Genomic DNA, 49933 nt, shown 5'->3' with positions numbered 1-49933 from the left:
CTATACCGGTAAACCTTTGATTCAAATTAGATGTCCGCATCGAATAACATAGAGTATTAATCCGACTTTCGCCGGGCTATCCTCTAGTACAGGGAAGGTTGGATACGCGTTACTCACCCGTGCGCCGGTCGCCATCAATCAAAGCAAGCTTCGATCATGCTGCCCCTCGACTTGCATGTGTTAAGCCTGTAGCTAGCGTTCATCCTGAGCCAGGATCAAACTCTTCATTGTATAAATTGTATCTTTTACTAGTATTTCTAGAAGAACTAGCAGAGCTAGCAAAACTAGATTTACTAGAAGTAATCTGTCTCAGAACAACTATCCTTCAAGAAATTGAAACGGTTTGTTTCTCTTTTACCCAAGAGCATTTCTGCTCTCGCTTCTTGTACTACTTCTGTCTATGTAAATCTTTCAAAGAACTCTTTCTTTTGTTGCTATCGTTTGTTCGAAAGCGGGTGCAAAGGTACGACATTTTTTCTTTCCCTCCAAACATTTTCCAAAAAAAATTCCCAAAAACATGAAAGTTTTCGGGAATGTTTACATAATTACGTTTTTATACTCTTATTATATATAATGTACGCGAAGGAGCTATTCTCTGCGTCCAAAAATGCGCAAAAGATAAATAAAGAGGTTTATAAAGTCCAAATAAAGGGTCAGCGCACCCAAAAGTGCAACCTTCTGAGCAGCCTCTCCTGCATCAGGTGCCATCAAAAGCATATTTTTAATCTTCTGAGAATCATATGCAGTGAGACCAACAAATATCAAAACGCCTAAATAGCTCACAATCATTTCGAGGCCAGAACTCTTCAGGAAGATATTCACAATGGTAGCGATGATAATACCAATCAAAGCCATGAATAGGATCTTTCCCATCGACGTCAAATCAGTCTTAGTGGTATAACCGATGAGTGCCATAACAGAAAATGTACCTGCGGTTACAAAGAAGACACTAGCAATACTCGACATTGTATATACAATGAAAATTGACGAGAACAATGCGCCATTAATAACCGAATACAACACAAAAAGCAATGTTGCCGTCGTGAGCGACAATCGGTTAATAGCAGCGCTTACACCAAACACGATAGCGAATTCTGCAATTACCAGTCCCCAAAGGAGTACACTATTAGTGTACAAGGTGGCGAGAACGCCAGGACTTGTAGCTACACCATACGCAGTAACACCTGTAAGCACAAGAGCCAGTGTCATCCACACATAAACTTTCCGCATCAAAGCAGGAAAGGCTGCTGACATAGAGAGCTCTCGCTCACGTGTCAGTCCATCAAAATTAAATTCGTTATAATTCATACTCATATTTTTATTCAAGATTCTATAATTAAAGTGCAAAAATAGTGCCACAAAGATAAGCATTTACTTTTAATAAAACATAAATAAGTAACACAAAACACCGATTTATTAATATTTTTGGAATTTTTTCACTATATTTGTACCCATGAACAAATGAAAACTATCATATTACACTAACAAACATGAAGATCGGCTTATTTATTCCCTGCTATGTTGATGTGGTTTATCCAGAAGTAGGAGTAGCCACATACAAACTATTAAAACACTTGGGACTAGATGTGGACTATCCACAGAATCAGACCTGTTGCGGACAACCGATGGCCAATGCAGGTTTTGAAAACCAGGCTATCCCCTTAGCTGAGAAATTCGAAGATATATTCAAAGGGTTTGATTATGTGGTATCGCCCTCAGTTAGTTGCACTGCTTTTATAAGATTAAACTATCCTCGTTTACTAAAGGGGAAAACGGAATGCCAAACAGCCCAAAAAGCAATTGACGTTGTGGAGTTTCTGCACGATATCGTCAAGGTTAACCACCCTCTTGGAACTTTTCCTCATAAAGTGAGTTTGCACAACTCTTGTCATGGTGTGAGGGAGTTAGGTTTAAGTTCACCTAGCGAGAAGAATATTCCTAAGTATAACAAAATCAAAGATTTACTAAATCTTGTAGAGGGGATACAGATTTTTGAACCTGAAAGAGCAGACGAATGTTGTGGTTTTGGTGGTATGTTCTCGATTGAAGAAACATCCATTAGCGAACAGATGGGCATTGATAAAGTACAGCGTCATCAGAAAACGGGTGCGCGATTCGTGACTGGACCCGACTGTTCATGTCTGATGCATATGGCTGGCGTGGCCAAGAAGCATGGCCTAGATGTAGAATTCATGCATGTGGTGGAGATATTGGCCGCAGGACTTTAATAATTCTTGGCGATGCCAAGCTGCAAAGCCGAACGGAAATATGACAATTGATAATTGAAAATGGAAAATTATGAGTACGACCCATAGTAACGCAGCAAAAGAGTTCTTGAAGAACCAGACATACGCCAAGTGGCATGATGCCACTTTCTGGGCGGTACGTACCAAACGTGACAATATGGCATATGGACTCAAAGAATGGGAGCAGTTGCGCGATAAGGCCAGCGCTATCAAACGCCATACTATCACCCATTTAGACGAGTATCTTGATCAGTTTGCGACAAAAGCCGAAGGAAACGGTTGCATTGTTCATTGGGCCAGGGATGCCCAAGAATTCAATGAGATCGTGTATGATATTCTAAAAAAGCATAACGTTAAGAAACTCGTTAAGTCGAAGTCGATGCTGACAGAGGAATGCGAAATGAACCCATACCTCGAACAGCACGGTATCGAGGTGGTAGAGACCGACTTGGGCGAGCGCATCATCCAATTGAAAGGACAGGCACCGAGCCACATTGTAATGCCAGCTATCCACCTTAATCACAACGATGTAGGTGAGATTTTCGAGGAAAAACTTGGCAGCGAAAAAGGCAACCATGATCCCACCTATCTTACTTACGTAGCCCGTCTGAGCCTTCGCAACGAGTTTCTCACTGCTGATGCTGGTATGACTGGCGCCAACTTTGGCATAGCTGAAACTGGAGATATTGTGGTATGCACCAACGAAGGAAATGCCGACATGTCAACTTCATGCCCGAAACTTCACATTGCAGCTATCGGATTGGAAAAGATACTTCCGAATTACGACTGCTTAGCAGTGTTCCAACGCCTGCTTTGCAGAGCTGGAACAGGCCAGCCCACCACCACATTCACCTCGCATTTCCGCAAGGCGCGACCTACAGCTCATCCCATGCACATTGTGCTGGTAGACAACGGACGTAGTGAATGGATTGGCAACCCGGATCATTGGGAGGCTCTGAAGTGTATTCGATGCGGATCGTGTATGAACACCTGTCCTGTATATCGCCGAAGTGGCGGATACTCATACAGTTACTTTATCCCAGGCCCCATTGGCATTAATCTCGGAATGCTTCGCGATCCACAAAAGCATTCTGGAAATGTCAGCGCCTGCACGCTATGCAACTCATGCCAAACGCTCTGTCCTGCCAAAATCAATTTAGGCGACCAGATTTATATGTGGCGCCAGCAGTTGGATGAGTTTGGCACTGCCAACCCACAGAAAAAGATGATGTGTAAAGGCATGAGTATCGTATATAATCATGAGCGTATTTACAATCTTGGCACATCAGTGGCTCATTGGGCTAACCTCATTCCATCGCCGCTTATTAACTGTGGCCTGAACCCATGGGCCGATGGTCATAATATGATGAAATTTCCAAAGGAAACATTCCACTCTCTATGGAAGAAAGGAAAAATAAAGTGAGGAAAGAAAAAGTGTCGAGTTATGAGTAACAAAAACGATATTCTGAAGAAATACAGGGCAAACGTCAGAGAAAGATTCTTCGACGAGCGAAGCGGTAAAACTGGTTACGATATGCCCGATTTGAGCGATATAATGGCTACTACCTACCCAGACCCGCTGGTACAGTTTATGAAGATGACTGAGATGGTGGGCGGGCAAGTGTTAGTGGTTGATTCTGGCCGTGATATTAATCTGCTTATCAGGGAATTATTCCCTGATGCAAAAGAGATAGCCTCCAATCTGCCTGAGATTACCATCGCCACCCGTAATCCTGACACTGTTGACAGGGCATCTGATTTGAACGGGACAGATGTTGGCATTATCCGAGGTAAATTTGGTGTAGCAGAAAACGCGTGCATCTGGATTCCACAAACCATGAAGGAGAAAGCCGTTTGCTTCATCTCCGAGAATCTGATCATCCTGCTACCTAAGAGTCAGATTGTAAACAACATGCACGAGGCTTACAAGCGCATTGAGTTTGATAACGAATACGATGGATATGGTACGTTTATCAGCGGACCGTCGAAAACGGCAGATATTGCACAAGTACTGGTGATGGGTGCCCAAGCGGCCCGAAGCGCCACCGTATTACTACTGCCAGAATAAAGGTATAAGCATTAAAAATATTCAAGAGGTCAATCATCGTGTTGACCTCTTTTTGTGTCATAAGTCGTACTCATAAATATCATAACACAGTCCACGCCCACCAAAACCTTCCTTCTGGAATACTAATTTCTCATTCAGTCCACTACCATCAGGATGTTCTGTTGAACGACCAAAGTCGAAATAAGGATAGCCTTGATAATCACTAAAGATACGGTCGTAAAGCAAATCGATAACGCCCAGTTTTTTCCCCTCTGGAGTAGCAGAACTATACTGAGCATGCACCACTTGCTGAGAGACATATAGCACTACACCTCCCAACACCCCACCATCCTTTACGGCTTGATACAGTTTGATATTCTGGGGAAAGCGACTATGTAATAGCGTAATTTCCTCAAGTGTATGTACAGGCATCACGCCATACTTAGTATGAAGATTCGTAGAAAGAATGTCCCAAAATGCAGCATAGTTATCAGAGCATTCTACTAATACGCCAGCCTTTTGAGCACGAGCGACTCCCCGACGCCGAACACGTTCCCACCGCATCTCACCAGATAAAAAGATGTTCGTAGCAAAATCCCTCGCTATAATACGTGCATGACATTCATGAAACAGTGCATAGATATCCTCATCAGATGAAAGACGATGATAAACCCATGGAATACACTTGTAAACAACATGACGGAAGCCATTCTTGCGAAGTTGCTCGTTTAGTTCACGAAACAAGTTCATAGTCTGAACAATCGTCAGACTGGGACTCATCACCAAGCCGCCATAAGTCAATCCCCTATGCGAATAAAAGGTATCGTCCGATGCATGTGCAGGCAAGACTGCCAGCAAACGATTACCTATATAAAATAGCAATGAATAATCGTTAAAGCGATCCGAATGATAGTCCATATAGTTACGATCGAAGAGGAAAGTGCCGTTCTTCGATGTAGCCACGAACTGGTTCCATTCGGTGGCCAAGTCGGGTGTGTATCGTTTTATTTCGAACATCCGATATATTTCAGAAACTCTTGATAATCATAAATATAATCAGACTCGTCGTAATGTTCCGAGGCCAGAACCAGACACACACCACCCGAAGAGAAATCATCGAGCGTTCGCCAGATATTAGTATCAATCAGCAAGCCTTGCCAAGGATGATTCAGTAACACAGTCTTGCGTTCGTAACCATTATCCAACGTTACATGAAACGAACCGCTTAGAGCAATCACAAACTGACGGAGCTTTTTATGCGCATGCCCTCCCCTGCTCTCACCACCAGGTACATCATATACCCAATAGGCGCGCTTGATATCGAAGGGAATCATAGCCTGCGCTTCAGCAAACGTCAGATTGCCACGCGGATCAGTGATCCTGGGCAAATCTATGATTTTAACCTCTAAGCGGTTCATTCTATAGTTACACTTGTTTAGTGTTCAAACTTAGTGTAGGGATCGGTTCCCAGCACGGTCTTAGCGAGTCGCTTTGCCTTGTCACGCAGAGCGTTTACATCGTCGCCGACCTCACCATAGCAAAGCACAACACCCATACGACGGCCCTTGTGGGCTTCAGGTTTTCCAAAGATACGGATGCGGGTGCGATCTTCCTTCAGAGCCTCCTCGAGATTATAGTCGAGCAGGGTGCGATCGATTGGTGTAGAAGCCTCCTTTGGTGAGAGGATAACAGCCGATGCGCCTGCATGCTCAAGATGAATAGCTGGGATGGGCAGGCCCATCACTGCACGGAAGTGGAGCTCGAATTCCGAGAGGTTGGTGGTATGTCCAAGTGTTACCATACCCGTATCGTGTGGACGTGGGCTCAGCTCACTGAAGATTACTTCACCCTGCTTAGTCAGGAAGAACTCTACGCCCCAGATACCAGCACCTGTGAGTGCCTTTGTAACCTTATCAGCCATAATCTGAGCCTGTTTCAAAGCCTCATCGCTAATCTTATATGGCTGCCATGACTCACGATAGTCGCCCGCCTTCTGTACGTGTCCGATTGGAGGACAGAATAGTGTAGGCCAACCGTTCTTCTGGGTAACGGTGAGCAAGGTAAACTCTGAATCAAAGTCGATAAACTCTTCAATGATTACCTCCTTCACATCACCACGACTGCCTTCCATAGCCTCTTTGAAAGCCTGTTCCAACTCATCGTCGTTGTGCACATAGCTCTGACCATGACCTGATGATGACATCAGAGGCTTAACCACACATGGGAAGCCTATCTCGTCGGCAGCTTTTTTAAACTCATCAAAAGTCTTGGCATAGAAATACTTAGCTGTACGCAACCCCAGTTCCTTGGAAGCCAGATCGCGAATAGCGCGACGATTCATCGTGAAGTTAACGGCACGAGCAGATGGAACCACCTGTATGCCCTGCTCCTCGAACTTAAACAATCTCTCTGTTCGGATGGCCTCGATTTCTGGCACAATGATGTCGGGTTTGTGTTTGTTGACCACAGCCTCGAGTGCATCGCCATCGAGCATTGAGAATACCTCGCGCTCATCAGCCACCTGCATGGCTGGCGCATTGTCATAACGATCGCATGCTATCACATACTGTCCTGCACGCATGGCCGCAATCACGAACTCTTTACCAAGTTCGCCTGAGCCTAAAAGCAATATCTTTTTCATTTTTCTATTGTTTGTTTCAACATTTGCCACTCGGGTGTTACCGCCAACTTACGCACACATTGGTCGATATGAGCCATCGCATCTTCCTGACTCATCTTCAAGTCCTTGGCTATCTCCTGCAGCGATTTGCGCTGGCAGCCAAAAAGTCCGTAGTAATGCGTCACGGCCTCCTCTTCCTCAGGTGGCAGCAGGTAGAGCAAATGCTCAAGATAGTGCTCCATTTGGGGAGTAACGCCGGTGGGATTGATACCAATACGCACCAGATACGAGTGGAGTTCTTTTGTTAAGTTATCTGTTGGCATACATATTGTCGTAATACTTCTGATAATCGCCGCTGGTTACATTGTCCAGCCACTCCTGATTGTCGAGATACCAGCGAACGGTTTTCTCGATACCCTCTTCGAACTGCAGAGATGGTTCCCAACCAAGCTCTTTCTGCAACTTGGTAGAGTCGATAGCATAACGCAAATCGTGACCGGCACGATCGGTTACAAATGTAATCAAATCCATATCCTCGCCTTCCTTACGGCCCAGCAAGCGATCAACGGTCTTAATCACCACCTTGATGATGTCGATGTTCTTCCACTCGTTAAAGCCACCGATATTATAAGTATCGGCAATCTTTCCCTCGTGGAAAATCACATCGATAGCACGAGCATGGTCCTCTACATACAACCAGTCGCGCACGTTTTCGCCCTTACCATAAACAGGTAGTGGCTTACGATGGCGGATATTGTTGATGAACAGAGGTATCAGCTTCTCAGGGAACTGATAAGGACCATAGTTGTTTGAGCAGTTGGTTACAACTACTGGCATACCATAGGTATCGTGGAAAGCACGAACGAAGTGATCGCTCGATGCCTTAGATGCTGAGTATGGTGAATGAGGATTATATTTGGTAGTCTCGAGGAAGAACTTATCACCGTAAGCCAGATGATGCTCTGAGCTTGATGCTGTAGTTGTGAAAGGAGGTTCGATACCCTCAGGATGGGTAAGCTCGAGTGCACCATAAACTTCATCTGTAGAGATATGATAAAAACGCTTGCCCTCATACTTCTCTGGCAGACTCTCCCAATACAGCTTAGCAGCTTGGAGCAGCGACAGCGTACCCATTACATTGGTTTTAGCGAATGTGAATGGATCTTTGATAGAGCGGTCAACATGACTCTCGGCAGCCAGATGGATGATACCATCAACTTTCTTGTCCTGCATCAGCTGGTAGAAAGCATCGAAATCACAAATATCCATCTTAATAAACTCATAATTGGGTTTGTTCTCTATATCCTTCAAGTTAGCCAAGTTACCTGCATAGGTTAGCTTGTCGAGGTTGATGATGTGATACTCGGGATACTTGTTTACAAACAGGCGGACCACATGGCTTCCAATAAAGCCAGCGCCACCAGTAATAACGATTGTACGTTTCATATTTTAATCTCCTAATGTAATAACTTCTAAATCTTTGAATTCTTTACCATCGATAGTGAGTCGGATAAGTGTGCGCTCCTTATGCCATCCCTGAATGCCAGCAGCACCTGGGTTGATGTGTAGAAGATTCAGCGTCTTATCGTACTTCACTTTCAGAATGTGCGAGTGACCAGCCACAAAGAGCTGTGGCGGGTTGGCATAGAGTGTAGAGCGGATGCTGGGATCATAGTTGCCAGGATAGCCTCCTATATGCTTGATAAGCACATCTACATCCTCGCATTTAAATCGGTTCAGCTCACGATACATGAGTCTGAGGTCTCCCCCATCGCAGTTACCGCATACAGCACGAAACGGACGGAAGGCAGCCAACTTCTCAGCAACCTCAACACTACCAATGTCGCCTGCATGCCAAATCTCATCGCAGGGTTCAAAGTAGTGCAGGTACTTATCGTCCCAATAGCTGTGCGTATCGCTCAGTATGCCTATCCTTTTCATAATCCAAATCGCTTACGGATAAAATCCGCTATCAGTTTCTCTGTTTCTTCAAGACCCAATAGGCTGGCATCGATACACAGGTCGTAGCTCTCCGCAGCGCCCCACTTCTTACCGGTATAATAATTATAGTATTGCGCGCGACGGGCCTCTACATGCTCAATCAGTTTACGGGCATGTTCGGCATCCAACTGCTTTATTTTCGATATTACGTCAACACGGAAATCCATCGAGGCGGTGATAAACACGTTCACCACATTCTGGAAATCTCTCAGGATGTAGTCGGCACAACGACCTAAGAACACACAACTGCTTTCTTCAGCTGCCTTGCGGATGGCATCGCTCTGAAATTTGAACAAACTCTCTTGCGAGAAGTTAGAGCCATACATGCCCCCTCCAACCAAGTGTGGCGCCTGCACATTAAACAAACTACGAAAAAAGCCTTTCCGCTCGTCGTTCTGCTTGAAGAATTTTTCTGAGAATCCACTCTCTTTGGCAGCCAGATTCAGCAACTCGCGATCGTAATACTTCGCTCCGAAGTCGTCGGCCAGCATTTTTCCAATTTCCTGTCCGCCAGCACCAACCTGTCTACCTACGTTAATAATAATATGTTTCATTGCTCTTTTAGTTATTCGTTTTTAGCGGCTTTAAATTTCTTCATATACCACATCAGCATGGGTATGGTCATGGAAAACGACAGAAAGTCGCTGGCCGGCATCGAATACCACACTCCGTCCAGCTCCCAAAACAAGGGGAACACATACGCCATCGGCAACAGCAATATGAGCTGGCGCGACAGCGAGAGGAATATTGACACCTTAACCTTTCCGATACTTTGAAAGAAGTGGGTGATAGTAGCCTGCGAGCCAACGACAAAGAACACCAGCATGTCCAGTCGGATGCCTCGTGCCGCCAAGTCAATCAATGTAGCATCGGTAGTAAAGATGCGCGCTATCTCTCGCGGGAATAGCATCGACAGTCCCCAACCTACCAGCAAGATGGCTGTAGCACAGGCGATGGCCATAAACAGGCAGCGCAGCATACGATCATATTTCTCAGCGCCATAATTATAGCCCACGATGGGTTGCATACCTTGGCACACGCCCATCACAAACATAAAGAACATCATCACCACTGAGTTAGCTATCGAGTAGGCTCCCACTGCCATATCGCCGCCATAGCGCACAAACTGATTGTTCATCACAATCACAATGATACAGCTAGTGACGTTCATCAGGAATGGTGATATACCGATGGCAATGATATTGCTTACCAGTCGTTTCTTGAGTTTATAGATGCCATGCTTGAAGTGCAGTATCTCATTTTTGTTAGAAAACAGATAGAGCTGCCAGCACATAGCGATAGTTTGCGACGTAACTGTGGCCAAAGCAGCACCACGAATTCCCCAGCGGAACCACCACACAAAGGTAACTACCAATATAATATTCATAGCCACGGTAAACAGCACAGAGTACATGGCGTGCTTGGGTTTACCTGCTGCACGCAGCACAGCGTTCAGCCCGAAGTACATGTGGGTCACCATATTACCCAGCAGGATAATGGTCATAAACTCGCGGGCATATGGCAGTGTCACATCACTGGCACCAAAGAAAATCAGGATGGGGTCGAGAAACAGCAGACAGATGAGCATGAAAGCGAAGCCAATAATCAGATTCAGCGTGATGGTGTTACCCAGCAGGTTTTGTGCCGTTGGATAGTCGCGCTGACCCAGCTTCACACTGATACTAGCCGATGAGCCTACACCCACAGCTGCACCGAAAGCTGCACTCAAATTCATAAATGGGAATGTGATGCCCAAACCCGCAATCGCCTCTGGGCCTACCAGTTGTCCAATCATCGCACGGTCGATGATATTATAGAGACTAGAAGCCGACATAGCTACGATAGCAGGCAAGGCATACTGCCACAGCAATTGCCCTACAGGTTTCGTGCCAAGTGCCAAAGCGGCTTGTTTGTTATCACTCATTCGCGTACATATTATTAAAAACGCTGCAAAGGTACGAATATTTTCCGAGATAAGATGCATTTTTAAAATAATCTTTGTATCTTTGCACTCGCAAAATAAAAACAAATGACCAATATACGTCTGATAAACCTATTCATAGCCGCACTTTTCTGCGCTCTGAACGCCAGTGCAGCCTCTCTTCCCAAGAAAAAATATCCTGGGGGCAAATGCTACATTTGGCGCTATACTCTGGAAGACAAGCGCGAATCGAGCTATACCCTCGACCGTCCTCAGCGTTGGCTCTCACACAAAAGCATCGAGCGCCGCCACAAGCAAGGACTGCCTCTGGATTCTACCGACCTCCCCGTCAGTAGTGGTTATTTGAAAGCCATCGAACATATGATAGCCGATGCCAACCGCTCCACAAAGCGCTCGCAAACCGAATCGATGATTATCGGCACCAGCCGATGGAACAATACGGTATTGGTACGTTCTGCCGATACCACTTTTTTGCGTCGGTTAGGCGAACAGGCCTATGTAAAACGTAGCGAGATGGTATGGGAAGCCCCCGACAGCATTGAGCGGATGATAAAAATCAAAGCCAACTACAACTTTAATTCATGGGACAGCTTAAAAGGCGTGCCCTATGGTCATGGTCGCGAGCAGATAGAAATGCTCAACGGCCATCGCCTGCATAACATTGGTTTCCGTGGCAAGGGCATCACTATCGCGGTGCTAGACGGCGGATTCCAGAACTGCAACTGTATCCCCACCTTCCAGCATGCCAACATTTCTGGCATCAAGGACTTTGTATATCCCAACAGCCCTAGTTTCTATCAAGAAACCGACCATGGCACCAAGGTACTCTCTACCATGGCAGCCAACGAACCCGAAGTACTGATAGGCACAGCACCAGATGCGCACTACTGGTTGTTGCGCTGCGAAGACCAAGAAACCGAGCAACCTGTGGAGGAGGACTATTGGGCCATGGCTGCAGAGTTTGCCGACTCATTAGGCGCCGACATCGTAACATCAAGCTTAGGCTACAACGAATACGACAATCGTCCTGGCTATTACCGCCAGCGCGACCTTGATGGCCACACGGCTCTCATCTCGCGCACAGCCTCGATGCTCGCACAGAAAGGTATGGTACTGGTTAACTCTGCCGGCAACAGCGGCATGGGGCCTTGGAAGAAGATTACCTTCCCTGCCGATGCTGACAATTCGCTGACGGTAGGAGCCCTTAACCAGCAGCGTGTCAACGCCCCGTTCAGTGGTGTAGGCCCAACTCAGGATCAGCGTGTCAAGCCCGACTTGATGGCTTTAGGCAGTCCCGCATGTCTCATATCAGGTCGTGGTGCCGTCATACGCGACATGGGCACCTCGTTCTCAACGCCCATCGTTGCAGGCTTGGTGGCTTGTCTCTGGCAGGCCCTGCCTGGAAAGAATGCTCTTGAAATCATTCAACTGATACGCGAGCAAAGCGACGCTTACGATAAGCCAGACAACGTATATGGCTTTGGTGTACCCAACTTCTGGCGTGCCTATATGATTGGGAGACTGACAAACGATAAGTGACAATCGATAATGGATATTGAAAATTAGGATGGCGAAGCATTATTCTTTATTGGAACTCAACCGATTGGTGCGCGAAGCTATTGAGGATTCGCTTCCTATGGAATATTGGGTAGAAGCCGAACTGTCTGAATGCCGCGAGAGTCGTGGACATTGCTACATGGAACTCATTCAGAAAGATGAGCAGTCGGCCACGCCAATAGCCAAGGCCTCTGCCAAATGCTGGGCCAACAAATGGCTTACCATCCGTCCCTATTTTGAGCGCACTACCGGTCAGAATTTACACGCTGGCATGAAGGTGCTGCTACAGGTTTATCCGCAGTTTCATGAGGCTTATGGTTTTTCATGGATTGTGAGCGACATCGACCCCACCTACACCTTGGGCGATATGGCTCGCAAGCGTCAGGAGATTATCAACACGCTGAAAGCCGAAGGCGTATTCGACCTGCAGAAAGAGCTGAAGTTCCCTATGTTCTGTCAGCGCATCGCCGTCATCTCCAGTGAGACGGCTGCAGGCTATGGCGACTTCTGCAACCAACTTGCTGATAACCCCTACGGTTTCAAATTCGAAACACAGCTATTTCCTGCCATCATGCAGGGCGAAGGTGTAGAAGAGAGCATCATAAATGCACTTGAGCACATTTATAATGGTCAATATTTCGACTGTGTAGTCATCATCCGTGGTGGAGGTGGTACAGCCGACTTGAGCGGCTTCGACACTTTAGCTTTGGCCGAAAATGTGGCTAATTTCCCCATACCTATTATTACTGGCATTGGTCACGACCGTGATGAGAGTGTGCTCGACATGGTATCACATACCCGTGTAAAAACCCCCACTGCTGCAGCCAGCCTACTCATCGACCATCTGAAAAGCGTGCTCGATGCTCTCAATGATGCCCAGAACCGCATCACCTATAGCACCCAGCAAAAACTCTCAACACTCAATACTCAACTCTCTACGCTCTCCGAGACCATTCCTCGCTTATTCTCGTTGGTACGCACACGTCAGGAGGCTAAGCTCGAATCATTCTATACACGCATACCTATGCTTTTAGAACGCCGACTCACTTCCGAAAACCATCGACTGCAACTCATAGGCGAGCAGCTGAAAGGCTTCGACCCCACGCTGCTATTGGCCCGCGGCTATAGCATCACTCTGCACAATGGCAAGACCGTGCGCGACCCACAGCAGCTGCAGCCTGGCGACGAGATAGAGACACGACTGGAAAAAGGAATCATCAAATCGATTATAGCATGAAAGAAGAAATGAAATATGAGGCTGCCATAGCCGAACTGCAAGCCATCGCTAGTAAGATGGAGAACAACGAACTCGACATCGATCAGATGGCCGAACAGTTGGAACGTGCACAGCAACTCATCAAGCTCTGCAAGGATAAACTTACCAGAACAGATGCTGAAATCAAGAAAATACTTACAGAATAAAAGATTTTAGACCAAAAGTTCTTTAATCTGATATTAATTATATACTTTTGCATAAGAAATTGAAATATCAAACATATAAAGAAAGTAATATGAAGAATTTGGATTGGGGTAGTCTGTCATTCGGCTACATGAAGACCGACTACAACGTACGTTGCTATTATCGCGACGGAAAATGGGGCGAGATAGAGGTTTGCTCCGACGAGTATTTGAATCTGCACATGGCTGCTACCTGCCTGCACTATGGTCAGGAGGCATTCGAGGGACTGAAGGCCTACCGTTGCCCCGATGGCAAGGTGCGTGTGTTCCGTGTTGATGAGAATGCCAAGCGTCTGCAGAGCACTTGCCGTGGTATTCTGATGCCAGAGGTTTCAACCGAACTGTTCACCGAGATGGTTAAGAAGGTGGTTCGCCTCAATCAGGAGTGGATTCCAACCTATGAGAGTGGCGCTACACTCTACATCCGTCCACTGCTTATCGGTACTAGCGCCCAGGTGGGTGTTCATCCTTCAAAGGAGTATTGCTTCCTCATCTTCGTTACACCCGTAGGTCCATACTTCAAGGGTGGCTTCCAGTCTAACCCATATGTAATCGTTCGCGACTACGACCGTTCAGCTCCTCTGGGCACAGGTAAATATAAGGTAGGTGGAAACTACGCCGCTTCTCTCTATGCCAACAATCTGGCTCACGAGAAGGGTTATGCTTGCGAGTTCTATCTCGATGCCAAAGAGAAGAAGTACATCGACGAGTGCGGTGCTGCCAACTTCTTTGGTATTAAGAACAACACCTATATCACTCCTGAGTCAACTTCTATCCTGCCCTCTATCACCAACAAGAGCTTGATGCAGGTGGCTGAGGATCTGGGTATGAAGGTAGAGCGCCGTCCTATCCCTGAAGAGGAACTCGAAACCTTTGAGGAGGCAGGTGCTTGCGGAACAGCTGCTGTCATCAGTCCTATCTCATATATCGACGACCTGGATACAGGCAAGCGCTACGACTTTGGCGAAAAGCCTGGTCCACAGTCTAAGCGTCTCTTCGATACCCTCCGTGGTATTCAGTACGGTGAGATCGAAGACAAGCACGGTTGGACCACCGTTGTCATTGAATAAAAATAAAAGCCCGTTCAAATGTGAGCGGGCTTTATTTTTTTCTTATTTGTTCATTCCCACGATCTTCGTCGCAGGTTTTTCTTTATTTCTCCTATTTACAACGGTAACAACCGATTGTGCCAGATTGATGAATGCCAACCCTGTAGCTGTCTCACTTGAGAGTGCAGCGGGTGTACCTTTATCGCCATTGTCGCAGATACTCTGCACCAGTGGTATCTGTGCCAGCAGGGGCACCTGCATCTCCTCAGCCAACTGCTTGCATCCCTCCTTACCAAAGATATAATACTTATTTTCTGGCAGTTCAGCAGGCGTAAACCACGCCATGTTCTCTATCAGACCGAGAATGGGCACGTTCACCTTGTCGTTGCGATACATGTCGATACCCTTGCGTGCATCAGCCAGCGCCACCTGTTGTGGGGTTGAAACGATGACAGCACCTGTGATGGCCAGCGTCTGCAACAGTGTCAGGTGGATATCACTGGTGCCAGGAGGGGTGTCGAGGATGAAATAGTCAAGCTCGCCCCAGTCGGCATCGGCAATGAGCTGCTTCAGCGCACTAGTAGCCATACCGCCACGCCACAGAGTAGCTGTATCGGGCGACACGAAGAAGCCTATCGACAAGAGTTTTACGCCATATTTCTCGATGGGCACGATGAGGTCGCGACCATCCTTCTTTACTGCGTAGGGACGCTCGTCCTCCACATCAAACATCTTTGGCATCGACGGACCGAAGATATCAGTATCCAGCAGTCCCACTTTGTAACCCAGACGAGCCAGTGCGATAGCCAAATTGGCAGAAACGGTACTCTTACCTACACCACCTTTGCCCGAACTTACGGCAATGATATTCTTCACGCCAGGCAGCATCTGTCCTACTTCAGGACGCGGTGCACTTTTAAACTCTGTTTCTATCTCCACCTCAACCTCTTTGCCGCAGTGGTATTTGATAGCAGCCTCGGCTGCCTTGACTGTCGATTTCAAGAAGGGGTCGGTGTCGCGTGGGAACAACAGCACCACCTTCACTTTCCAGTTGTCGCCATCTTTCTGTGGAGCAGCCACAGCAGGTGTATCGGCCACCATCTCGCTCTCCACCAGATTCTTCTTGGTGCCGGCATACGTCACCGTAGCCAAGGCATCCATCACCATCTTGGGATATAATACTTTCTCCATAATTCTCTATTTTGCTTTATCGAGACTGCTACGCTTAGAGCGGTGGTACGAGCGATAGTCGTCGAGTTCTATTTCCACCTCGGGCTCTACCAGCTCACCAGTACGTGGCAGATTCCACTTCATATACTTGATGTTCAATCCACGCGCTATCCACATACCTTCGTAGTAAGTCTGAATGGCCAGGATTTTCTTTGTTGCCTCGTCGATACGCTCATCGTGATAGAGGTCTTCCGTACGGAACACCACGGGCAGTGCGTTCTTCTCCACCATATAAGTGCTATAGGTAAAGAGGAAGTTCGAGTCGGTCTTCAGATGTATCGTTCCGCCATCCACCAAGAATTTGCGATAGCGGTTCATAAAATAGGTAGATGTCAGTCGCTTGCGCGGGTTCTTCATCTGCGGATCACTGAAAGTGAGCCATATCTCCTGCACCTCGTCTTCTGCAAAGAAACGTTCGATTATTTCAATATTCGTACGCAGGAAGGCTACGTTCTTCAGTCCCTCATTCTGGGCCTGCGTAGCTCCAGTCCACATGCGGGCACCCTTGATATCCACACCCACAAAGTTCACGTCGGGATAGAGCTTTGCCAGTTCCACAGTATATTCACCCTTACCACAGCCCAGTTCGAGTACGATAGGGTTGTTGTTGTGGAAGTACTGTTCATGCCAGTGCCCCTTCATATCGAAAGGCACATTCTCAATCACCGAAAACGGATACTGGAACACGTTCTCATACGTCTCCATGTCCGCAAATTTAGCCAACTTTCCTTTTCCCATAATTAAAATTGTGCTGCAAAGGTACGATTAAGTGAGCAAAAAACCAAGAAAAACAAATAAAAATTTGGTAGTCTCGACAATAAGTTGTACTTTTGCGCTCAATAACTAAAATATTATCACAGCATGCCACCAATAGCTATAAATAAGGACATGATAAAAACACTAGCCGAGGGGAATCAAGAGGTTTTCCAGCGGGTTTTTGGTGTGTTCCAGCCCAAAGTGCGTGCTTTTGCCTTAGGTCTCATCAAAAACGAGACCGATGCCGACGATATCACGCAACTGGTATTTATCAAGCTATGGACCAATCACGCCAAGCTATCAGAAGTGGAGAATCTGGATGCTTACATCTTCGGTATCACCAAAAACACGGTGCTCAACTTTATAGCAAAAAACAGACAGCCCGAAATTGACCTGGACTGCCTGCGAGAGACCAGAGCTACTGGCGCCACCCCACAAGAGCAGATAGAGGCCAGCGACCTGAAACTGCTGATAGACATGGTGGTGGAGCAGATGCCACAACAGCGACAGACCGTTTACCGACTGAGTCGCGAAGAGGGACTGAGCAACGACGAGATAGCCCAACAACTGGGCATACAGAAAAAAACAGTGGAGAACCATCTGAACCTGGCCTTAGGCGAGATTCGCGAAATGCTAAAAATTCTTATTTTTGTTCTCTTCGGTTGGGGGCAAGAGCTATTTAAGTAGTCTTAATAATTAACAAGGTATAAAATAAGAATATGAGTAGGTATATCAAGCATATCGTCAGATATTTCTTCGATCACAACACATCGGCAGAGACAACACAAAGGGTGCACGAGCGCCTACTAAACGGCGGCAGCGATGTGGACGATGCCTTGCGCGACCTCTGGGACACGTGTGAGGGCCAGGCTAACGACAAGCCTGCTGCCCAGCGACAATGGCTCAAGCTGGCTGCCATGTGGGCCCTGCCAGTGGTGATGGTGACAAGTGCGATATGGTTTTATGCCCAAGCCAACAAGAAAGCCAAGCTGTATAGCGAAGTGGTGTTCATGCACAAGTTTACTGCCTATGGCGAGCGCAGCAAGATTCTGCTGCCCGACAGTTCGGAGGTATGGCTCAATGGTGGCAGCTCGCTCATCTATCCCTCACGATTTGTTTCTGCTGAGCGCAATGTGTGCCTCACTGGCGAAGCCTTCTTCAAGGTGAAGAAAGACGCCTCGAGGCCATTCACTGTGGATGTGAACAAGATGAAGCTGAAGGTGCTGGGTACCACATTCAACGTATTCTCCTATCCCGACAATCCACAGGTGACAGCCACCCTCGAAACAGGTAAGCTGCAAATCAATGTGGATAATCAAAAGAAGCCCTATGTGCTGGAACCCGACGACCAATTGGTGATAGACACCAAGACTGGTCAGGTAGAGATGCGCCACGTGAAGGCCAGCGACTACTCGGTATGGCGCGTGCCAGCTATGTACTTTGAGGAGACCAAGCTTATCTATGCCCTGCAACAGATAGAGCGGGCTTACAATGTAAAGATACACGTTCAGAACAGTCGTTTCAACAACCAGACCATCCGCGCACACTTCAATGCCGACGAGACAATCGAAAGTATCATGGGTGTGATAAAAATGCTGATTCCACAGCTGAACTATGAGATAGATGGCAACGATATCTTCATCAGATAATTCACTTTTAAAACTTTTTAACCAAATACAATTGGGTGTAAGAACGATTTTGGATGTCTTAAGTGTACGTTCAACTATTAATTATTTAATCGTTCTAATTTTTAAAACCTAAAATGGAAAAAAGAAGAAACCGTATTCTCCGAATGGCTGCCATCATGATGATAGCCGGCAGCATTCAGATTCAGGCGCAGAACGTATCGTTCAACAATGAACGCGTCTCCCTGAAGAAAGCTTTCGAGAAAATCGAGCAGGTGAGCAATTACAAGATTGCCTACAATGCATCGAAGCTGAACATCAACAAGCAAGTGGTGCTCAACCAGAAAAACAAAACTGTGCCACAAGTGATGGAAGAACTGCTAAAGGACACCGACTACACCTTTGAGGTGAAGGGCAACCAGATTGTGATTGTGGCCAAAAAAAAGGAAAAGTCTGACAAGCCCGGTGAGAAGCAGCGCATCTCAGGTATTATTACCGACGAGAATGGCGAAGCTGTGATTGGTGCCAGCGTGACCGAAAAGGGCACCAAGAACGCCACAGTGACTGACGTGAACGGACACTATGAGCTGTACGCCAGCAAAAGTGGCACCCTACAGGTGAGCTACATCGGTTACCTGACACAGAACGTGAAGGTGAGCAGCAAGAATCACATCGACATCCAACTGAAAGAAGATGCCCACAGTCTGGACGAAGTGGTGGTAGTGGGCTATGGCCAGATGAAGAAGAGCGACCTGACAGGTTCGGTATCATCAGTAGCTGTAGATCGCGACAAGGCCGTATTCAACAGTGGCATCGACCACCTGTTGCAGGGTAACGCCCCTGGTGTGTATGTGAATGGTGGCGACTCGCAGTTGGGTGGTGTCATCAACGTACGCATCCGCGGAACCTCAACCCTGAACGGAAACAAAGAACCACTATATGTGATTGACGGAATCATCATGAACGATGCCACAGAAGATGTAGGCAACCCCAATAGCGGCGGTGGCACGGGTAGCGACCCAGTACAGACCACCCAAAGCGGACTAACAGGAATCAACCCACAAGATATACAAAGCATAGAAATTCTGAAAGATGCCTCGGCCACAGCCATCTATGGTTCACGTGCATCTAATGGTGTCGTACTCATTACGACCAAAGAGGGAAAAAGTGGAAAAGCCAAGATCAACCTCTCGGCAGGACTCTCGTTCGACCAGGCTAGCAAGCACATCAGCGTGCTCAATGCTGAGGAGTACATTGCCTATCGCAATGAAAAAGACGAGGAAGGCTACTACAGTGCAGATTTTCACCCCGTGAATCGCGACTGGCAAAAGGAGCTCTTCCACACCTCTACCACCCAATCATACCGTCTGTCAGTAAACGGTGGTAACGACAAGGCCAACTACTACGTGGCTGGTGGCTATCTTGACAACAAAGGTATCATCCGCAACACGGGACTGAGCCAGGCCGACCTGCGTGTCAACTACAAGTACAAACTCAATCAGAACATGTCGCTCAAGGGTACATTCAGTATGACACGCCGTGTGAACGACATGACAGCCGGAACCGATGGACAGGGAAACCAGCGTACCAGTCTCACCCGTCATGCTATCCTGGCAAAACCTTTTGCCGAGCTCGACCCCGAGGATAATAACGACAATGACAACGACCTACAGTTGACTCCTACCAACTGGCTGACCGATTACAAGGACCACTCAGAGGAGAACCGCACCATGGCTTCGATTGCCTTCGACTATAAGATTATCAAAGGTCTGACCTTCCATCTGATGGGTTCGTACGATACCCGCGACAAGACCCGCTCACGCTGGTATAGCACTGGTGTATATACCGGTATGAAGGTGAACGGCCAGTTGGGCTACAGCGAGCTTCGCAGTATAAAGAAGGCTCTTGAAGCGCTGTTCTACTACGACTATACACTGAACAATGTACACCATTTGTCGGGTACAGCAGGTGTCACCTACGAGCGCCGCGATGCCAATCGCTATGGCATGCTGGGCGAAGACTTTTCAATCATGTCGCTGGGCATTGATGGTATCGCTTATGCCAATAAGACCTATACCAACAGCCACTCGCTGACCAACGAAACCACAGCCTCATCGCTCCTGCGCGTGAACTATAATTATATGGACCGTTACCTGGTGACTCTCACAGGACGTGTGGATGGTTCAAGTAAGTTCCAGAAAGGCAATCGCTACAGTTTCTTCCCATCAGTAGCACTAGCCTGGCGCGTCAATCAGGAGAATTTCCTGAAGGACAGCAAGTGGCTGAGCAACCTGAAACTGCGCCTTGGTTGGGGTATGACCGGTAACCAGAGTATCTCGGCCTATGCCACACAGAACACCTATGGCAACGTGGAGTATGCCACAGGCGGTGGTCAGAACACAGTAGGACTTCACCCCAGCAAGATTGCCAATCCCGACCTGAAATGGGAGGCCACCACACAATATAATGCAGGTATCGACTTCGGCATTCTGAAGAACCGACTCACCCTGAGCGTTGATGTCTATCACAAAGAGACCAACGACATTCTGCAGTCGATGAACACCGCAGTTTCTACAGGCTATAGTTCTATCTACGTGAACTGTGGCTCTATCCAGAACAATGGTATCGAGGTGGCTCTCAACGCTGTGCCCGTCAGCACCAAGGACTTTACCTGGACCATCGGCGCCAACATCTCACATAACAAAAACCGCATCACCAACCTCGGACTACCACTTACCAAATATGGTACCGAATACTACGAGGCATACTACGGCACCAACCTGTCGTACTACGCATCAGCCGCCTTTCCTGTCAACATCTTCATCAAGGGCAAACCCATCGGACTATTCTGGGGATACAAAACCAATGGTATCCTGCAGAGCGACGAGGCAGCCAACGGACTGGTGTATAACGGAAATGCGCTCAAAGCTGGAGACATTGCCTATATCGATACCAATGAAGATGGCATTATCAACACCGAAGACCGTGTGATTCTGGGCGACCCGAACCCCGACTTCACCTTCGGTTTCAACACCTCTATCAGCTACAAGGCTTTTACACTGAATGCTCAGTTCCATGGTTCGATAGGCAATGAAGTGGTGAATGCCAATAAACTCGACAACACCAATACCTATTACGATTACAACATCCTGACTGAGGCCTACCACAATGCCTGGCGCCCAGAAAAGCCCAGCACCACCTACCCACGCATCGGCGTACCTCTGAGCGAGCTCACCGATCGCCTGATAGAAGATGGTAGTTTCCTGCGCATGGGAAGTCTGAGTCTTACCTACGATGTACCATTAAAGCGCTCAAATCTGATCAAGGCGCTGCAAGTAACGCTGACAGGACGTAACCTGTTCACCATCACTAACTACTCAGGTTACAACCCCGACATCAACAGTTTCTCTAACGACCCCAAGCGTATCGGCATCGACTACGGAAGCGCCCCTATCACCCGCTCATACAGCTGTACGCTGAATGTTACTTTCTAACTTCATCATTCAACAATATAATAATACGAAAGAAAAATGAAAAAGACTATCATATATGCATGGGGATTGCTAAGCGCCGTAGCTTTAACATCCTGCAATTCCCTATTGGAAGAAGATACCGACTCTTTTCCATCTGCTAACGTTATCTATGCTGACGACAAGGGCGTAGAAGCCGCCCTGACAGGATGCTACCACGGACTCACCAGCTACAACGTGTTCCAGTCGGACTATCACACCATCTTCTGCACTGCCGGTGGCACGATGAACAACACCAGTTCGTCGTACAACGACTCGAAAGCCCAGCGCACAGAACCTGACAACAAGTATGTAGGGCGCCACTTCAAGACGTGCTACACGGTGATAGCAGACTGCAATGATCTGTTAAGTAAGATTGATGCCAGTGGTGCATCAGAGCAACTGAAGACACGCGCCAAGGGCGAAGCTCATTTCCTCAGAGGTATGATCTACTTCAATCTGGTGCGTGCCTTTGGAGGTCTGCCCCTACGCTTAGAGCCCATCAACAGCAAGAATCTCGACATGCCACGTTCTACAGTAGAGGAGACCTACAACCAGGTGATTGCCGACTTGGAAGAGGCAGCTCAGTTGCTTCCTGAGGAGAACCCCACCGAGGGGCGTCCCAGCCTCTATGCTGCTCACGCTTTGTTGGGTAAGGTATATCTGACGCTGGCCAACGGTGAAGAGGGTTCCCCCTACTGGCAGAAGTGTATCGACGAGTGTATGAAGGTGTATGGTCACTATCAGCTGATACCTCTGCAGGTGCTCTACAATGCCCAGAACCGCAACACCGCCGAGTCGATTATCGAAATACAGTTCTCGGATATCAATGGTAGCACATGGACACAGGGTATTGCACCCGACGTGAGCGACTACACCCCCAACTCTCAGAGTAACCCCTATGGTCGCTATCGCCCCTCGAAATATATCTTCGACACCTGGCGCGAGCAGTATCCTGGCGACCCACGTATCGAGCAGGGTATCATCTACAACTACTACACCAAGAATGGTGGTGTGGATACCGTGCAGATTTACCCAGCCTACACCAGCGAAAAGGGTAGCAGTCGCATGTGGCCATATCTCAAGAAGTTCCTCGACACTCGCTATGTAGCCCAGTACGCCCCACAGAATTTTATCTATCTGCGCTATGCTGACGTGCTGCTGATGCTGGCCGAAGCCACCAACGAAGTGAGTGGGCCCGACAAGGCCTATCAGTATGTGAACGAGGTGCTGGCCCGTGCACGCAACAGTGCAGAGCCTGCAGCCGAACAGCCTGCCGACTGGAGCGGTATGACCAAGGAGGAGTTCCGCCATCGCATCATGTACGAGCGCTTCTTCGAGCTGTTGGGTGAGGAGACTGAATATTTCGACATGCGCCGTCGTGGTCCAGAGTTCATGCTCGAGTACTGGAAAGCCCATAATGCACACCCAGCCAACTGTCCTAACCCTTCATCAACAAAGTATAAAGAGGACTACTTCGTGTGCACACCAGAGATGGCTAAGCGCGCCATGCTGCTACCATTCCCCACGCTCGAAATCAACTCAAACAACGCCATCACGGATGCCGACCAGAATCCTGGATACTAAGTTTTGAACTCATATAATTGACAATGAAAAAATCGCTTTTAACTCTATGCTTTGTGCTCCTGTCTGCTATGGCAGGGGCACAATGTGTATCGGCTCTCGATGCACTGAAGACCGACCCTCGTAGGGCGTATGGTACGGATTATCCGTATCTGCTCGAAACACCCCAGCTCACCAAGGCGCCACGTGGCTATAAGCCTTTCTACATCAGCCACTATGGGCGACATGGCTCACGCTATTACTGGAGCAGTTCGCTCTATAAGGAACTCGACACGCTGCTCACCTTGGCTCATGAGCGTCATCTGCTCACGCCTGTTGGCGAAAAATTCCGCCAGAAGTTTATGGCAGCCAAGGCAGAATTGCAGACGGGTGTGAGCGAGCTCACCGACCTAGGCTGGCAGCAGCATCAAGGCATCGCCCGTATCATGTACAACAACTTCCCTGAGGTTTTCGAACATGGTGGCAACGTGCTGGCCATCTCGTCGCTAGTTGGTCGCTGCGTCATCAGCATGGCAGGATTCTGCCAAGAGCTGGTGCAGTGCAACCCCAAGCTCGAGATTCGTGAGCAGTCGTCGCGTTTTACGCTTGATGGTGTTGTGCCTACCGACGGACAAAACCCCGTAAAACACAACTACCCCAAAGACTTGAAGCCTCGCTACGAAAAGAATCGCAGTCAGTTTAAGGGTGCCCCATCGGTACTACGCGACAACATTCTTAAGCGTGTGTTTGTGAGAACCGACAGTCTGCCAGGCAGACCTCATCACATCGGCAGCAATCTCATCAATCTCTACACCTCGCTTCCCAGCATTGGTCATGAGGGCATGATGGATGGCATCATCACCGACGAAGAGATAGCAGCCGAATGGGAGCGCGACAATCTAGGTAGCTATTCGTGGGTATTCGGTCCACAATATCAGATGATTCCCATCCTTCAGGACATCTTGAAGAAAGCCTCAGCAGCCATTGATGGCAGCAGCGATCGTGTGGCCGACCTGCGTTTCGGACATGACACCTGCATCGGTCCGCTCACCGTGCTGATGGGTATCAACGGTGCCGACCTCGACCCTGAAGATCCCAACGAGGTAAAGAACTGCTACCAGAATTGGGAGACCTGCAAGGCTTCAAATATTCAGTTGATTTTCTATCGCAGCAAGAAAGCTACTGACGACATCTTGGTGAAATGCCTTATGAATGGTCGAGAAGCCACCCTACCTGTACCTACGGACAACTATCCCTACTACAAGTGGAGCGACTTCCAGAAGTTCTATCATAACAAGTGTAGCTACGCTCTGCGATAAAGCGTAACGGTGCCACCATCGCTTTGGGCATAGTCGATGAGCAGCTGCTGGATATACTGAGCGTTGGCCAGCACACGCTGCTCATCACCATCATATCCATTAATAAGCACCACGAGGTGGGTGGTTGAGAGTGTCATCTTGGTACGCTCATGGTCGCTGGTAGGCGTACCTACCCCACCCTCGGCATCACGATACACAGGCAGACCGGCGATGTTCAACGGACCACGCCCAATGCCTTCATAAGGTTCACCTTCACGACCTACGCCCAGCACCAGTTCATCGCCCACAAACTTGTCGGCATCAAATCCGCCAATGCTGTAACCATAGACGATAGAAGCTAGATTGACCAGATCAACCAGCGTATCAATCTGATAAAGCTCTTTGCCCTGCAGCATACGTCGGATGAGCTGCTCGGAGGCAGGACGATAACGCGAAGGATCCTTGCCACAAAGCTTATAGACCGTACGGGTGGCAGCGATAGATGGCAGCGACTTCACGCTATCGGTAGTAAGTTCGCTACGCAGGCGCTGCTCCACCTCATGGATGGTGTGCCAGAGGCGCTCACTATAAGTACTATTCACCACAGACGCCTCAACGCATGCCCCCACAAATGCAGGGCACACGGAAGCTATCTCGTCAGAAACCTTTATACGAATCATTATTGCATGTTTAAGATGGCATCCCGACACTGCTCCATCAGCCAGCGAGGCGTACTGGTAGCACCACAGATGCCCACACTCTGAATACCTTCAAGCCAATGAGGCTCTATCTCCTGAGGGTCTTCCACCAGGTGCGAATTGGGATTCACACGCAGGCACTCGTTGTAGAGCACTTTTCCGTTAGAACTCTTACGTCCGCACACAAAGAGGATAAGATCGTGCTTGGCAGCAAACTGCGAAATATTAGGCATGCGATTAGCTACCGAACGACAGATGGTGTCGAAACTCTGGAAAGTGGCATCAGGTGAAATATGCGTCTGGATATAATCGATGATGCGTCGGAACTCGTCGAGCGACTTGGTGGTCTGTGAGTAGAGATAGATATCGCGGGTAAAATCAAGTTTTGTAACTTCGTCGCTACTCTCGATGACGATGGCATTAGAGTGTGTCTGTCCCACCAGTCCGAGCACTTCTGCATGACCTTTCTTACCAAAGATAACGATTTGTGCATCATTATTCTCATCATACTGCTCTTTGATGCGCTTCTGCAGTTTGAGCACCACAGGACATGTGGCATCGATAATCTCGATGTTATTCTGACGCGCCAACTCATAAGTCTCAGGTGGCTCACCATGTGCACGCAGCAGCACCTTGGCATTGTGCAGTTGTCGCATTTCCTCATGATTGATAGTGATGAGTCCCATCTCACGCAGGCGCTCACATTCCATACCATTGTGCACGATATCGCCGAGGCAATAGAGTTTTTCGCCCTTAGCGAGCTCTTCTTCGGCTTTTTTAATAGCAGTGGTAACTCCGAAGCAGAAACCACTACCCTCGTCTATTTCTATTTGTATCATTGATGATTGAAGATTGAACATTGAAGATTATTTTTTTAGACTATTAAAATAGTCATCGAGCAGGTCTTGGGCAGCCACGAAAGAGGTTTTTTGACCGGCCAAGACGGTTTGCTCGGCAGCACTAAGTTGTGCTTTGATTTGCGGATTATTGTAGAAGTTTAAGCGCAGATGCTCGTTGATACTTTCATACATCCAATATTTCGACTGCTCATTGCGTCGATAGTCGAAATAGCCATTGGCCTTCACAAAGTCCACATACTCGTATATCATGTCAAATATCTCCTTGACACCTGTACCATAGAATCCGCTATAGCACAGCACTTTTGGGCTCCATCCACTCTCGGGCATCGGGAAGAAGTGCAGGGCATTACGGAAATTGGTTGCTGCCATCTGACAGCGATCCACATTGTCGCCATCACACTTGTTGATAACGATGCCATCACTGATCTCCATGATGCCACGCTTGATACCCTGCAACTCGTCGCCCGTTCCTGCCACCTGGATGAGCAGGAAGAAATCTACCATCGAATGGCAGGCCGTTTCGCTCTGACCAACGCCCACAGTCTCGACAAAGATCTTATCGAATCCTGCAGCCTCACAGAGGATGATAGTCTCACGCGTCTTGCGCGCCACACCACCCAATGAACCAGCCGATGGACTAGGGCGTATGAACGATGACGGATGCTGCGAAAGCTTCTCCATGCGCGTCTTATCACCCAGGATAGAGCCTTTAGTGCGCTCGCTACTAGGGTCGATGGCTAGTACAGCCAGTTTTCCACCTTTCTCCTTGAGCACATGCATACCAAACTCGTCGATAGAGGTGCTCTTACCAGCCCCCGGCACACCACTAATGCCGATACGGATACTATGCCCACTGTAGGGCAGGCACTTGTTGATAACTTCCTGTGCACGCGCCTGATGGTCGGGGTTCACGCTCTCAATGAGTGTGACAGCCTGCGAGAGGATAGTGACGTCGCCCTTGAGAATACCTTCCACCATCTCGCCCACAGAGAGTTCACGCCTGCGGAAACGATTGCGCTTCAGGTAGGGATTGATGATAGAGGGCTGCTCTACCCCACTGTTCACCTGCAAGCCTGCAAATTCTGAGCTATTTTCGGGATGTTCCATGTTTTTTTAACTGAGAAGTGAGAGGTATGATTACTTTAACTTGATGTTGACTACGACTTTTGCGTGGTCGGGATCATTGGTAATCATCAGGATACGAGGACGCGTACGGAGTTTCTTCAGTTCCTCGGCCGTTCCTGTAATCTTCAGATGAGCTGTCTGTCCTGGTGCAATCTCACTCTTGGAGAGTGTCACCTTCAAGCCAGCAGTAAAGAGCTGCAGAGAGGTAATCTTGAGTGCTGACGAACCAGTATTCTGCAAGTCAACAGTAGTAGATTTCTTGGCTTTGCCAGCAAAGTCGGTGAAATCCACATCAGCAGTTGACATCTGCAACTTAGGCGCCAAATCCTTATTATCCTTCTCAAACTGTTTCATATCGGGCAGCAGTACCGTAGCCACCTCAATAGCATGTTCCTGTTTTACCTTGTCACCTGGGTTATGAGCCATGTAGAGCGTGGTCTTAGTCAGACCATAGTCGCGCAATTTCTCAGAGAGCAACTTCACGGTGATAGTAGCTGAGCGTCCTGGCAAGAGATGGTCGGGACTGGTGATAGCCTGCAGATAAGGAGGCAGATGCATGAGGTTGGGGCGCATGGCCTTACTACCATTATTAAAGATGTGTATCTCCTGCACAGGCACATCGCCCTTGTTTACATCGTCAAACTCAAGTCCGTCTTTATCCATCAGCAGGTCGCCCATTGCGATGGGATATTCGCCTGAGTAGTCGTGCATATCAGACTTCACCACACCTTTCATCGTCAGGTAGAAAGGTTTCTTGGTGCCATTAGTCTTCACCAGGCACATCTTCTGGAAATGACCTAACTGCCGGGCATCAAAAGTCATCTTGATGGTGAATCGTTCGCCTATGCCCACCTCTTTAGGATATTCCACCTGCGTGCAACCACAATCGGCTTTTACACTCTGGATAACCAATCGGCGCAAACCTTTATTACGCATCTCGAAAGTAGCTGTAACAGGTTGTTCATACCCTGTAGCTCCTACATCTACAGTGGTAGTTTTTACAGTGAGTCGCTGTGCATTCACCTGGAGAGGCGAAAGCTGAGAAGCGAGAATTGAGAGTAGTATTACTGTTAATTTCTTCATCAATATTATAATATTTAATGTTTAATCTTTAATTTTTCCGAGTGAGTAACGGCGCGGAACTCGGGTGCATAGGCACACTCTACGGTGGCGGTACCTGTTTCGTAGGTTCCGGCTCGATCAATATAATACTCGGTTTCGATCACATGGGTACCCTTCGACAGCATGCCGAAGAAGTAGCATGTGGCGTTATCGCGAGGGGTGATATAAGCACCCGCATGATAACCACTCAACGGCTTAACAGGCTCCATACAAGCCGCACGCTTATCAACCACCTGCACAAAATCGTAATCGCGATCGGCAGTAATGGTGAGGCGAACTTTCAGGCGATCGCCAACCTTCAAATCCTTATTCAGCATCTCGCGCTTGATTGTCAATCCGCTACCATTCTCAGCGATATTCTTTGTCTGCTGGAAGAACTGGGCATAAACGGCGCCCCACGAGGTGCCATCGGTGGTTTTGCGGATGGTGAGTTGCTTACCCTTTGACAATTCGGTCTTAGCATAGCCGATGGCTGATGTAGCATTAGGCAGCACAACGGTGCGCGCATCGATACGGATAACGGGCATGCTTGAGCTCTGAACCAAGCGGCACTCCTGCCCCTTGAGGAAGGCATATACCGCATTCACACTGTTGATAGGTGTATCCCAAGCCTGTGTGCGCTTTTGCTGCAGCAACCAGCGTTGCATCTCATCGATAGTCTGCACATCATTAGGTGTTAACTGCTGCAGGGCCTCGATGGCGATACTCTGGGTTGGAATCTTATAATCAAACCAAGAGTAACCTGCACGTGGCGTATCGTAGTAGCGTCCCATATCCTCGCGGTAAACGGTGTACTCCTTGAGCGACTGGGCATATTCCTGAGCACGCTTGGCATCAACCTTGGCAAAGATGACTGCTGCAAGGGCCTTATCGTAAATGCTCTGACGCTTGATATCTTTTTTAAGTAGCTCGATGAGATAGCTGTTGGCCTGCTGAACATCGGCTGGCAACTGGCGACCATCAAGGGTTAGCAGATACAACCACTGCAGGGCCTTATAACTTGGGAAGTAAACCTCGCCCTTCTTCTCGGCTTTCTTCAGTTCCTTTACCAGGTCTTTTATCTCGTTGCCCATATAGCCAAAGGCCTTATTCAGCATGGTGCTGGTAGCACTCTGCTTTTCAGTGAGGGCATTCAGGCGTACCAGCATTTCGCTTACAGCTACAGTGGTATAGAACGAGCTTGGCATGCCCGGGAACCAGGTCCACGCACCCTCAGCGTTCTGCAGTTTCTGCAATTTCTCGATGGTGGTAGAGAGACGGTTATTCATCAGGTTCTCGTCGAAGAAGTCAACCAAGCGATGCTTCTGTTCAGTCTCGTTGTCGGCATCCAGCACCCAAGGAGTTTCGTTCAGAACAAGATTCTTCAAATCCTCATTCTTTTCCAGTTGAGAGGTGAGCGAGGCCTCGTTAGTCTCCTGCTTCCAGAGTTCGAACACGTTCTTGATTTGTGGATTCTGATTGATGATATATCGTCCCAGTCCGTTGGCATAGAACGAGGCGGCCAGTGAGATGGCGTTATCGTCGCTGGGCGAGCCTACTGCTGGCAGAGCCTGCACCATGAGCCAAACAGGATTGTTGGTATATTCGAGTGTAAGTTTGGTATTCTTGGCATCAGCAGGAACCAACTTGTTCAAATCGATGGTAGCAGTACCAGGCTGGTGCTGAGTGATAGGCATCGAAACAGTAACTCGCTCGGTAGCTGGGAGTACTGGCAGATAGTGCTGCTCACCATCGCTGAAGCCTTTTCCGCTGATCGTCATTTTGACAATCAACATTGAACATTCTTGGACGTGCCAAGCGGCAAAGCCGAGCGGCCCATGGACCATTGACCATTCAAACTCGACGGGGGTTGTAGAACCTGCGGCGAGCGATACTTGCTGCAACTTTTCGTAGACGATGGCGTTAGTCTCGGCATTGATGAGCTGCAGGGTTACCTTGCCTTGTGCCTGTTTCTCGCTAAAGATACGGGCAGAGATGGTGGCCTTATCGCCCTCGCGGATAAAGCGAGGCACGTTAGGCTGTATCATCACATCCTTCTTAGCCACAGCCTCACCCGCAATGTTACCATAATGCAAATCACGTGTGTGCGCAAAGCCTAACATCTGCCAGGTAGTCAAACTCTCTGGCAAAGTAAACTTGATAGCCACGCGACCATTGGCATCGGTAGTAAGTTGGGGATAGAAGAAAGCGGTTTCGTTCAGATTTTCTCGAACTTGAACATCTTCTGTTTGACTTTCATCTGCATCAACACTACCAGCGCTCGAAGTGTCGATAGTCTCCTTTGATTTCAATATTTCACCATCTTCCACCACATCGAGCACTTCCATCTTGTTAGCAGCCATAGCAGGAGCGGCCTCCATCACCAATTCGTACTCTGGTTCAAGCCCCGCCGAACGGGTCAACTTCATTCTTGAACCGAGAAGACTGAACACGCGATAAACGCCAGGATAAATATTGTGATCAAACAAGCTGAAGCCTATCCCATCATAGCTAAAGTCCTCACAATCAAGCGAGGCAAATCGGCTAAAGATGCGAGGCGCAACAAACCTCCAGTTTACTGAAGGCATTGCTATCCACTGATAAGGACGGAAATTCCACTGATGCTTAGTCAGCTGATCCAGACTCTGATCGTAGAGTGTAGCCATCAGGTTAGCATCTACTGGGTTGCCTTTGGCGTCCTTGATGGTCAGTGTCCACTCTTCCTTCTGTCCTGGTGTCAGACGATCGCGGAAGGTTGCCCACTCTAAGGTGAGCTTCTTATCAGGCATGGGGCGCTGAATCTGGGCGGTATGGGTGTAACACTTGCCGTTCTTTACCCAAGCAAAGGTAAGCAGCAAGCCGTTTTCGTACTCATCCTGATAGGTAAACTTGCGATTTATCAGCTCGTTACTCTTATCCACACTCCCCTGCTCTATCAGCTTAAAGCCCGAGAAGATACTATAGAAGATATGCACATTCTGATCCGAGCTACCCACCTGGATGGTAACAGGCGTGCCATCGTTAGGGAACTGGGTGGCCGACTGGTAGAACCAATCATCTGTATCAGTAGCAGGTTTCTCATCATCGAGCGAGAATACCACGAAGGTTCGATCGATGGTCTGATCCTCATACGCAGCCTCTACACGATGCTTACCAGAAGCCAACTTAGCCAATGCTATCTGCTGATTTGTTCTAGCCATCTGCCACTCGCCACCGTCAATACGATAACGTACTTCGGCATCGATATCCTTACCTGCGGCATTGCGCAGATGGAATGTGGCTTTGGGGTTATCTTCAACCAGCATTTTTTCGTCGAGATCGATACTGAGTGCGGTTGGACGATTGCCCAAAGGCAACGTGAACTGTCCCTGGTGCGTTTCGCCAGCCATATCAGTTACATCTGTCTGCAATACAAAGTTGTAGAACATGGTGTACTTGGTTTCGGGCATCTCCAGTGGCATTTTTATCACAAAGTTACCATCGGCATCGGTGGTAGCTTCGCCCGAACAAATCTCGGTACCGTGATTGCTGTAGCCCAGAGCACCCTCGTCGTAATAGCGATTGTACGACCACCACCAAAGGGCAGTACGACGCAATACCTTATACGCTACCTTGGCATCCTGAACAGGCACACCCGCATAGCTGAGTGCTGTACCTTTGATGTCGAGCACATCGCCAGCCTTATAGGCATCCTGATATTCTGCAAAGTCCACATGGAACGTGGGACGCTTGTATTCCTCAACACGAATGCTCTGCGAGCTATTCTCCACCTGGATGGTAAACAAGCCCGTAAGTCCCTTGGCAGGTAGGGTAAAATCTACTGCACCCACACCATAGGCATCGCTCTCCGTCTGCTTCTCGGCCACCACCTTATAGTTGGCATCGCGCAGCACAAATTTCAAGGGCTGATGGGCACGAACCGTTTGCTCAATGCCCTTCTCCACCTGATACACTAATGCCGAAGCGTGTACCGTCTGACCTGGGCGATAGATGCTGCGATCGGTAAAAATAGCGGTCTGATTCACCGTACGATCAGCCCCGTAGAATTCGTAACGACCATTACCATACAGCACTGCACCCGCCTTGTCGGTATCGGTATAGGCAAATACCGAATATGGACGTTCCTTGATACGCAGATGGGCATCGGCGATAGGCTGACCAGTCGTAGCATTCACCACCTCGTAACGTATTTTGCCATCGGGCTGGGCCTCGGCAATCGTAAAGACGTTGGTGACATGATACAGCGTGCGAATCACCTCGGTAGCGGGATTGCTCTTAAACTCCACCAGGTACATGCCCACTGGCAGTCCGTCCAGTGTCAGCGAATCGTCAAACTCCTCGTAATCAGGACGGGCATCAAACTTTATCGTCTTATTGATTACAGGCTTTCCAAGCAGTGGTTTAATCTTGGTCCAACCCTTCTCGCTTGATGGTGTATCCTCGATATCGCCTTCACATCTTACGGGATATACCTTCATAGTGAGTTGCGACAGATTACGCAATTCCTTAAGTTCCACCTTCTGTGCCTGCATGGGGCGTGCCACCTGCAGTCGGTATTTCAATCGCATCTGTGGATTGGTCAGTAGTGTCTTCTCGTTGCGCAGTTCGTTGATGATAGGCCACTTGCCCCACTTTGCTATTGCGTCGTCGATATAGGCAATCTTCTCTGCCGTAGATGGACTATCCGATAAGGAAGTACTATACGATAAGTTATGGAACTCTTCTACCGCCAGTTGAGCATCAAGAGCACTTACAGCTTTCTGATTGCCAACCTTATTATAATACTCGCGTAGAGTCTTATACTCACCCAACTCGGCACCTATCACACTCAGCATATCGTTGCCAAACACCGAAGCATCGCTTCCCATCACCACAAAAGGCTGATACGAACGTTCCTTGGTGTTAGCCAACAGCTTGCAAAGTTCGGGGGTAAGCTGGGGCTTCTTGATGCCTAAATCAATGCTATAGTTCTCGTTATCAATCTGCCAAAGCACCGTTTGGTAAACCAATCGCTGCACCTTATCGGTAGCCTTCTGATAGCGTGCCACAATGCGGTCCATATCGGGCTTTAGCGAGTCGGGGGCAATTTCTGCCATAACTTGGGCTGCCATCAGTTCGGCCTTCAGCAACTGTCCGTATTGGTGCTCCTTATCTGCCTTGTTCACAATCATCTGCAGCACCTCGTATTGCGTCTTGGGCAGATCCTTCTGCTCAGCCTCCGTCACCCTTTTCCAGAGTGCTTCGTATGATTGTGCGAAGACAATCATCGGCATGAGTAGAGCTAAAGTTATCACAAGTAATTTTCTCATAAAGTCCACTATAAATGGTTTAACCATGCAAAGGTAACTATTTATTTTCGATTTCCTTTGGAAATTATGAATTATTATATTTTCTGTATGCGGGCATCTACAGCCATCCACTCCTTACGTTCTGCGTCGCTCATCTTTTCAATGGCATAGCGAAGCATCGTACGAGGCATCTCGCTGGCATGTTGCCGCAAAAAATCGCGAAGCAAATCCATGCTCACTTGCTTGCCCATCTCTCTGAGCATCCACCCCACAGCTTTGTGCATCAGGTCATGCGGATGGTGCAGGTGTATCTCGGCATACCGCAAGCACCACGATGGGTCACCCATCTGCGAAGTTTTCCATGTGAACACCATACTCATTCTCTGTTTCCACAGGCACTCACTCCGTGCCAGGTTGTCGAGCACCTTTATCTTATAATTCTTGTCACCCAAATTTGATGGCAGCATCACCCACGTTCCTAATATCTTATGCACAGACAGGTCCACCAGATCCCAGTTATTCGCCTTTTCAGCATACTGCAGATACATCGTCAAAATCTCATCCCGTTTTTTCATCGCCTCAGCATCATTCATCAGGCGCTTCGTGCTCTGGCGCTCAAACTTGTCCACCAGAATCAATAGTCCACAGAGCCTTACTTCATGCCATTTCGACATCAGTAGTTCTGGTATTTCGCTCAAAGAGAACTCTTTTGCCACAGTCTTTACAATTTCTCTCGTCTGTGGCACTTTCAATCCAAGAAATTCGTCACCCTCGCCATACTCGCCAGGTCCTGTTTTAAAGAATCCCATGAGCACTCTTCGCTGCTCTTCATTACGCAACGACTCCATATAGTTTATGATTTCCTGAGCAGTCATTTTTTCCAAATTAATCTTTTTCTTATATATTCTGCTGCGAAGATAGTCATTTTTCGATAAATTCCAAATTAAATTTGGATTTTTACTCACTTATTCGTATCTTTGACCTACGGTCTTAGATAGGCTGCATTTCGGAAATACAAAGAAAAACGAGTTTTCCTTTGGTATTTCGCTCAATTTGCACTATCTTTGTCCCCATGATTAACCAACAATTATTAAATCCGAAGAGCATCGTCGTGATTGGCGGCTCTAACAACGTGCATAAGCCCGGTGGTGCTATTGTACGAAATATTAAGAATGGTGGTTTCGATGGTCCGCTGCACATCGTAAACCCCAAGGAGGACGAAGTGCAGGGAATCAAAGCCTATCATGACGTAAAAGAAATCCCCAACACGGACTTGGCTGTGCTGGTAGTGGCTGCCAAGTTCTGTCCCGACTATGTGGACTATCTTTGCGCCGAGAAGGGTGTACGCGCCTTTGTGATTATCTCTGCCGGATTTGGCGAGGAGACACAGGCGGGTGCCGAACTGGAGCAGCGCATCCTTGACACGTGCAAGAAGTTCGGGGCTGCCCTCATAGGTCCTAACTGCATCGGACTGCTGAATCGCCATCACCATAGCGTGTTCACCCTGCCCATCCCCAACCTGAACCCACAGGGTGTGGACTTTGTTTCGGGCTCGGGAGCCACAGCTGTGTTCATTCTTGAGAGTGCTGTGATCAAAGGTCTGCAGTTCAACAGTGTGTGGAGCATTGGCAATGGCAAACAGATAGGTATCGAGGATGTGCTGCAGTATATGGACGAGCGCTTCGATCCCGAAACCGATTCGAAAGTGAAACTGCTTTATATTGAGAATATCGCCAACCCCGACAAGCTGCTTTTTCATGCCAGCAACCTGATTCGCAAGGGTTGTCGCATCGCAGCCATCAAGGCTGGTTCCAGCGAGAATGGTAGCAGAGCGGCATCGAGCCATACGGGCGCTATTGCCTCTAGCGACTCGGCTGTCGAGGCTCTGTTCCGCAAGGCAGGCATCGTGCGCTGCTTCTCGCGCGAGGAGCTCACCACCGTGGGTTGCATCTTCACACTGCCCGAACTGAAGGGCAAGAACTTTGCGATTGTCACCCATGCAGGTGGCCCTGGCGTGATGCTGACTGATGCCCTGTCGAAAGGTGGTCTGAACGTACCCAAGATTGAGGGACCTGAGGCCGAGGAGCTGAAGAGTAAGCTCTACCCCGGCTCATCGGTAGCCAATCCTATCGACTTCCTGGCCACAGGCACTGCCGAGCAGTTGGGCACCGTGATTGATTATTGTGAAAATAAGTTTGACAATATCGATGCCATCGCCGTGATCTATGGCACCCCCGGTCTCACCCATCTCTACGAGGCCTACGATGTGCTCGACAAGAAAATCAAGGACTGCAAAAAGCCTATCTTCCCCATCCTGCCCAGTCTGCACACAGCAGGCCCTGAGGTTGAGGAGTTTCTGAAGCGCGGCCATGTCAACTTCAGCGACGAGGTGACACTGGCCACAGCACTGAGTCAGATCATGCGCACCCCCAAGCCAGCTCCTACCGAGATACAACTCTATGGTATCGACCTGCCCAAGCTTTTAAAGATTATCAGTGGCGTAACAGATAATGGATATGTGTCACCCCAAACCGTGCGCGACATCCTGTCGTGTGCTGGCATCCCCTTGGTACCAGAGAAAGTGAGCACATCGAAAGATGAGTTGATAGCCTTTGCCGAGAACGTAGGCTATCCTGTGGTGGCCAAGGTGGTAGGTCCTATCCACAAGAGCGATGTGGGCGGTGTGGCACTCAACATCCGCACACCTGAGCACCTGGCACTCGAGTTCGATCGCATGATGAAGATTAAGGATGCCACAGGCGTGATGGTTCAGAAGATGATGAAGGGCACCGAACTCTTTATCGGCGCCAAATACGAGAACCGATTCGGCCATGTCACCCTTTGTGGCCTGGGTGGTATCTTTGTTGAGGTATTGAAAGATGTGTCGAGTGGTTTGGCTCCACTGAGCTATGACGAAGCCTACTCGATGATTCACTCGCTGCGAGGCTATAAGATATTAAAAGGTACGCGCGGGCAGAAGGGCATCAACGAGCAGAAGTTTGCCGAGATTATCGTGCGCCTCTCTACCCTACTGCGCTTTGCGATAGAGATTAAGGAGATTGACATCAATCCGCTACTGGCCGACGAGAACGACGTGGTAGCTGTGGATGCACGTATTCTCATTGAGAAATGAGAAAATGTAAAAATGTAAGAATGTAAAAATGAAAACTGCGATAGTAGGCGGAGGAGCAGCGGGGTTCTTTCTGGCGATAAACCTGAAGGAGATGTGCCCGCAGATGGAGGTGACGATATTCGAGAAATCGAAAAAGGTATTGGCCAAGGTTGAAGTGTCGGGTGGTGGCAGATGTAACTGTACCAACTCGTTCGAGGCTGTGACCGATTTGCAACAGGTGTATCCGCGCGGGCACCGGTTGCTGAAACGCCTTTTCAAAACCTTCGACTATCGCGATGCCTACGCGTGGTTTGAGAATCATGGTGTGCGACTGACGACACAAGACGACCATTGTGTGTTCCCCCTGTCGCAGGATTCGCACACCATCATCAATATGTTTCTGGCAGAAGCCCGGCGCCATGGCGTCGAGGTGCACACCAGCAGCAAGATAGAAAGTCTCGAAGAGCTCAAGGATTACGACTTCAAGGTGATCACCACCGGTGGCATGCCCTCAGCCTTCAGCCTTCTTACATCATCCATCATCCCTCCCGTTCCCTCGCTGTTCACATTCAGCATTGCCGACGAAGCCCTGCGCGCGCTGATGGGTACGGTGGTTGAAGATGCCACGGCATCCATCCCCGGCACGAAGTTCCGCAGCACTGGTCCGCTGCTCATCACCCACTGGGGCATGAGCGGACCAGCCATTCTGAAGTTGTCGAGCCATGCAGCCCGCGAGTTGCACGACCATAACTATCAGATGCCCCTCGCCATCAACTGGCCTTCGCTCAAAGAGCCTGAAATCCAGCAGGAGCTGCGCGATATCATGGCCCAACATCCGCAGAAGCAGATAGCCACCATCCGCCCCTTTGGTCTGCCCAGCCGTTTGTGGGACTACCTCGTAGCCAAAACCCTTGGCGAGCGCGCACAGAACCGATGGCAGAATCTGAACCAGAAGGAGCAGAACCGACTGACCAATGCGCTGTGCAACGACCAGTACCAGATAGCCGGACGATCGGCCTTCAAGGATGAGTTTGTCACCTGTGGTGGCATCGATCTGTCAAGCGTCAATCCCAACACCCTGGAAAGCAAAAACCTCCCCAGCGTGTATTTCGCTGGAGAGGTTCTCGATATCGATGGTGTCACGGGCGGATTCAATTTCCAAGCCGCCTGGACCACCGCTTATACTGTAGCCTGCGCCATTAGTCAACAAGCTTGTTGTAGTCAGTCTCCTTCTGAGGGATAACCCATGTCCATGCATTGGTTTCCTCGGGCTGGATGGTGATGTCGAACACACCCTTGTAGAAGCTACCACCCTGCTCGCGGTTCTTGCGAACGATGGGCTGTCCCCAACGCTTGTAGTCGAACCAGTCGTTACCCTCGGCAAAGAGGTCGAAACGACGATAGAGCTTAATCTCAGTCATCAGGTCGTCGCCAGTCTTGGTGCTCTTGGTATAGGCAGCATCGTACTGCTTCACAGCGTCGAACAACAGCTGCTGTGCCTCAGTCTCCTTACCCAGGTGCATATCAGCCTCAGCCTCGGTGTAGAGCATCTCGGCAGCACGGATGATGGGAAACGAACCACCACCAGGATAGAAGTCAACCAGGAACTTAAACTGCATATAAGCATAGATCAGAGAAGTAAGCTTACCACTCTGGTCGAAATACAGTCTGTCGGCATACTCGCTCTTGGCACGCTCGTAGAGCGACTTGGTGCTACGACCAGCAGCATTACACTCGGCATACTCAGCCTCGGTAGGCACGAGATAGAGCGAGCGGCGCACGTCGGTAGCAGGAATCTGGTCGATGAGCTCCTTGCTGATGGCCACAGGATAGGTGCGGCAGTTACTGGTGCTCGAGTTAGCACCGATATAAGCAAAGAAACTATAGAACGAGATATTCTGCTGCTCGTCCTCATACACACCCCAGATCCACTCATCGTTGGGAGTATGGAATCCATCCTGATACTCATCAGGTGTCATGAGCTTGTGCCCCTGACGAGCCAGAGCGGCATAGTTGGCTGCATTCTGCCAATCCTCACGGGTGAGGGCTGCCTTGGCATAAATGGCATAAGCCACATCGAGACCTGGCTGATAGAAATCGTCGCGCACACGCTCGCTCTGCTGATAGAGGGCGATGGCATCGTCGAGGTCCTTGTAGATCTGAGCATAGGTCTCAGCCTGAGTCGAAAGAGCATGCTCGCCCAGACTCTCATCCAGTCGTAGCACGATACCGTCGGTATCACCGTGGTGGTCGCTCCAGCGATTGGTGTAGAGCTGTGCCAGACGGAAGAACGAATAGGCACGGAAAGTGAGTGCCTGCGCCTTCAGGAAGTGCTTGTCGCTCTCGTCGCCCTCGGCATTGTCGATATTATTGATGATGGCATTGGCATTGCTCACCAACTTATAATAATAGTACCAAGGATAAACATCATAGGTACGTGTATTACTCAGGTGATAAGCTGAGTTCCACACATTCTGCCAACCACTGTGATTGCTCTTCTGGGCATCGTTGCCAGTGAATGTGCCATACCAGTTCAGGATAGTACCCTCGCCATTGCAGCCCTGAGTTTTGAGATACTGCGTGGTCATGGCCTTGCAGATACCGTTAAGTGCCATCTCGGCATTCTTGGTAGTGCTCAGCACGGTAGGAGTACCCATCTCCGACTCTGGAGCAGTTTCCAGATAATCGCTGCTACAAGCACTCAGCCCCAGTGCAGCAATACATACATATATATACTTTTTCATATTATTTTCTCTAAACATTAAACACTAAACTCTCATCACTTAAAATTTGATGTTCACTCCTGCCGAGAAGATGCGAGGTGTAACGAAGGTTGCCGACTGCGAACCACTGAAGGTCTGCTGTGGGTTCATACCCTTACGTGCAGTCAGTGTGAAGAGGTTTTCGCAGGTAAGCGTCACCGTCACATTCTCTACACCAGCCTTGCGAACCAGCTCCTTAGGCAACTGGTAGCCCAGGTTGACATTCTTCAGGATGAGATAGCTGGCGCTGGTGAGCCAACGCGAAGAGGTGGAGTTGAGATCGACCTCCATACCACTAGCCAGTGCAGGTGCATCGCTCAGCACGGGCACACCGTGGCGATCGATCGCATCGTTGGCAGTAGCCTGATCGGCAGTCCATCCCTTCAGCACGTCCTTATGCAGGGCTGTAGGAGTGCTCTGTGATGTCATCAGGGTCTGATAGTTGCTGTCCATCACCTTGCCACCAAGCTGATAGGTGAACAGAGTGAAGAGTGAGAAAGCCTTGTAGCTGGCGCTTACGTTGAAGCTACCATAGGCTGTAGGCAGGGCCGAACCATGGAACTCACGCTTAGCGTAGGTAGTCAGATAGGTATATGGGGTACCGTCGATCACAACCACTGCATTCTTCTGGGCATCCTTAATCTCTGTTTTGGCAGGATTACCATAGGTGACATCACCATCGGTGAAGAAGTAGTCGTCGTCATTGAACTTATAGAGCGAGAAGCCATTCTTGGTGTTGATACCCTCCCAAGTATAGGTGTAGAACTGATAGCGATCCTTACCCTCCACAATCTTCTGATTGCCAGCGATGATACCATCGCGGTTTTGCTCAGGCAGCTTCACCACCTTGTTCTTCTCGAAAGTGATGCTGGCACCAACGTTCACGCTCCAGTCCTTGGTTTTATACACATCCATGTCGGCCGAAAGCTCGAAACCGTGGTTTGATACAGTACCCAGATTCATGGTAGTCACCGACTCGGCAGCCTCGGCAGTAGTAGCACCGGCTGAGAGGGGATTATAAACGTTGAAAATCAGGTCCTTGTTGCGACGATCGAAATACTCTACATTGAAGTTAAGCTTGTTGAACAGGCGACCTTCGAGGGCAACACCCCACGACTGTCCAGTCTCCCACTTCAGGTCGTCGTTAGGCAGCTGTGAGATGATGAAAGCACCCTTACCGGCATGTACATCCTGCTGATACAGGGCCAAATAGCCATATAGGCCTGAACCTGAATCGTTACCCACCTCACCATAGTCGGCACGCAGCTTCAGGTAATTCACAAAGTCGTACTGCTTCATCCATTTCTCGTTCGAGATTACCCAGCTGGCACCAGTGCTCCAGAAGTTACCCCAGCGGGCATCCTTTGAGAAGCGTGAAGAGCCATCGCGACGGAACGAGAACTCGATGTTGTAACGACTGTCGTAGCCATAGCGCACACGACCCAGGTACGACTCCAAGCGATAGTTGTCGTTATAGTCATAGAGGCTTACCATACTGGTGAAGTTCAGCAGATTGGCAATATCAGAGAAAATCTCCGAATCCTTACCTGCATAGAGGAAATTACGAGTGAGGTAATAGTTCTCGTGAGCAAGCAGAGCGTCGAAGGCGTGCACACCATACTCGTTTCTCCAGTGCAATTGCTGCTGGAAGGTATAGTTCTTCTGACGGATGTCGGAGCGGCGCAGACGTCCGTTGTTTGCCTTACCATCACCAATGAGAGCTGAGTAATACTTGTTCTCTGAGTCGTTGCTCAGATTCAGGTTACCCTTCAGCATAAAAGTGAAGTTGTAAGGCAGGATAATATTTGCGTAGGCAATACTGTTGACGGTATTGCGGATAATCTTATCAGAGTTGATCTGGTTCTCCCAGATCACATGGCGCTCAGGATACTGGTTACGGGTGATAACCACCTGACCATCTGGATCGATATACGAACCACCATCGTAGATCTTGTTGCCCTGTCCGTCGAGATAGTACTCACCAGTCATCAGATTGTGAGCATGAACGGGATAGATAGGCGACACTTTTCGACAGAAGTTGAAGGGGTTGGTATTAGCAGTGCCTGTGCCATAGCCAGCCTTGAAATTCTGATGGGTAGCATTCAGGTTCACACCCATCTTCAACCATGTGGCAGGCTGAATGTTGGCAGAGAGACGGGCTGAGAGACGATCGAAACCAGAAGTCTTCAGATAACCCTGCTCGTCCAGATAACCCAGCGACACCAGATAGTCCGACTTCTCGGTAGCGCCATTAGCATTGAAGTTGTATTCCTGGCGATAGCCATTGTGGATGGCCTGGTCATACCAGTCGAGGTCCTCGGCATAGGTACCCTTGATCTGTGCATCGCTCACCAGCTTGCCATCAGCACCAAACAGGGCATCGTCGGCCTTGTTGAAGATATTCAGCATCAAACGATCTGAAATCAGCATGCGGTTAGCATAGTCGGCAGCAGTAGCAGCATCGTCGCCAGCAGCCATGCGGTTGTTCTTCAGGTTCAGATACTGAGCCTCCATCCACTGGCGTACACCCAGACGACTGTACTCGCTGATACCACGGGTGTAGATACCCTGCTTGATATCCAGAGTGACGTTCATCTTACCCTGCTTACCCTTCTTGGTGGTGATCAGAATCACACCGTTAGAAGCACGGTTACCATACAGAGCAGCCGAAGCAGCGTCCTTCAGTACCGACATCGACTCGATATCCTGAGGATTCAGGTCGCTGATATTACCACTGTAAGGCACACCATCAAGGATATAAAGAGGAGTCATCGAACCATTCACGGTTCCCACACCACGGATGCGGATCTGTGGATCCTCACCAGGCGCACCAACAGTGCTGTTCACCTGTACACCAGTCACCGAGCCTTCCAGAGCCGAAGCTACCGAACTGGTTGGGCGCATCTCGATGGCGTCGCTCTTCACCTCCTGGATTGAACCAGTAAGCGAAGTCTTCTTCTGTGTACCATAGGCCACAACCACCACCTCGTCGAGGGTGTGCACGTCATTACGCAACTGAATCTTAAGAGTTTTTGTGCTTACTGCCACCTCCAGTGGTTCCATGCCCACATAGGTAATGCGCAGTGTTTTCATACCCTCAGGCACTTCGAGTGTGAAGTTACCATCATAATCGGTAATGGTACCAATGCTAGCATTGCCTACAACCTGAATGGTTGCGCCAATAATAGGCTCGTTATCCTCATAACTTACAACCGTACCAGTAACCGTTGTTTGTGCCAGTGCCATACCCACACTTAGGAACAGCCCAGCCAACATCATACTGAGTCTTTTCATTTAATTAATGTATTAAAAAACGTATATTAGTAATTACTATAAAAAGCTAAAACCGATAATTTTTCCAATTCAACTCAAATCCATTTTAATAGACCAAATCAAACATTCTTCACGAATTTGGGTGCAAAATTACGAAGTTTTTTTGTTTCTTACAAATTTTTTTCAAAATATATGGTATTTTTATGCTCAATTCTTGCGCAATGCTGCTCAAACTATTGTACGATTGTGCAAATTTTGTAACTTTGCAACTCGATTTTAGGAACTATCATTTTTTAATCTCACGCATCATGGAACAACAGAAACGCTATGGTCATTTCGACGACCAGCACCGCGAGTATGTCATCACCGACCCGCAAACACCTTGGCCCTGGATCAACTACCTGGGCAATGAGGATTTCTTCTCACTCATCTCTAATACCGCTGGTGGATACAGCTTCTATAAGGATGCCAAGTTCCGCCGTATCACCCGTTATCGTTACAACAATGTTCCCATGGATAATGGTGGCCGCTATTTCTACATCAAGGATGCCGACACCGTTTGGAACCCAGGCTGGAAGCCCTGCAAGACGCCACTCGACTTCTATGAGTGCCGCCATGGCATGAGCTACACCCGCATCACGGGTCGCAAGAATGGTGTCGAGGCTAGCGTGCTGTTCTTTGTGCCCCTGAAGAAGTGGGCCGAGGTGCAGAAGCTCACCCTGAAGAATGAGAGTAGTGAGGTGAAGCACCTGCAGCTGTTCTCGTTCGAGGAGTGGTGCCTGTGGAATGCCGCTACCGACATGGAAAATTTCCAGCGCAACTTCTCTACCGGTGAGGTGGAAGTCGAGGTGCCGAATCTCGGCATCTCAACTTCGAACAATAGTTCGAAGATAGAGGGTAGCACCATCTATCACAAGACCGAATATCGCGAGCGCCGCAACCATTATGCGTTCTATCATGTCAACAGCCCCATTCAGGGTTTCGACACCGATCGTGAGAGTTTCATTGGTCTCTATAACGAGTTTGCCGATCCGCAGGCCGTGACAGAGGGCCGCCCCCGCAACAGCCATGCCCACGGCTGGAGCCCCATTGCCTCGCACTACATCGAGGTGACGCTGCAGCCAGGCGAGAGCAAGGATTTCGTGTTCCTGTTGGGCTATATCGAGAATGAACCAGACAAGAAATTTAAAGCCCCTCAAGTTATCAACAAAGAAAAGGCCCACGCCCTCATTGCCGAGCTCAACACCACCGAGAAGGTGGATAAGGCCTTCGCCGAGTTGTGCGAGTATTGGGATGCGCTGCTTAATATATATAAGGTACGCACGGGAAATGACAAGCTGGATCGCATGGTCAACATCTGGAACCAGTATCAGTGCATGGTCACCTTCAATTTCTCACGCTCAGCCTCGTTCTTCGAGAGCGGCATTGGTCGCGGCATGGGCTTCCGCGACAGCAATCAGGATCTGGTGGGCTTTGTGCATCAGATACCCAGTCGCGCCCGTCAGCGCATCATCGACATCGCCTCAACCCAGTTTCCCGATGGTGGCTGCTACCACCAGTACCAGCCCCTCACCAAGCGTGGCAACAATGATATCGGTGGCGGATTCAATGACGACCCCTGCTGGCTCATCTTCGGCACCGTGGCCTATATCAAGGAAACGGGCGACTTCTCCATCCTCAACGAGATGGTACCCTTCGACAATCAGCCTGGCTCAGAGGTAACCCTCTTCGAGCACCTCAAGATATCTATGGACCACGTCATCAACAACCTTGGTCCCCACATGCTGCCACTCATTGGCCGTGCCGATTGGAACGACTGCCTGAACCTCAACTGCTTCTCGTGGGATCCTAACGAGAGTTTCCAGACCACCGAGAATGTCTCTAAGGGCACCAAGGCCGAGTCGCTGATGATAGCCGGTCTCTTCGTAGTCACCGCCAAAGACTACGTCGCCCTTTGTAAGAAGATCGGTAAGGACGACGAAGCTGAGCGTATGCAGCAGGCCATCGACGCTATGGTTGAAGCCGTGAAGAAGCACGGCTGGGATGGCGAGTGGTATCTGCGCGCCTACGATTTCTATGGTCACAAGATAGGCTCTCACGAGTGCGAGGAGGGTAAGATATTCATCGAGAGCCAGGGCTGGTGCACCATGGCCGAGATAGGTGCCGACGAAGGTATGGTGGCCCAGAGTCTCGACTCATGCAAGAAATACCTGGAGTGCGAGCACGGTATGGTGCTCAACAACCCCGCCTTCAGCAAGTATATCTACGAGTATGGCGAGATATCCAGCTATCCCGAGGGCTACAAGGAGAATGCCGGCATCTTCTGCCACAACAATCCATGGGTCATCATCGGCGAGTGCATCGCAGGCCGCGGCAACGATGCCTGGAACCACTACGCCAAGATACTCCCCTCTTATGTCGAGGAGAAATATCAGACGCTGCATAAGGTAGAGCCATACGTTAACTGTCAGATGGTAGCCGGTAAAGATGCCTTTAAGCCCGGCGAGGGCAAGAACTCATGGCTCACGGGCACCGCCGCCTGGATGTGGTACACCGTCTCAGAGTTCATCCTCGGCATCAAGCCCGACTACGATGGCATCCGCATCGACCCCTGTCTGCCTGAGACGGCCACCGACTACGTAGTGCAGCGCAAGTTCCGCGAGGCCGACTACGAGATAACCATCCATCCCAACGGCGCCCAGAAGGGCGTTAAAGCCATCACCCTCGATGGCACCAAGATTGATGGCACCGTCATCCCCTACTCTCCCGGCAAGCACATTGTAGAGGTTACGATGTAATCAGGATTACATACATCTATACAAACCAATCCCCGCCCATCACTGAGCGGGGATTATAGTATTTATAAATTAAAATTAATCCTATATACAAATACAAGTCAGGGAGTGCAGTTATGTACTCCCTTTATTGTATGTAAGCGTCTATCTGTGCGGCAATGTCGCCAGCCAGTACGGCACCGTAGCCCACACGGAGCTCGATAGTGGGACGAAGCGGGTCGTTGGTACCGATGATCACAGCATACTCGTCTATGGTGTAGGGCGTGGCCATGTTCTTTGACATCACGCACTCCAGACTGCTGAGTTTCAGCTCTTCGCCGGCGATAATCGCAATGTCATGGTTGGGATAGAATAGGATAAGGGCAGGGAGCTCGTTGGCTCGCGAGGCATCCAGCACCACCACGCCGTCGGGTTCTCCGTATCTCTGTTTTGCCTCTTCCACCGTGGCGTAGGTCACCCTTGGAACAGCCGTCCGCTCCTTGCGCTTGATGATGAAGTAAGCGAAGGGGGCGATAACCAGCAGCAACAGTAAGTACGGTCCAAAGCCAATGGCTAACATAATGCCGGCAACGACGGCAAGAATCGTGTTTCGTTTCATAGTAACTGGTGGGGATGGTTGTTTTTTTTTATTCCGTTTCTTGCAACCAGGAGGTGAGCACTTGGCAATACTCTTGGTGGGCATCGACAAAGCACATGTGGCGCGCGTGGCGGAACAGATGCCACCGGCTGTTGGGGATATGCTCGAAGAGCGAGGCTGCCACTACAGGGGTGCAGATATCACGGGTGCCACTGCAGATGAGCGTGGGCTGGGTGATCTGGCTCAGCTTGTCGGTATATTCAAAATCCTTCAGACTGCCCAGGGGCTGATACTCATTGGGGCCCCAGCCATAGAGATAGGCCTCGGCACCGGCGCGCTTAGGCCGCGTGAGGCACTCGGGCGAATGCTCATCGGTGCTGGTGACGTAGCGCTCGAAATAGTGCTGGTTGGCCAGCTGATAGTCGGGCGCATCCCAGCGGCCTGTGGCCTCGGCACGGCTGATGGCGTCTTGGTCTTCGGCCGAGAGATAGCGGATGAGACGATGCTGCTCGCTGGCCCACAGCGAACTGGAGGCGTGGCCTGAGGAGAGGATGAGCGACTGGATGCCCTCGGGCTGCTGGTCGATGGCGTAGGCGATGGCCTGCATGGCTCCCCACGACTGGCCCAGCAGGTGGACGGTGTTGAGATGCAGATAGTCGCGAATGGCCATCAGCTCATTGATCCAGGTGTCGAGGGTCCACAGCTCGGGATGCCCGTCGAGATAGGAAAGGCCACAGCCCAACTGATCATAGGATATCACCTGGCGACCGGTGTCGGCCATGCAGTCGAGCACCTCGAAATAGTTGTGGGTGCTGCCGGGACCGCCATGCAGCAACAGCAGCGGGGTCTTCTCTGATGGCTCACCCACTATGCGATAGTAGGTGTGATGGCCCATAAAGGGCATATAGCCCTCAGTGATACGATGATTCGCCATAAAAATGATGTTTTAATCCTGGAAATAAACGCGCTTGACGCGGTTGCTGATGCCGGTGAGCACCTCGTAGGGGATGGTGTCGAGCACATCGCTAAGCACCGTCACAGGCAGGTGCTCGCCGAAGATCTCTACCTGATCGCCCTCCTTACAAGGGATATCAGTGACATCAATCAGGGCCACATCCATACAGATATTGCCCACGTACTCGGCCTTCTGACCATTCACCAGACAGTAGCAATGACGATTGCCCAGATGACGATTCAGACCATCGGCATAACCGATAGGAATGGCTGCTATCACAGAGTCGCGCTCAAGCTTTCCCTTACGGCTATAGCCCACGGTATCGGTCTTGGGCACATGGCGCATCTGCAGAATGGTGGTCTTCAGGGTGCTCACGGTGTTGAGGATACGATTGTCGCGTGAGTCGATACCATAGAGACCAAGACCCAAACGGCACATATCCAACTGGCGATCGGGGAAGTGCTCGATGCCGGCAGAATTGTCGATATGACGCAGTATCTTGTGGGAGAAGGCGGCCTGAAGCTTCTGGCTGCCCATCTCGAAACGCTTGAATTGCAGGGTTGAGAAATTGTCGAAGTCGTCGCTGTCGGAGCCTACGAAATGGCTGAACACCGAACGGGGGATGACGGCCTGCTGATGGGTGAGACGATCGATGAGCTCATCCATATCCTGCTCGGGGTCGAAGCCCAAACGGTGCATGCCAGTGTCGAGCTTGATATGCACTGGCCAACCGGTGATGCCCTCCTTGCGGGCTGCCTTGATAAGGGCATCGAGCAGGCGGAAGCTATATACCTCGGGCTCCAGATCATAGTCGAACATGGTCTTGAAGGCGGTCATCTCGGGGTTCATAATCATGATATTGGCGGTGATGCCTGCCTTACGCAGGGTGACACCCTCGTCGGCCACGGCCACTGCCAGATAGTCCACACGGTGGTCTTGCAGGGTCTTGGCTATCTCTACAGCGCCTGCACCATAGGCATCGGCCTTGATCATGCACACCATCTTGGTTTCGGGCTTCATGAACGAACGGTAGAAGTTGAGATTCTCGACCACGGCATTGAGGTTGACCTCGAGGATGGTTTCGTGCACCTTCTGCTCGAGCTGCTCGGTGATCTGATCGAAACCGAACGGACGGGCACCCTTGAGCAGTATCATCTCATCGCGCAAACCGGTAAAGGCCTCGCTGCCGAGGAAGTGGTTTACATCGGCAAAGAACTGCTTGTCGGCTATCTGAATCTTGTCGGCCTGGGCTGTGAGCTCGGGTCCGATACCGATAAACTTGGTGATGCCACGCTTAACAGCCAACTCGGATACCTGAGCGTAGAGTTTTTCGGGCGAAAGACCCGACTGGAACATATCGCTGAGGATAAGGGTACGCTTCTTCAACTCCTCGCGGCGATTCATGAAATCGAGGGCGATATCGAGTGAGTTGATATCAGAGTTGTAAGAGTCGTTGATGAGGATGCAACCACGCTGGCCCTCTTTTACCTCGAGGCGCATGGCCACGGGTTCGAGCTTAGGCATGCGCTCTGCCAAGTCGGCTGGGGTGAGCCCCAGATGCAGGGCAACGGCTGCACAGGTGATACAATCCTCGATTGAGGCCTCGTCGATAAATGGGATATCGAAGCAGTTCTCTTCTTCCTTCCAAATATAGGTAATGTGCGAGTTCTCGACACTCTTCACATAGAAGGCGGCCTGCTGATCGCAGGTGCTCCACGAAATCTTCTCGCCTTTATAGTTCATGCGACGGATGCATCGGCTCACGATATCATTATCTGAACAATACACCATGGCCTCGGTATCGTGCATCAGCTCGAGTTTCTCCATACACTTCTCTTCCATCGAGCGGAAGTTCTCCTGATGGGCGGCTCCCAGCGAGGTGAGCACGCCGATGGTGGGCTGGATGATATCGCGCAGGGCCATCATCTCGCCAGGCTGCGAGATACCAGCCTCGAAGATACCAACCTCGGTCTGCTCGTTGAGCAACCATACCGAGAGGGGCACGCCTATCTGAGAGTTGTAGCTGCGGGGTGAGCGCACGATGCGCATCGAGGGCAGCAGCAACTGATAGAGCCACTCCTTCACCATGGTCTTACCATTAGAGCCGGTGATGCCCACGATGGGCAGATCAAACTCATCGCGATGGCGCTCGGCCAGGCGCTGAAGGGCTGCCAACGTGTGGGGCACGCGCAGGAAGTTGGCTTGCGGATAAAGGGTTTCGTAAGCCTCGGGCACCTGCTCTACTACAAACTGGCGCACGCCACGGTTATACAAGTCCTGAATGTAGCGATGACCATCGTTACGCTGGGTTTTCAGGGCAAAAAACAAGGTTTCTTCGGGGAAACAAAGACTACGACTATCAGTAAGCAACCAACTTACCTGAGCCTCGGTGTTTCCATATCTTCGCGCTCCTATCAGCGTGGTAACTTTTTCTATACTATATTTCATGACTTCAATTCTAGAATTCTTCTAACCTGCAAAGGTAG

38 protein-coding genes and 1 rRNA gene (1 of these 39 running past the window's edge) are annotated in these 49933 nt (G+C 49.4%); 15 read left to right on the top strand and 24 right to left on the bottom strand.

Translation table 11 applies throughout. The features are described 5' to 3' along the window. Window positions 1-231: ribosomal RNA gene (locus T360_RS0110660) — 16S ribosomal RNA — on the bottom strand; the annotation flags it as partial. Window positions 232-588: 357 nt separating this feature from the next. After that, complete coding sequence (locus tag T360_RS0110655) at window positions 589-1308, bottom strand: Bax inhibitor-1/YccA family protein (protein ID WP_028912782.1); 720 nt, start codon at window positions 1306-1308, stop codon at window positions 589-591. A 182-nt stretch (window positions 1309-1490) separates the two neighbouring features. Here T360_RS0110655 and T360_RS0110650 point away from each other — a divergent pair, with 182 nt between their 5' ends. From T360_RS0110650 to T360_RS0110640, 3 genes are all read left to right on the top strand, one after another. Beyond that, on the top strand, window positions 1491-2228 hold the full coding sequence (locus T360_RS0110650) for a (Fe-S)-binding protein (RefSeq protein ID WP_028912781.1): 738 nt from the start codon (window positions 1491-1493) through the stop codon (window positions 2226-2228). 70 nt (window positions 2229-2298) lie between these two features. Next, window positions 2299-3669, top strand: a complete 1371-nt coding sequence (locus T360_RS0110645) for a lactate utilization protein B (protein WP_028912780.1) — start codon at window positions 2299-2301, stop codon at window positions 3667-3669. Between the two features lie 21 nt (window positions 3670-3690). Further along, window positions 3691-4314 carry an LUD domain-containing protein gene (locus T360_RS0110640; RefSeq protein ID WP_028912779.1) on the top strand — a complete coding sequence of 208 codons (624 nt, stop codon included), beginning with the start codon at window positions 3691-3693 and terminating at the stop codon, window positions 4312-4314. 57 nt (window positions 4315-4371) lie between these two features. On the opposite strand, the gene T360_RS16750 is transcribed toward T360_RS0110640, so the two are convergent. The 8 genes from T360_RS16750 to T360_RS0110600 all read right to left on the bottom strand — a co-directional run bounded on the left by T360_RS16750 (window position 4372) and on the right by T360_RS0110600 (window position 10838). Further along, window positions 4372-4857, bottom strand: coding sequence for a GNAT family N-acetyltransferase (locus T360_RS16750; RefSeq protein ID WP_369793511.1), 486 nt, complete (start codon window positions 4855-4857; stop codon window positions 4372-4374). Window positions 4858-5297: 440 nt separating this feature from the next. Continuing rightward, window positions 5298-5711: an FdtA/QdtA family cupin domain-containing protein gene (locus tag T360_RS0110630; protein ID WP_028912777.1), complete on the bottom strand. Its 414-nt coding sequence runs from the start codon at window positions 5709-5711 to the stop codon at window positions 5298-5300. A 17-nt stretch (window positions 5712-5728) separates the two neighbouring features. Continuing rightward, window positions 5729-6934, bottom strand: coding sequence for a formate-dependent phosphoribosylglycinamide formyltransferase (gene purT / locus T360_RS0110625; protein WP_028912776.1), 1206 nt, complete (start codon window positions 6932-6934; stop codon window positions 5729-5731). Further along, a complete protein-coding gene (locus T360_RS0110620) occupies window positions 6931-7236 on the bottom strand; it encodes a hypothetical protein (RefSeq protein WP_036929479.1) in 306 nt (101 codons plus the stop codon). Before T360_RS0110620 ends, purT begins: the two co-directional genes overlap by 4 nt. Next, window positions 7223-8359: a dTDP-glucose 4,6-dehydratase gene (locus tag T360_RS0110615; RefSeq protein ID WP_028912774.1), complete on the bottom strand. Its 1137-nt coding sequence runs from the start codon at window positions 8357-8359 to the stop codon at window positions 7223-7225. The genes T360_RS0110620 and T360_RS0110615 overlap by 14 nt, the downstream gene beginning before the upstream one ends. A 3-nt stretch (window positions 8360-8362) precedes the next feature. After that, window positions 8363-8854, bottom strand: coding sequence for a metallophosphoesterase (locus T360_RS0110610; RefSeq protein WP_028912773.1), 492 nt, complete (start codon window positions 8852-8854; stop codon window positions 8363-8365). Next, window positions 8851-9468 carry an AAA family ATPase gene (locus T360_RS0110605; protein ID WP_028912772.1) on the bottom strand — a complete coding sequence of 206 codons (618 nt, stop codon included), beginning with the start codon at window positions 9466-9468 and terminating at the stop codon, window positions 8851-8853. Before T360_RS0110605 ends, T360_RS0110610 begins: the two co-directional genes overlap by 4 nt. Before the next feature lie 11 nt (window positions 9469-9479). Then, the gene (locus tag T360_RS0110600) at window positions 9480-10838 is read right to left on the bottom strand and encodes an MATE family efflux transporter (protein ID WP_028912771.1); all 1359 of its coding nucleotides are present in this window, start codon (window positions 10836-10838) and stop codon (window positions 9480-9482) included. A 105-nt stretch (window positions 10839-10943) separates the two neighbouring features. Between T360_RS0110600 and T360_RS0110595 the strand changes: the two genes are divergently transcribed. Genes T360_RS0110595 through T360_RS0110580 form a run of 4 tightly spaced genes read left to right on the top strand, consistent with a single transcriptional unit; the run spans window position 10944 to window position 14941 of the window. Continuing rightward, the gene (locus T360_RS0110595; protein ID WP_028912770.1) at window positions 10944-12395 is read left to right on the top strand and encodes a S8 family serine peptidase; all 1452 of its coding nucleotides are present in this window, start codon (window positions 10944-10946) and stop codon (window positions 12393-12395) included. A gap of 28 nt (window positions 12396-12423) precedes the next feature. Beyond that, window positions 12424-13650, top strand: coding sequence for an exodeoxyribonuclease VII large subunit (xseA, locus tag T360_RS0110590; protein ID WP_028912769.1), 1227 nt, complete (start codon window positions 12424-12426; stop codon window positions 13648-13650). Next, window positions 13647-13835, top strand: coding sequence for an exodeoxyribonuclease VII small subunit (gene xseB / locus T360_RS0110585; RefSeq protein ID WP_028912768.1), 189 nt, complete (start codon window positions 13647-13649; stop codon window positions 13833-13835). Before xseA ends, xseB begins: the two co-directional genes overlap by 4 nt. 59 nt (window positions 13836-13894) lie before the next feature. Continuing rightward, window positions 13895-14941 carry a branched-chain amino acid aminotransferase gene (locus tag T360_RS0110580; RefSeq protein WP_255326924.1) on the top strand — a complete coding sequence of 349 codons (1047 nt, stop codon included), beginning with the start codon at window positions 13895-13897 and terminating at the stop codon, window positions 14939-14941. A gap of 42 nt (window positions 14942-14983) precedes the next feature. On the opposite strand, the gene T360_RS0110575 is transcribed toward T360_RS0110580, so the two are convergent. After that, complete coding sequence (locus T360_RS0110575; protein ID WP_028912766.1) at window positions 14984-16111, bottom strand: Mrp/NBP35 family ATP-binding protein; 1128 nt, start codon at window positions 16109-16111, stop codon at window positions 14984-14986. Window positions 16112-16117: 6 nt separating this feature from the next. After that, complete coding sequence (trmB, locus tag T360_RS0110570; protein ID WP_028912765.1) at window positions 16118-16888, bottom strand: tRNA (guanosine(46)-N7)-methyltransferase TrmB; 771 nt, start codon at window positions 16886-16888, stop codon at window positions 16118-16120. Between the two features lie 150 nt (window positions 16889-17038). Here trmB and T360_RS0110565 point away from each other — a divergent pair, with 150 nt between their 5' ends. From T360_RS0110565 to T360_RS0110545, 5 genes are all read left to right on the top strand, one after another. After that, on the top strand, window positions 17039-17593 hold the full coding sequence (locus T360_RS0110565; RefSeq protein WP_231488147.1) for an RNA polymerase sigma-70 factor: 555 nt from the start codon (window positions 17039-17041) through the stop codon (window positions 17591-17593). Between the two features lie 32 nt (window positions 17594-17625). Then, window positions 17626-18555 (top strand): FecR family protein, encoded by a 930-nt coding sequence (locus T360_RS0110560; protein ID WP_028912763.1) that lies wholly within the window; start codon window positions 17626-17628, stop codon window positions 18553-18555. A gap of 113 nt (window positions 18556-18668) precedes the next feature. Further along, on the top strand, window positions 18669-22025 hold the full coding sequence (locus T360_RS15175) for a TonB-dependent receptor (protein ID WP_081772778.1): 3357 nt from the start codon (window positions 18669-18671) through the stop codon (window positions 22023-22025). Window positions 22026-22061: 36 nt separating this feature from the next. Further along, window positions 22062-23627, top strand: coding sequence for a RagB/SusD family nutrient uptake outer membrane protein (locus T360_RS0110550; protein ID WP_081772777.1), 1566 nt, complete (start codon window positions 22062-22064; stop codon window positions 23625-23627). A gap of 23 nt (window positions 23628-23650) precedes the next feature. Continuing rightward, a complete protein-coding gene (locus T360_RS0110545) occupies window positions 23651-24922 on the top strand; it encodes a hypothetical protein (protein WP_155949508.1) in 1272 nt (423 codons plus the stop codon). Here T360_RS0110545 and T360_RS0110540 read toward each other — a convergent pair. The 6 genes from T360_RS0110540 to T360_RS0110515 all read right to left on the bottom strand — a co-directional run bounded on the left by T360_RS0110540 (window position 24907) and on the right by T360_RS0110515 (window position 34848). Continuing rightward, entirely contained in the window at window positions 24907-25578 is a 672-nt protein-coding gene (locus T360_RS0110540) for a B3/4 domain-containing protein (protein WP_028912760.1), read from the bottom strand. The genes T360_RS0110545 and T360_RS0110540 overlap by 16 nt on opposite strands. Window positions 25579-25580: 2 nt before the next feature. Continuing rightward, window positions 25581-26438 (bottom strand): 4-hydroxy-3-methylbut-2-enyl diphosphate reductase, encoded by an 858-nt coding sequence (locus tag T360_RS0110535; RefSeq protein ID WP_028912759.1) that lies wholly within the window; start codon window positions 26436-26438, stop codon window positions 25581-25583. A 27-nt stretch (window positions 26439-26465) separates the two neighbouring features. Beyond that, window positions 26466-27566, bottom strand: coding sequence for a methylmalonyl Co-A mutase-associated GTPase MeaB (gene meaB, locus T360_RS0110530; protein ID WP_028912758.1), 1101 nt, complete (start codon window positions 27564-27566; stop codon window positions 26466-26468). A gap of 30 nt (window positions 27567-27596) precedes the next feature. Next, the gene (locus T360_RS0110525) at window positions 27597-28667 is read right to left on the bottom strand and encodes a DUF1573 domain-containing protein (RefSeq protein WP_028912757.1); all 1071 of its coding nucleotides are present in this window, start codon (window positions 28665-28667) and stop codon (window positions 27597-27599) included. Window positions 28668-28681: 14 nt separating this feature from the next. Next, window positions 28682-33994, bottom strand: coding sequence for an alpha-2-macroglobulin family protein (locus T360_RS0110520; RefSeq protein ID WP_028912756.1), 5313 nt, complete (start codon window positions 33992-33994; stop codon window positions 28682-28684). Between the two features lie 74 nt (window positions 33995-34068). Further along, on the bottom strand, window positions 34069-34848 hold the full coding sequence (locus T360_RS0110515) for a DNA alkylation repair protein (protein WP_028912755.1): 780 nt from the start codon (window positions 34846-34848) through the stop codon (window positions 34069-34071). A gap of 197 nt (window positions 34849-35045) precedes the next feature. On the opposite strand from T360_RS0110515, the gene T360_RS0110510 reads away from it, so the two are divergent. Then, window positions 35046-37106, top strand: coding sequence for an acetate--CoA ligase family protein (locus T360_RS0110510; protein ID WP_028912754.1), 2061 nt, complete (start codon window positions 35046-35048; stop codon window positions 37104-37106). Between the two features lie 28 nt (window positions 37107-37134). Then, window positions 37135-38328 (top strand): NAD(P)/FAD-dependent oxidoreductase, encoded by a 1194-nt coding sequence (locus T360_RS0110505; RefSeq protein ID WP_028912753.1) that lies wholly within the window; start codon window positions 37135-37137, stop codon window positions 38326-38328. On the opposite strand, the gene T360_RS0110500 is transcribed toward T360_RS0110505, so the two are convergent. Further along, window positions 38285-39829 (bottom strand): RagB/SusD family nutrient uptake outer membrane protein, encoded by a 1545-nt coding sequence (locus tag T360_RS0110500; protein WP_028912752.1) that lies wholly within the window; start codon window positions 39827-39829, stop codon window positions 38285-38287. The two genes, T360_RS0110505 and T360_RS0110500, sit on opposite strands and share 44 nt — an antisense overlap. 39 nt (window positions 39830-39868) lie before the next feature. Further along, a complete protein-coding gene (locus tag T360_RS0110495; RefSeq protein ID WP_028912751.1) occupies window positions 39869-43141 on the bottom strand; it encodes a SusC/RagA family TonB-linked outer membrane protein in 3273 nt (1090 codons plus the stop codon). Between the two features lie 287 nt (window positions 43142-43428). Between T360_RS0110495 and T360_RS0110490 the strand changes: the two genes are divergently transcribed. Continuing rightward, the gene (locus tag T360_RS0110490) at window positions 43429-45918 is read left to right on the top strand and encodes a GH36-type glycosyl hydrolase domain-containing protein (protein ID WP_028912750.1); all 2490 of its coding nucleotides are present in this window, start codon (window positions 43429-43431) and stop codon (window positions 45916-45918) included. Window positions 45919-46042: 124 nt separating this feature from the next. Here T360_RS0110490 and T360_RS0110485 read toward each other — a convergent pair whose 3' ends face one another. The 4 genes in view from T360_RS0110485 to T360_RS0110470 are tightly spaced (at most 28 nt apart) and all read right to left on the bottom strand, a layout consistent with a single transcriptional unit that may run on beyond the window. Continuing rightward, window positions 46043-46513 carry a hypothetical protein gene (locus T360_RS0110485; protein ID WP_139209046.1) on the bottom strand — a complete coding sequence of 157 codons (471 nt, stop codon included), beginning with the start codon at window positions 46511-46513 and terminating at the stop codon, window positions 46043-46045. Between the two features lie 28 nt (window positions 46514-46541). Further along, window positions 46542-47426 carry a proline iminopeptidase gene (gene pepI / locus T360_RS0110480; protein ID WP_028912748.1) on the bottom strand — a complete coding sequence of 295 codons (885 nt, stop codon included), beginning with the start codon at window positions 47424-47426 and terminating at the stop codon, window positions 46542-46544. Between the two features lie 12 nt (window positions 47427-47438). Further along, complete coding sequence (locus T360_RS0110475) at window positions 47439-49895, bottom strand: bifunctional UDP-N-acetylmuramoyl-tripeptide:D-alanyl-D-alanine ligase/alanine racemase (RefSeq protein WP_028912747.1); 2457 nt, start codon at window positions 49893-49895, stop codon at window positions 47439-47441. 21 nt (window positions 49896-49916) lie between these two features. Beyond that, a protein-coding gene (locus tag T360_RS0110470; protein WP_028912746.1) for a GSCFA domain-containing protein crosses the window boundary here: on the bottom strand, window positions 49917-49933 show its final stretch. 817 nt of this gene lie beyond the right edge of the window; the window shows 17 of its 834 coding nt (coding positions 818-834); the start codon falls outside the window, past its right edge; it ends in the stop codon at window positions 49917-49919.

This window comes from Prevotella sp. MA2016 (assembly GCF_000619825.1).
Lineage (GTDB): Bacteria > Bacteroidota > Bacteroidia > Bacteroidales > Bacteroidaceae > Prevotella.
This window is presented reverse-complemented; position numbering and strand designations above follow the sequence as displayed.

Bases quoted from the DNA above. Each gene is read 5' to 3' on its own strand.
- T360_RS0110655 (WP_028912782.1), bottom strand. From the start codon at position 1,308: ATGAATTATAACGAATTTAATTTTGATGGACTGACACGTGAGCGAGAG.
- T360_RS0110650 (WP_028912781.1), top strand. From the start codon at position 1,491: ATGAAGATCGGCTTATTTATTCCCTGCTATGTTGATGTGGTTTATCCA.
- T360_RS0110645 (WP_028912780.1), top strand. From the start codon at position 2,299: ATGAGTACGACCCATAGTAACGCAGCAAAAGAGTTCTTGAAGAACCAG.
- T360_RS0110640 (WP_028912779.1), top strand. From the start codon at position 3,691: ATGAGTAACAAAAACGATATTCTGAAGAAATACAGGGCAAACGTCAGA.
- T360_RS16750 (WP_369793511.1), bottom strand. From the start codon at position 4,857: ATGCGGTGGGAACGTGTTCGGCGTCGGGGAGTCGCTCGTGCTCAAAAG.
- T360_RS0110630 (WP_028912777.1), bottom strand. From the start codon at position 5,711: ATGAACCGCTTAGAGGTTAAAATCATAGATTTGCCCAGGATCACTGAT.
- purT (WP_028912776.1), bottom strand. From the start codon at position 6,934: ATGAAAAAGATATTGCTTTTAGGCTCAGGCGAACTTGGTAAAGAGTTC.
- T360_RS0110620 (WP_036929479.1), bottom strand. From the start codon at position 7,236: ATGCCAACAGATAACTTAACAAAAGAACTCCACTCGTATCTGGTGCGT.
- T360_RS0110615 (WP_028912774.1), bottom strand. From the start codon at position 8,359: ATGAAACGTACAATCGTTATTACTGGTGGCGCTGGCTTTATTGGAAGC.
- T360_RS0110610 (WP_028912773.1), bottom strand. From the start codon at position 8,854: ATGAAAAGGATAGGCATACTGAGCGATACGCACAGCTATTGGGACGAT.
- T360_RS0110605 (WP_028912772.1), bottom strand. From the start codon at position 9,468: ATGAAACATATTATTATTAACGTAGGTAGACAGGTTGGTGCTGGCGGA.
- T360_RS0110600 (WP_028912771.1), bottom strand. From the start codon at position 10,838: ATGAGTGATAACAAACAAGCCGCTTTGGCACTTGGCACGAAACCTGTA.
- T360_RS0110595 (WP_028912770.1), top strand. From the start codon at position 10,944: ATGACCAATATACGTCTGATAAACCTATTCATAGCCGCACTTTTCTGC.
- xseA (WP_028912769.1), top strand. From the start codon at position 12,424: ATGGCGAAGCATTATTCTTTATTGGAACTCAACCGATTGGTGCGCGAA.
- xseB (WP_028912768.1), top strand. From the start codon at position 13,647: ATGAAAGAAGAAATGAAATATGAGGCTGCCATAGCCGAACTGCAAGCC.
- T360_RS0110575 (WP_028912766.1), bottom strand. From the start codon at position 16,111: ATGGAGAAAGTATTATATCCCAAGATGGTGATGGATGCCTTGGCTACG.
- trmB (WP_028912765.1), bottom strand. From the start codon at position 16,888: ATGGGAAAAGGAAAGTTGGCTAAATTTGCGGACATGGAGACGTATGAG.
- T360_RS0110565 (WP_231488147.1), top strand. From the start codon at position 17,039: ATGATAAAAACACTAGCCGAGGGGAATCAAGAGGTTTTCCAGCGGGTT.
- T360_RS0110560 (WP_028912763.1), top strand. From the start codon at position 17,626: ATGAGTAGGTATATCAAGCATATCGTCAGATATTTCTTCGATCACAAC.
- T360_RS15175 (WP_081772778.1), top strand. From the start codon at position 18,669: ATGGAAAAAAGAAGAAACCGTATTCTCCGAATGGCTGCCATCATGATG.
- T360_RS0110550 (WP_081772777.1), top strand. From the start codon at position 22,062: ATGAAAAAGACTATCATATATGCATGGGGATTGCTAAGCGCCGTAGCT.
- T360_RS0110545 (WP_155949508.1), top strand. From the start codon at position 23,651: ATGAAAAAATCGCTTTTAACTCTATGCTTTGTGCTCCTGTCTGCTATG.
- T360_RS0110535 (WP_028912759.1), bottom strand. From the start codon at position 26,438: ATGATACAAATAGAAATAGACGAGGGTAGTGGTTTCTGCTTCGGAGTT.
- meaB (WP_028912758.1), bottom strand. From the start codon at position 27,566: ATGGAACATCCCGAAAATAGCTCAGAATTTGCAGGCTTGCAGGTGAAC.
- T360_RS0110525 (WP_028912757.1), bottom strand. From the start codon at position 28,667: ATGAAGAAATTAACAGTAATACTACTCTCAATTCTCGCTTCTCAGCTT.
- T360_RS0110520 (WP_028912756.1), bottom strand. From the start codon at position 33,994: ATGAGAAAATTACTTGTGATAACTTTAGCTCTACTCATGCCGATGATT.
- T360_RS0110515 (WP_028912755.1), bottom strand. From the start codon at position 34,848: ATGACTGCTCAGGAAATCATAAACTATATGGAGTCGTTGCGTAATGAA.
- T360_RS0110510 (WP_028912754.1), top strand. From the start codon at position 35,046: ATGATTAACCAACAATTATTAAATCCGAAGAGCATCGTCGTGATTGGC.
- T360_RS0110505 (WP_028912753.1), top strand. From the start codon at position 37,135: ATGAAAACTGCGATAGTAGGCGGAGGAGCAGCGGGGTTCTTTCTGGCG.
- T360_RS0110500 (WP_028912752.1), bottom strand. From the start codon at position 39,829: ATGAAAAAGTATATATATGTATGTATTGCTGCACTGGGGCTGAGTGCT.
- T360_RS0110495 (WP_028912751.1), bottom strand. From the start codon at position 43,141: ATGAAAAGACTCAGTATGATGTTGGCTGGGCTGTTCCTAAGTGTGGGT.
- T360_RS0110490 (WP_028912750.1), top strand. From the start codon at position 43,429: ATGGAACAACAGAAACGCTATGGTCATTTCGACGACCAGCACCGCGAG.
- T360_RS0110485 (WP_139209046.1), bottom strand. From the start codon at position 46,513: ATGAAACGAAACACGATTCTTGCCGTCGTTGCCGGCATTATGTTAGCC.
- pepI (WP_028912748.1), bottom strand. From the start codon at position 47,426: ATGGCGAATCATCGTATCACTGAGGGCTATATGCCCTTTATGGGCCAT.
- T360_RS0110475 (WP_028912747.1), bottom strand. From the start codon at position 49,895: ATGAAATATAGTATAGAAAAAGTTACCACGCTGATAGGAGCGCGAAGA.